Here is a 53845-nt window from a genome sequence, read left to right on the forward strand (position 1 = left end):
ATCACCGCGGCGCTGCACTCGCCGTTCAACCTCAACCTGCTCTCGCGGGTCCTGCTCGCGCAGCTGGTGCGGTACCTGCTGGGGATGCAGTACGGGCTGTCGGCAACGTTGATCAAGGCCGTCGAGGACTTCCTCGAAGGCCCCGAGGTGTTGCGTGACGGCGGGGTCGAGGCGATGAAGGAGATCCGCCGGATCCGCGACCAGTACCCGGAGACCAAGCGCCACAAGGCCACCGACGTCCCGGGCATCGCGTCCAACGACATCGGCATCATCAACAGCGCGCCGCGGCCCAGCATGCAGCGCCTGGTGCTGATCAAGCGCGTGCTCGACCGCGTCCTCGGCCGCAGCCGCTTCGGTCTCGGCGCGGTGCCGATCGACGAGGCGAACTGGTGGCACATCGCGCTGTTCGACACCGCGGTCGTGACCGACGCGAACCAGGAAGGCGTCCGCGTCCGGTCGTACGACAAGGTCAAGATGTTCGACCTGGCCAAGCGCGGCGCGAAGGTGGTCCAGCGGCTGCGCAAGGAAGGCGCGGCGGTGCAGGAGCAGTACAAGCGCGCCATGCCGGAGCTGACCTCGCGCGAGAACTGGCAGCGCCTGTACAAGCTCTGACCGGTGTTTTCCGAAGGCCGTCTCACGTTCGTCGTGAGGCGGCCTTCGCCGGTTCAGCCGTGCATGCCGAAGACGGTGCTCTTCCGGGTGAGGTCGTCGACGTACGCGGCGGCCACGTGGGCGAAGTTGATCGCGACCTCCGAGTGGTCCTTGGTGGTCACCGTTTCGACCGCGCCGGTCTTCACGAGCTGGGCGAGTTTGCCCGCCAGCTCACCGGATCCTTCGGTCGTCAGTGCGAACAGCAGCGGTTCCCCGCCGGTGGCGAGGTGCAGCACGAGTGCGGGTTTCGGATCGGCCATGCGTCCATCGGACCAGCGGGGATCTTTCCCGGGCAAGCGGGTTCGCCGAGAGCGGATGGACTACCGTTTTCCCGGTCCGGAAGAACCCGCGGGGGGGATGGAAGCGATGCCGCACTCGTTCTCGTTGTCACTGGCAGCGGTGGACATCCTGCTGGAGCAGCTCGGGCTCGGCCGCGCGCCGACCCCGTTCGAGGTCCCGCACGTCGGCACCACCGTCGAGCAGCGCGCGATGATCCGCGACGCCGTCGTCCGCGACCTGACCGGTCGCAACCTGTGGAGCCGCGGCCGCCTCGACGCGGACGCCGATCTGGCGCTGGCCACGTTCGTCCGCGGCAGCGTGGTGATCAACGCGGCCGCCGAGCTGGGCGATCGCCACCTCTTCGCGCGCGTCGCGTCCGACGGCCAGTTCGCGGTGCTGGCGAAGCAGGACGAGAACCTGATCGTCTTCGAGGAGGTCCGCCCGACGGGCATCGTCCCGGCGATCGTCGACCTCCTCCCGCTGACCCCGGCGGCGCCGGGCCAGTCGGTCACGATCGCCCGCCCGGCGGAGCAGCCCCGCCACCAGCGCCGCGACGACGCGTACGACCCGTTCGCCGGCGTCAGCGGCCCGCGCTCGGCCGGCAGCGGCGGCGGTCCGCAGCTCCGGATGATCGAGCGGGTGTTCCAGGAGCCGAAGAAACGCGTGGGGCAGTTCACAGCCCAGACCCGAGGCGGGACGTTCCCTCCGCTGGCCTGGTTCGACACCCCGTCCGGCCGTTGGCTGATGTCTTCCCGGGCGGCCGCGGACGGCCAGCGCTGGATCACGTACGCCCCGGCCGACAACGCCCGCCTGGCCCAGCAGCTGTACGCGCAGCTCGAAGGCCAGTTCTGAGGGAACCGCTCAGCGCCCGCCCGCGTCACAGGTGAAGATCGGTGAACGGCAGTTGCGCAGGGTGCCCGGCTAGTAGACTTCCGGGTGCACACGCTTGGCTGAGTGATACGGGGTGGAACAGCGATGTTGATTGCCGATGGCGGTGGTGGCGGCTCGTTCGCGGACGTCATGAACCTCGGCGCCATCCAGGGCGTCACGGCGGAGACCCAGAAGCTGGTCGACGCGGCCAAGGGCGGCGGCTTCAAGATCACCCCGGAGGGCGTGAAGCCGATCCGGGACGCGCTGACCGAGTTGGTCAACGGCCTCGCCGACGTGCAGTACAAGAGCTACCTGCTGGATCAGAACCCCCAGCTCGGCGATCATCCCTACGGGCACACCGTCGCCAAGCACGACTCGACGGCGGCAGGTAAGGCGACCCAGGTTCTCGAGCAGCTCAAGCAGGTCGCGAAGCAGGCAGACGAGGCGCTCGCCAGGGCCGCGGGCCTCTACAAGGAAGCGGAGAACCAGGCCTTCTCCGCTCTCCAGACCAAGCAGGCTTGAGGTATGACGAAACTTCTCGTTCGGGTTCTCCTTCCGCTCGTGGCTGGTGGCGCGCTGCTCACCGGGTGCACCACGACGCAGGGGGGAACGGCGTCGCCCGCCCAGTCGTCCTCGGCGAGTGAGTCGGAAGCTTCGGAAAGCCCGTCTTCAGGGGGCGGCGGGACCCAGTCGATCACCGACGCGTGCTCGCTGCTGAAACCGAGCGACCTGAGTGGCTACGGCGAGTTCAAGGAGCCGGTCCAGAGCACGGTCGGGGGCGTCCGAACCTGCAGGTTCCAGCAGAAGATCGCCTCGGCCAGCGATGACCAGAAGGTGATCGGCGCGAACATCCGCGACACCGCGTCGGTCGCGCAGGTGAACGACACGGGCGGCGGAGTGGTCGATAAGGACATCAACGGCCGGCAAGCGAAGGAGGCGTCCGGCGGCGCATCCGTCGCGGGATGCACGCTCGCTCTGCCGGTGGGTGATTCGTCGCGGGTGGACGTGGAGGTGCTCGGCGCCGGCTCGGCGGACGAGGCTTGTCAGATCGCCGAGGCGGTTGCGAAGGCCGCTGTCGAACCGCGGTTGCCGAAGGGATAGGGGAACCCAGATGACGACGCGACAGGGACCGCCGCCGAAGACCGCGGACAAGACACCCGAGCAGGTTCAGGACATGGCGCCCGCCGAGCGGGACGCCTACCTCCAGCAGAAGGCCGAGGAAGGCGTCGACCCGAGCAGCTGGCTGTTCGGGCCGGTGCAGCAGTGGGTGGCCCAGGCCAAGGCGAAGAACCAGGCCCAGCAGATGGGCGACAAGAACATCAAGGACGCCACCGAAGGCCGCGACGTCGAGTACGTGCAGGGCCTGAACCCGTCGGGCGCGGACTACAGGGGCAGCGACCACAAGCAGCTCAAGCAGTACCTGGACACCAACTTGGACGTCAATCAGGTTTCGGAGCTTTCGACGGCCTACCACGACGTCCACCAGGTCTTCGACAAGTTCGCCACCTCGATGAACACCGCGGTCAACGCCTCCAAGGGCACTTGGGAAGGCACCGCGGCAACCAACGCGCAGCAGTACTTCACCAGCTTGGGCACGTGGTCCGACGCGAACTCGCAGAACGCGAAGCTCGCCTCCGAGACCATCTACGACCAGGGCCAGGCCGCCTCGACGGCCAAGAACTCCATGCCGGCCCCCATTCCGTTCTCGTGGGGCGACGAGTTCAAGTCCTGGGCGACCTCGAACCCCTTCAGCCTGCCGGACAACGTCGACAAGTCGCTCCAGAAGCAGAAGGACAGCCAGGCGGCGCACGACGAGGCCGCGGGCGTCATGGCGACCTACGACAAGAACCTCTACCAGGCCGCGTCGAAGCAGCCGGCCTTCGCGCCGCCGCCCAGCTTCAGCACCGGTGGGGGTACCGGTGACCCCAACGGGACCGGGGACAAGAACGGCATCAACACCCCGTCCAGTGTGGACATGCCGGGCTCGAGCTCGGTGAACACGCCGGGTGGCAGCACCAACAACTTCACCACCGGCGCCATCCCCGGTACCGGCACCCCCGGCACCACCGGTACGCCGCAGTTCTCCGGCCCCGGCTCGACCACCGGCGCGGGCCTGCTCCCGGCCGGCACCACCACGCCGTCCGGCTTCACGCCGGGGTCGGTCCAGGGTGGGTCGGCACCGAACCCGAACCAGTCGCTCGGCGGCATGCCGCCGATGAGCCCCATGCCCATGGGCGGCGGCATGAACTTCGGCGGCGACGAGGCCTACAACTCCAAGGTCGGCGGCGGCGCCGGCCGCGGCGGCAGCGGCTTCGGCCCCGGCGGCTCGGGCGGGGCCGGCGGCTCGACGGGCGCGGGTTCCGCCTCGGGCGCGGCCCGGCCGGGTGGCATCGGCGCGGCCGAAGCGGCCGCCGGGCGCGGGATGGGCGGCCTCGGCTCCGGCAGCGCGTCCGGCCGCGGTGGCGGCATGGGCGGTGGCGGCATGGGCCGCGGCCAGAAGGGCGAGGGTGACGAGGACACCGAGCACTCGCGCCCGACGTACCTGGTCGAGGGCGACCCCGACGAGGTCTTCGGCACCGACCTGCGCACCGCCCCGCCGGTCATCGGCGAATAGCGGACAACGGCGAAACGGCTCCGGGCGACCGGGGCCGTTTCGCGTTCAAGCCGGACGTGGAACCCGTAACCTTCGCTGCGCGTCGGAGACCGCGGAGGCGAAGATGACCCCTGAGGAATGGCTGGCGAACTTCGAAACGAAGATCGCCGACGTGCGCGAGAAGGCGGAAGAGTTCCGGGCCGGGCTGGAGGCCTCCGGGACGACCGTCGCGTCGCCCGACGGCACCATCCGCGTCGGCGTCGCGCCGAACGGCTCACTCACCGAACTGCAGCTCACCGACTCGGCGCTGACCGGCAAGTCCGGGGCCAAGCTCGCCGAGGAGATCCTCAAGCTCGCGCGCAAGGCGCAGCGCGGTGCCGCCGTCAACGTCGCCGCCGCCTTCGCGCCGCTGGGCGGGGACACCGAGGCGATGCACATGGTCACCGGCTACCTGCCGCCGGAGGAGCCCAAGGAGCCGGTCGCGCCCGAGCCGTCGCGGGAACGCCGGCTCTGGCAGCACGACGAGCCGGAAACCCCGCCGCCGCCACCCGTGCGCCGCCCGCCGAGGCCGCCGAGGCCGCCGCGCGACGACGATGACGACTTCGGGGACAACACGTTCCTGCGCCGGGACTGAGGGGACCGCAACCATGACCACCGCTACCTCGGGTGCCGGCATCGTCGACACCTACGCCGGGCTCGTCGACTCGATCAAGTCGGACTCCGAGTCCGAAGGCGAACACGTCCTGGGCGTCGCGGTCAGCGCGGCCGGCGCGGTCGTCGACACCGTCGGCGCCGCGATCGACCCGCTCGGCGCCGTCCTCAACGCCGGTGTCGGCTGGCTGCTGGAGCACATCAGCTTCCTGCGCGAGCCGCTCGACGCGCTGCTCGGCAACCCCGACGAGATCAACGCCAACGTCGACCAGCTCAAGTCCGCCGCGGCCGAGATGCACACGCTCGCCCAAGAACACCGCGACGACCTTCGCAGCGTCGCCGAATGGACCGGCCAGGCCGCCGACGCCTACCGCGACAGCCTCACGAAGATGGCCGAGGAGCTGGAATCCCTCGGCAAGACGCTCGACGGGACCGCCGCGGTCGCGGGCATCTCCGGCATGCTCGTCTGCACGCTGCGCGGCATCGTCTTCGGGCTCATCTCGTCGGTGATCGCCGAGCTGATCCGCGACGCGCTGATCGCGGCCGCCTCGGCGGTGGTCACCTTTGGCGGCTCGATCGCGGCGTTCTGCGGGGTGGCCGCGGCGCGCGCCGCGGCGACGGCGTCGAAGATCGCGGGCAAGATCAGCAAGCTCCTCGAAGGTTTCGCGCGCCAAGGCGGCCGGCTGGCCAAGCTGATGGAGGCGATGGAGAAGCTGACCAAGGGCCTCGACCGGTTCTCGACGGTCGGCGGTCTCGCGATGGGCGCGTACCAGGCCGCGAAGCCGTACGAGACGGAGGCGTGACGTGGCGACCCACCACACGAGTACGCCGCACCACACCAGCACGCCCCACCACACGGACACGTCGCCGACGCACCACGAGACGCCCCACACGCACCCCACCGAGCCGCGCCCGGCACACGAGTCGCACGCTCCAGCGAGCGGTCACAGCGGCGGGTACGGGGTCCACACGGACTCGCTCGGCACGATGGAGGGCCACCTCGGCCGCACGAAGGACAAGGTCCACGCGGTCGGCCAGACCGTGGCCGGGGCGAACTTCGGCGCGAAGTCGATGGGCGTGATCGGGTCGGGCATGACCGGCACGCTCAACGGAACGGTGAGCGCGGCGAAGGAGCATGTCGCCCGAGCGGGCAAGGCGGTCGAGGACGCGGGAGCGCGCACGAAGGCGGTCCGCGAGCACTACGAGACCACGGAAGCGAACAACGCGGCCACGATCGCCGCGGCGGGCAAGCCGGTCGACGCGCCGCCGACAAAGGCAGCCGGCGGTGGTTCGAACCCGCCCCCACCAGGCTCGAACCCCCCACCCCGCCCGCCGGACGACGGCGGCGGAATGCACAACAACCAGGGCCACCACGCCTCGGATGACGAGCTGCGCGGCCAGTACACGCGCGAGTCGATGCAAACGCGCCCGACCTCGACGGACAACCAGATCCGCGACGCGGCGAGCAGGCTGGGCTACGACCCGGACCAGCACCTGGCGATGACCCTCCAGCCGACGGCCGACCTGACCCCGGCCCAGCGCGCGGAGATCGTGGCGGTCCGCAACGAGCTGAAGGCCAACCCGGGCGAGATCATGACGAAGGTGGTCAAGCCGGAGATCGGCGAGGCCACCCTCGGCAACGAAACCACTTACGTGGATCGCCACACCGGCAAGACGGAGACGAACTACCCGAACTCAGTGGCCGGGTCGATCGCCCGCGGCAGCGATACGGCGCAGCACGGCACTCCGGCCGAGTTCCGCGACAAGCTCGCCCTGGACGACCAGGGCGCAGGCTGGACTCCGATCAAGGCGGGCGCCAACGAGGCCTACCAGCTGCGCTTCCCGGCTTCGGACGATCGCGGGGCGATGGAAATCAGCTACGGCGGTACGGATCCGGGGTCCGCGCACGACATGCAGGTGGCGTCCGGGCAGGCGAACCCCCGCGAGTGGAAGCCGCCGTTCCTGGGGACGGGGTACACGGGCGGCGGGGTGCCCGAGTGGCTGCACGCGCCCCGCGGTTACGCCGGGCGTGGTGAGATGTGGCTCGTGCGGGCCGACGGCACCGAAGTGCTGGCGGGCGTTTACCTGGAGAAGAGAGGGTGGTTCGACGTGCGCGGCCGAGGGGGATCCGATGGCTGACAGTTACGCTGTTTACCAGGGCAAGGAGTACGAGGCGTCCGGCCGCCCGCCGGGCCGGATGGCGCTCTACGACGGTGATGTCCTGGTCGCCGAGGTACCGATCGGAGAACTCGACGAGTGGTACACGGTTCGCACGTGGGGCACCTTCCTCGAGCACGAGTTCGAGGTGGCGGATGAGCGCGACGGCCGCTACTCCCTCTTCATGACGGCCGGCGATGGCAAGTGGGCGGAACGGGTCTGGGCCGAGCCGGAGCGCCACCCCGAGGTGCAGTTCCAGCGGATGGACCGGATGACGTTCGTGGCGGTGGCTCCGAAGCACATGGTGAGTAACCTCCGCGAAGAGCGCGTCGACAACCTCGGGCCGTGGCGGAAAGAGCAGGAAGAGCGTGAATCCCGTGAGTCCTGACGCTCCCGCCGGTCTCCTCGGCAGCACGGTCGTCCAGCTGCCGGTCAAACCCGGCCTGGTCGGCTTCTACCTGGGCAACGTCATCGTCCCCGGCCGCTTCGAACCGCACCGGATTCAGGGCTTCGCCGGCCGCGCCGAGGACGTCGCCGAGCTGGACACCGCGGCCGCCGTCCGGAACTACGGCCTCGCGAAGATCCCCGGCTGGGGCCCGCTCGACGAGCTGTACCTGCTCCGCTTCACCGCCGGGCACACCTTCCCGTTCCGCACCTCCTACGGCTCGACCGACCGGGAAATCGCCCACGAGCTGGGGACGGCCCGCGTCTACCCGCCGCCGTACCTCGGGACCGGGTACTTCCCCGGCGTCGACCACCCGCTGCCCGAATACGTCCTGCGGCTGATCGAACTCCCCGCCGGTGCCGAACTCCTCGTGCGTCGCGCCGACAACACCGAAGAGCGGCTGGCGCAGTACCACAGCCGGAAGGTCGGCTGGATCCTCGACCAGAAGGACGCGTTCGGCGAGGCCACGTTCTTCCCGCCGCCCGTGCCGCTGCCGCCGCTCGTGCGGCGGGGCTACACCGCGCGGTACCGCGGTGGTGACTTCGACGCCGAGTTCGCCGGCCCGGCCCGGCTCGTGCTGCACCCCTTGCCGGGTGCCGTCGCGCCGGCCGACTTCGGGGAGACCTACGGCTTCCGGATGAAGGCCGTCGACCAGGTCGAGCTGGACGAGCTCAGCTTCGTGCGGACCCTGTGCCGGTGGCGCGCGGGCACCTTCGAGCTCCTCGGCCGGACGCGCGACACCGCCGACGTGCACCTGGTCGACGAGGACTACCTGCTCGCGCGCGACCTCGGACTGTCCGAAGTGGACTACCGCGTCTGGCGGAAGACCGTGCCCGCCGCCGAGCTCACCGACGTCCGGACCGAAGCCGTCCCCGTGCCGCTCGAAGGGCAGTTTCAGTAGCGGTAGAACTTCTCCGCCCGGCCCTGCCGGACCAGCTTCAGCCACTGCAGGAACGCCTTCGGGTCACGCTTCACGCCCACGAAGTACAGTCCGAACCGGACGATCTCCAGCGCGCCGATCTTGCGCATTCCCGGCTGGGACAACAGGTATCCGCGGTTGCGGTACGTGTAGTACCGCTTGACCTCGTTCTCCGGGTCCTGCGCGTGGAACTTGCCGCCCAGCATCGGCTTGAACTCGTCCGAGCCGTCCGGGTGCAGGTACTTCGTCTTCAGCGACGTGCCGAACGGCAGGCCCGAGCGCACCAGCCGGCGGTGCAGCTCGACCTCGTCGCCGCGGAAGAACAGGCGCAGGTCCGGCACCCCGACGACGTCCAAAGTGGACGCGCGGAAGAGCGCGCCGTTCATCAGGGACGCGATGCCGGGCAGGAAGTCCACGCCCAGCTCGGACTGCGACCGCTTCCACGTCAGGCCGCGGCGCAGCGGGAACGCCAGCTTGTCCGGTGCGTCGATGTTCGACACCACCGGCGAGATCTCCGCCAGGTTCCGCTTGTCCGCCTCCGCCAGGAGGATCTCCAGCACGTTCTCATCGGCCGGGCGCCCGTCGTCGTCGGCCAGCCAGACCCAGTCCGCGCCCAGCGACAGCGCGTGCAGCATGCCCAGCGCGAACCCGCCCGCGCCACCGAGGTTGCGGTGCGAAGGCAGGTACGTGTGCGGCAGCGGGTAGTTCTCGACGACCTCACGGGCCGAGTCGTCCGGCCCGTTGTCCACGACGACCAGGTGGTCGACCGGCCGGGTCTGGGCCGCGATGATCTTCAGCGAGTCCGCGAGCAGCTCCCGCCGGTGCCGCGTGACGACCACGCCGACGACCGCGCCGTCGGGCAGCTGCCGGGTCTCGCTGGTCATCATTCCCCGCCGTTCGTCGTCGCCACCGGCTCGATGCCGAGTCGCTGCAGCGTTTCCTTGCTCATGTCCGCGAACGGGTCGCGGCCCTTGTACCCGGTGAGGACGTCCCGCAGCGAGCCCTGTTGCTTGAGGTGACCTTCGTCCATCCAGATGGCCGAGTCGCACAGCTCGAACAGGAACTCGTCCGAGTGGCTGGCGAACACCAGGATCCCGGAGCGCTTGACCAGGTCCTTGAGGCGGTCGCGCGCCTTGTTGAGGAACGCCGCGTCGACCGCGCCGATGCCCTCGTCGAGGATCAGGATCTCCGGGTCGATCGAGGTGACGACGCCCAGCGCGAGCCGCACGCGCATGCCCGTCGAGTACGTCCGCAGCGGCATCTGCAGGTAGTCGCCGAGCTCGGTGAACTCCGCGATGTCGTCGACCCGCTTCTCCATCTCCTTGGCCGTCATGCCGAGGAAGAGGCCGCGGATGATGATGTTCTCGACCCCGGAGATCTCCGGGTCCATGCCGACGCCGAGGTCGAACACCGGCGCGATCTTGCCCTGGATCCGCGACGACCCGCGGGTCGGCTCGTAGATGCCGGCGAGCAGCCGCAGCAGCGTGGACTTGCCCGCGCCGTTGTGCCCGACCAGGCCGACCCGGTCGCCTTCGCGCAGCGAAAGCGTCACGTCGTGCAGGGCTTCGATGATGGGCACCTTGGTGTCGGTGCCGATCTTGCCGCCGACCTTGCCGAGGACCTTTTTCTTCATCGACCGGGTCTTCGCGTCGAAGATCGGGAAGTCGACGAAGGCGTTGTGGACGTCAATGCTGACCATTTTGTGTCACACCCAGTAGGAGACGCGGGCACGGTAGTTGCGCATCGCGACGAGCGCGAGCGCCCAGCCGACGATGGTGATGGAGCCGACCACGATCCAGTTGCCCGGGGTGAACGACTGGCCGAGCAGCGGCGCCCGGACCACCTGCATGAAGTGGTACAGCGGGTTCAGCTGGATGATCGGCAGCACCCACGAAATGCTCGCGCGGGCCCCGCCGCCGAGCAGCTGGTCCACCGGCCAGACGATCGGCGTGCCGTAGAACAGCAGCTGGATCAGCGAGTTGATGACCTGCGGGATGTCGCGGAACCGGGTCGAGATGATGCCCAGCAGCAGCGTCACCCAGCCCGCGTTCAGCGCCAGCAGGACGAAGCCGGGGATGGCGAGCAGGATGTTCCAGCTCAGGCCCGGGTGGCAGTACAGGTCCGCGTGGCACAGGCCGTCCGCGGAGCCCAGCGAGTACCGGTTGTCCAGCGCGCTGAAGAAGATCACGAGGATGACGATGTAGACGATCATGTTGTGCGCCAGCAGCAGCGTCTGGCGCCACACCGTGCGCAGCATGTACACGCTCAGCGGCGCCGGGAGCTGCTTGATCAGCCCCTCGTTGGAGATGAACGTCTCCATGCCCTCGGCGAGACACCCGCTGATGAACCCCCACAGGATGAAACCCGTGGACAGGTAGGGCAGGAACACCTCGATCGGCGAGTGGAACAGCTGCGAGTACAGCAGCCCGAGCCCGAGTGCGATGACGGCCTGGCTGATCGTGATCCAGAAGGGCCCGATCACCGACCGGCGGTAGCGCTGCTTGATGTCCTGCCAGCCGAGGTGACCCCACAGCTCGCGAGCGTTGAAACCGGCCTGGATGTCGGCGAAGGCGCGCGCGAACGTCTTGCTGTCCGACATCGGCGGCGCCGAGGTCGTCACGGGTGAGTCCGCGGCCTGAACCGTGCTGGTGGCATGCACGTGGACGAGGGTACCGATGGGATGAGCGGCGTCCGGGCCACCCCGCCCGTGTGGTAAAGGTTAGGGACCGCTACGCGGTGGGGTGTGTCCTGCGTGCTGGTACTTTCTCGGCTTATGACTGCTGCTCTCGGCGCGGCGAGCTTGATGGTCAACCTGCTCGCGGCGTACGCCGACCGGCCGGACCCCCGTTCCGTGGCCGTCGTCGGAAACCAGCCGCTCCCACCCGACCCCCAGCGGGCGAAGGCGATCGACGCGTGCGACCTCGTGATCCGCGTCAACGGCTTCGTCGTCGACAAGCCCGGCGAGGAGGTCGTCGGCTCCCGGACGCACGTCGTGGTGTTCAACCGGGCGATCCGGGCCACCCCGTTCGTCTTCCAGGACTACCGCAGGCGGCTCTACCTGCTGGTCGAGCCCGGCCGGATGCACTGGGAGCCGGAGGACGTGCCGGGCTGGTGGCCGGCCGACCTCGGCGCCGTCCCGGTGTCGAACCGCGAGGTCGTGCTGCCGTTGTCGGACGCGCTGGGCCTGCCGACGCGCGACGAGCCGACGTGGTCGACCACCGGCACGCTGGCCGCCTGGATCGCGCGGACGTCGTTCCCGACCGCCCAGCTCGTGCTCACCGGGTTCTCGTTCATCGACAACCCGGACCAGACCTCCTGGGAGCACGCCGCGGGCGACTCCTGCATCGTCGGGCCGGAGCACCAGATCGCCGCCGAAGGGCGGCTGCTGGACTCCTGGACCAAGACCGGTGACACCACCCTCCTGCGCTAGACGCGCGTCCCCACCCCACGTAAGGACCACCCATGGCAATGCAGAAGCTCGGCAGAGGCCTCGTCGGCCGGATCGCCCGGCTCATCGACTTCCGGGTCGACGACCGCACCCGCGGACTGGCCGATCGCGTCAACAACCTCGAGCACGCCACCGCCGACCACCGGCGCCGGCTGGACAACGCCGAGCACAGCCTGGAGCAGGCCCGTGGCGACCTGCGCTGGACCCGCGCCGAGCTCGACCGCCTGATCCCCCACGTGGCCGCGCAGGAAGGCCGCCTGGAGACGCTGCGCGAGTCGATGTCGCTGGTGCCGAACACCGACAGCGCCCAGACCGCCGAGGCCCGCACGCTGATCGAGGAGATCCAGCGCCAGCACGCCCAGATCCGCGTCCGGCTCGCCGGCATCTCCCGCTACGAGGACCGGCTCCGGCGCCTCGAGGACCGGGTCGAAGAGCCCGTCAGCCAGTAGCCTTGCACGCCCGGGAAGCCACCGAAACGGACGCCGAGCTGCTGCTGGGCTGGCGCAACGACCCGCGGACGCGGCAGTCGTCGCGCTCGACGGCCGTGGTGGCCCTGGACGAGCACCTCGCGTGGCTGCGCGGGGTGCTCGCGGACCCGGACCGGCTGCTGCTCGTCGTCGAGCACGAGGACGCGCCGGTCGGCACCGTCCGGTTCGACCGGCGCGACGGCGACGGCTGGGAGGTCAGCATCACGCTCGCCCCCGAGAGCCGCGGCCGTGGTCTCTCCGGCGCGGTGCTCGCCGAGGGGGAGCGGGCGGCGCGGGAGCGCCTCGGCGTCCGGGTCGTGCTGGCCGCCGTCCACCTGGACAACACCGCTTCGGCGAAGCTGTTCGAGCGCGCCGGGTACGCCGAAGCCGCGCCTGCCGTCAGTGGCTTCCGGCAGCTGCGCAAGACTCTGAGCTGACCCGCAGTCCACCCCGGGGAGGCACCATGCACGACATCCGGTTCGGCGCGCACCTGATCGGCCCCGGCCACGCGCCGTTCGTCATCGCCGAGATGTCCGGCAACCACAACGGCGACCTCGACCGGGCGCTGCAGATCATCGACGCCATCGCCGAAACCGGCGCGCAGGCGGTCAAGCTGCAGACCTACCGCCCGGACACGATCACCATCGACGTCGACACCCCGGCGTTCCGGATCGGCGACTCGCATTCCCTGTGGGGCGGCGAAAACCTGTACAAGCTGTACGAAAAGGCCCACACGCCTTGGGAGTGGCACGAACCGCTCTTCGAGCGCGCCCGTGCTCGCGGCCTGGAGATCTTCTCCAGCCCGTTCGACCCGACCGCGGTCGAGCTGCTGGAGTCGTTGGACGCGCCGGCGTACAAGATCGCGTCGTCCGAGATCGTCGACCTGCCGCTGGTCGAGCTGTGCGCTCGCACGGGCAAGCCGCTGGTCATCTCGACCGGCATGGCTAACGTCGCCGAGATCGACGCCGCGGTGCGCACCGCGCGGGAAGCGGGCAACGACCAGCTCATCGTGCTCGGCTGCACGGCGAGCTACCCGGCGTCGCCGTCCGAGAGCAACCTGCGCGGCTTGCCGCTCCTGGCCGGCCTGACGCAGACGCTGGTGGGCCTGTCCGACCACACGCCGGGCATCGGGGCGCCGGTCGCGGCCGTCGCGCTCGGCGCGGTGGCCATCGAGAAGCACGTCACGCTGGCCCGGGCCGACGGCGGCGTCGACTCGGAGTTCTCGCTGGAGCCGTCGGAGCTGGCCGCGCTGGTCACCGAGACGCACCGGGCGTGGGAGGCGCTGGGGCAGGCCGTGCTGGGCCCGCGGGAGAGCGAGAAGGAGGGCCTGCGGCTGCGCCGGTCCCTCTACGTGGTCGAGGACGTGCGTGCCGGCGACGAGGTGACCGCGGCGAACGTCCGGTCGATCCGGCCCGCCGGCGGCCTGGCCCCGGCCGAGATCACCAAGGTCGTGGGGCGCACCTTCCGCGTCGACGCCGCGAAGGGCACGCCCCTGACCTGGGACCTGATCTAGCCGAAGAACGCGCTCACGGCGTCGACGACGCGGTCGACGTCGGCGTCCGTCAGCGACGGGAACAACGGCAGCGAGAGCTCCTGCTCGTAGTACGCCTCGGCGTTCGGGCAGAGCCCGCGCCGGTACCCGAGGTCCTCGAACACCGGGTGCCAGTACACCGGGATGTAGTTCACCTGGACGCCGATGCCGGCCCCGCGCAGGTGCTCGAACAGCGCCTTGCGGCGGCCTTCGAGGACCCGCAGCGGGTAGAGGTGCCACACCGGGTCGGCGCCCGGGCGGCTCGGCGGCGTCGCCACGCCGTCGACGTCGGCCAGCGCCGCGTTGTAGCGGGCGTGGATCTCGGCGCGGCGCTTCTTGAACTCCGTGAGCCGGGTCAGCTGGCTGCTGCCGAGCGCGCAGAGGACGTCCGGCAGGCGGTAGTTCAGGCCGAACTCGTGCACCTCCTGGTGCCAGCCGCCCTCGTCCGGGTAGCGCTGCTCGGCGCGGTCGCGGACCAGGCCGTGGTTGCGGAACTTCCGCGCCCGGTCGAGCAGGCCCGCGTCCGGCGTGACGACGGCGCCGCCCTCGGCCGTCGTCAGGTTCTTCGTCGGGAAGAACGAGAACGTCGTCAGGTCGGCGATCGAGCCCACCGGACGGCCCTGCCAGGAGCCGCCGACGGAGTGCGCCGCGTCCTCCAGCAGCAGCGCGCCCGCGTCGTGGGCGATCGTGGCGAGCGCGTCCAGCTCGGCCGGGTGGCCGGCGTAGTCGACGGCCGCGACGACCTTCGTCCGGTCGGTCACCGCGGCTTTCGCCGCTTCGACGTCCAGGTTGCCGGTGTCCGGTTCGACATCGGCGAAGACCACCTTCGCGCCGTGCAGTGCGGCCGTCGCGGCGGTGGCGACGAACGTCATCGGCGACGCGACGACCTCGTCACCGGCCTTCAGCCCGGCCGCCGCGTAGGCGACGTGGAGGGCCGCCGTACCCGACGTGACGGCCACCGCGGGGGCCCTGCCGGTGTGCGCCGCGAGGTCGTTCTCGAACTGCTGGACGGCGGGCCCGGTGGTCAGCCAGTCGCCGCGCAAGACGTCGACGACCGCCTGGATGTCCTCTTCGCTGATGGACTGGCGTCCGTAGGGGAGGAAATCAGGCATGCTGCTCGACCAGTTCGCGCAGCTCCTCGCCGTTGAGCCAGAGGTCGTTGGTGTCCGAGCGGTAGGCGAAGCCCTCCGGCATCGGCGTCCCGCCCTGCGGCTCCTGGTAACCCCAGCCCGCGAGGTGCGGCTGCACGACGTAGCGGTCCTTGAGCTGGACCGTCCGGCGCGCGTCGTCCGGGGCGATCATCTCTTCGTGCAGCTTCTCGCCCGGGCGGATGCCGACCTCGTGCATTTCGCTGCCCGGCGCGATCGCCTGGGCCAGGTCGACCAGCCGCATGCTCGGGATCCGCGGCACGTACAGCTCGCCGCCGTGCATCTGGTCGAACGAGTCGACGACGAACTGCACGGCCTGGGGGAGCGTGATCCAGAACCGGGTCATGTCCTTGTGCGTGATCGGCAGCGACTCGCCCTGCTCGGCCAGCTTGCGGAAGAACGGGATGACGCTGCCGCGCGAGCCCATCACGTTGCCGTAGCGGACCACGGAGAAGCGCGTCACGTGCGCGGCCGCGTAGTGGTTGCCGCTGATGAACATCCGGTCGGCGCACAGCTTGGTGGCGCCGTAGAGGTTGATCGGGCTGGATGCCTTGTCCGTCGACAGCGCGACGACCTTCTTGACGCCCGTGTCGATCGCGGCCTCGATCACGTTCTGCGAGCCCATGACGTTGGTCTGGACGAACTCGAACGGGTTGTACTCGCCGGTGTCGACCTGCTTGAGCGCGGCGGCGTGCACGACGTAGTCGACGCCGTGCATGGCGCGCTCGAGCCGGCGCCGGTCGCGGATGTCGCCGATGAACCAGCGCAGGCGCGGGTCGTCGTTGAACAACTGCCGGGCTTCGTACTGCTTCAGCTCGTCGCGGGAGAGCACGACCAGCCGGCTCGGGTTCAGTTCGGCGAGCGCGTGCGCGATGAACGCCTTGCCGAACGAACCGGTCCCGCCGGTGAGCAGGATGCTGGAGCCATCCAGCTCGGACATCGTTGACCTCCGCGGTTCGGTGACTGTGGCCGTCGGCCATCATGTCACCCATGTGCGCAGCGCCCGTGGTCAACGCCGTCATCCAGGCCCGGTCGACGTCGACCAGGCTCCCCGGCAAGGTGCTGCGCCCGCTCGGCGGCCGCAGCGTGCTGGGCTGGGTCGTCCGGGCCGCGGCGGCCGCACCCGGCGTCGACCAGGTCGTGGTCGCGACGTCTTCGGACGCTTCGGACGACGACGTCGCCTCCGAGGCCGCGCGCTGCGGGGCTCTTGTGGTTCGCGGCCCGCTCGACGACGTCCTGGAGCGGTTCGCGGTCGCGGTGCGCGAGCACCCCGCCGACGCCGTGATCAGGCTCACCGCCGACTGCCCGCTGCTGGACCCGTCGCTGATCGGCCAGCTGGCGACGCTGTGGCGGGCCCAGCCGTCGCTGGACTACGTGAGCACGACGCTGGTCCGGACGCTGCCGCGCGGCTTCGACGCCGAGCTGGTGCGGGCCGCTGTGCTTCTCGAGCAGGTTTCCAGCGCGACGGGCGCGCACCGCGAGCACGTCACCTCGGGCATCTACTCGCAGCCCACGCGCTATTCGTGCAGTGGTGTCGTCGTGAGTCCGGCGGCCGACGACCTGCGCGTGACGTTGGACACCGCGGAGGACTGGGCTGTGCTCGAAGCGCTCGTGGCCGAGCTGGGGGACGGCGTCGGCGACTGGCGCGCGGTGGTCGCGCTGCTGCGGTCGCGGCCGGAGTTGGTGGCGCTGAACGCGCACGTCGAGCAGAAGAAGGTCGGTTCGTGAGGCTGCTCCTGCGCGCGGACGCGTCGGCGTCGATCGGCGCCGGGCACGTCGCGCGGATGGTCGCCTACGCCGAGCGCGCGGTGGCGCGAGGGTTCTCGGTCGCGTTCTCGGGCCGGGTCGACAACGCCGAATGGCTCGCTTCGCGGTTCGACGAGCTGGGCGTCGCGCGCGTGTCCTTCGACGCTTCCGGGTTCGACGCGGTGGTCGTCGACCACTACGGCCTCGGTGACCTGCGCGAAGAGGTCAACGCGGCGGGCGCGCAGCTCGTCTCGATCGAGGACGACGTGTTCGGGCGCCGGCCCGCGGACATCGTCGTGGACTCGGGCTTCGCGGTTTCCGCCCGGCCTGACGACGGCTCGGACGTCTTGCTGAGGGGAATCGCGTACGCGCCGCTTCGGGACGTCGTGCGGGCTACGCGCCGAGTGCCGTCCGGGCCGCCGCCGCGCGTCACGGTGGCCCTGGGCGGCGGCGACCAGTGGGCGCCGACCGTCGGGTTGCTGCTTCGCGCGCTTCGCGACACGGAACTGCCGTTCGCGGCCGACGTCCTGGTGCGCGGCGAACCTTCGCTCCCCGCACTGCTTCCGGGCCAGTCGATCCGGGTTTCGCCCCCGAGCCCGGCGCTGCTGGAGCTGTTCGCGACGACCGACGTCGCGGTGAGCGCGGCCGGCGTGACGTTCGTGGAGCTGTGCTGCCTCGGCGTCCCGACGGCGGCGGTGCGGCTGGTGGACAACCAGGAGCCGGGCTACCGGGCCGCTTTGGAGCTCGGCCTGACGGCCGGTCTCGGTCCCGCGGAGTCGTTGGCGGAGCGGCTGCCTTCGGTGACGGCGGTGCTGCGTTCGCTGTTGTCCGACCCGGCGCTCCGGGAGCGGTTGTCGGCCGCGGCGTCGTCCACAGTGGACGGCCGTGGGGTGGATCGGGTTTTGGATCGCCTCGAATCGAGGACCGGATCTGTCCGCGATGCTTCCTATCGTTGAGGCATGACCATCACCCCGTTCCGTGTGGACATCCCGCAGGCCGACCTCGACGACCTCCGCGCACGCCTGGCGAACACGCGCTGGCCCGACCAGCCCGCCGACGCCGGCTGGCGGCTCGGTGCGCCGGTGGATTACGTGCGTGAGCTGGCCGAATACTGGCGGACGGGCTTCGACTGGCGGGCGCAGGAGGAGCGGATCAACGGCTTCCCGCAGTTCACGACGACGATCGACGGCACGAAGCTCCACTTCCTGCACGTGGTCTCGCCGGAGCCGTCGGCGACGCCGGTGCTGCTGACGCACGGCTGGCCGGGCTCGATCGTCGAGTTCCTGGACATCATCGGCCCGCTGACGGACCCGCGCGCGTACGGCGGCGACCCCGCGGCGGCGTTGACGGTGGTGGTCCCGTCGATCCCGGGCTACGGCTTCTCGGGCCCGACGCCGACCCCGGATTGGGGCCCGGACCGGATCGCGCGCGCGTTCGCCACCCTGATGACCCGCTTGGGCTACGAGCGATTCGGCGCCCATGGCGGCGACTGGGGCGCGACCATCTCGCGGGAGCTGGCGGTCCAGTTCCCATCGCGGTTGCTGGGGATCCACGTGACGATGCTGGCGTCGGCGGTGGTGCGGACCCCGTCGGACCTCGCGGAACTGCCGGACCAGGAGGCCGGCCGCCGCTCGCTGGAGAAGGGCCAGGCGTTCTCGGCGTCCGGAACGGGCTACGCGATCCTCCAGGCGACCAAGCCGCAAACGCTTGCGTACGGCCTCCACGATTCACCGGCCGGGCAGCTGGCCTGGATCGCGGAGAAGTTCCGGTCGTTCTCGAACACGTCGACGGACCTGATCGACCGCGACGACCTGCTGGCGGACGTGTCGATCTACTGGTTCACGGAGACGGCCAACTCCTCGGCGCGGTTGTACGCGGCGTTGAGCGGAGGCTGGGGAGCACCGCCGGCGTCGAACACGGTCCCGACCGGAGTGGCGGTCTTCCCGGACGACATCGGCCTGCCGATCCGGGCGCTGGCGGAGAGGACGGACAAGATCGTCCACTGGACGGAGTTCCCCCGGGGCGGGCACTTCCCGGCGTTGGAGGAACCGGACGCCTTGATCGGCGACATCCGCAAGTTCTTCACCGAGCTGCGCCCCTGAGGGCCAGGGGGCCGGACAGCGGCCCCCGCCCTTCCCTGGGGGGCGTCCCCCTGGCCAGTCTATCGGTGCCCTCGGACAAAACTGCCGGAACGCGAGTTGTCCACAGGGGTTGTCCACATCCCCTCGGGTCTGTGGACAACCCCGGGACAACCGTCAGAGGTACTGGCCCGTCCCCGAGATCCCCGGCCCGTGCCCCTCGTGCCCGTGCCCGGCCGCCGAAGGACCGGCCGGCAACCCCCGCCGCATCTGCTCCAGCTGCACTCGAGCCGCCATCTGCTGGGCGAACAGCGCCGTCTGGATCCCGCTGAACAACCCCTCGAGCCACCCCACCAGCTGAGCCTGCGCGATCCGCAGCTCCGCGTCCGAAGGCGTCGAGTCGTCCGTGAACGGCCGGACCAAGCGCTCCAGCTCGTCCTGCAGCTCCGGGGCCAGCGAAGCCGCCAGCTCCTTCACCGATGTCTGGTGGATCTCGCGGACCCGGGTGCGGGACGCATCGTCCAGCGGGGCCGCGCGGACCTCCTCCAGGAGCTGCTTGATCATCGTGCCGATCCGCATCACCTTGGCCGGCTCTTCGATGAGCTCGCCCACCGCCTCGGCGTGCTCCGCGCCTTCGACAGGTGAACCATCGGAGCCGACTACCACCACGTGGGGTGAAGATTCCTGATCGGGGTCACCGGCTGTGAAGTTCGGCTCGGTCATGTGCTCCATCCTGGCTCGCCTTCGACACGCTCCGCGACACCTGCGGGGTGTCCGTCTCCGAGCGTAGCGGCTATCGGGGTTCCCGGTGGCTCTCCACCCAACCCCGGACGCACGGCGAAACCGCACGTCCGTACGGTGTCCCCATGGCGTTCGACGTCGCTCGTATCCGTGGGCTCTTTCCCGCGCTGGGTGACGGCTGGATTCACTTCGACGGCGCCGCCGGAATGCTGGTCCCGGAACAGGTCGCTTCGGCCGTTTCCACGGCGATGCGCGCCCCGGTGTCCGGGCCGGGTGGAGCGTTTCCGGCCTCACAGCGCGCGGAAAGCATCGTGACCGCGGCCCGCCGGGCCGTGGCCGACCTGGTCGGTGCCGACCCGGCCGGTGTCGTGCTCGGGCCGAGTTCGCCGGTGATGCTGCGTCGCCTCTGCGACGCGCTCGCCGAGCGCTGGACCATCGGCGACGAAGTCGTCGTGTCGAGGCTCGACGAACAAGCCAACCTCGCGCCGTGGCAACGCGCCGCGAAGCGCGTCGGTGCCGTCGTGCGGTGGGGCGAGATCGACATCGAGACCTGCGAACTGCCCGCGTGGCAGTACGAGCAGCTCGTCTCGGCGCGCACGAAGGCCGTCGCGGTCACGCTCGCGTCCGGGTCCGTCGGCACCCGCCCGGACGTCCCGACGATCATCGAGTTCGCCAAGCGGGTCGGCGCGCTGGTCGTCGTCGACGCCACCTACGCCGCGCCGTTCCTGCCGCTGGACATCAACGCGCTCGGCGCCGACGTCATGGTCGTGTCCGCCCAGGCCTGGGGCGGGCCTTCGGTGGGAGCGCTCGTCTTCCGCGACCCCGAGCTGATCGAGCGGATCGCGTCCGTCTCCCTCGACCCGGGAGCGCGCGGCGCGGCCCGGCTCGAACTCGGTCCGCACGCCTACCCGCTGCTGGCCGGGCTGATCGCGTCGATCGACTACCTCGCGGGCCTCGACGACGCCGCGTCCGGGTCGCGCCGCGAGCGGCTGGTCACCTCGCTCGGCTCGGCGAAGTCGTACCACGCCGGGTTGCTCGCCCAGCTGTCGACGGAGCTGCTGTCGCTGCGGCACATCATGGTCATCGGCAACGCGATGCGCCGCATCCCCGCGCTCGCCTTCGCCGTCGCCGGCAAGAAATCGCCTGAAGTCGCCGAGTACCTGGCGTCGCAGGGGCTGTGCGCCTTCGCCGACGACGGGGCAGCGGGCGTCTTCGCGTCACTCGGCGTCGGGGAAGTGGGCGGCGCCGTGCGGATCGGGCTCGCCCACTACTCCAACGTCTTCGAGATCAACCAGCTCGTGCGCGTCCTCGAAGAACTCCGCTAGTGTCCTGAGTCTGAATTTCGTGGCCAGTGTCTAGGATGCTGTGATGCCGAGCCCGAAGCTGCCGCCCTTGGTGTTGAGCGATCAGGAGCGCGAGACGTTGCTGCGGTGGTCGCGTCGCCGGACCACGGCGCAGGCTTTGGCGTTGCGATCGCGGATTGTGTTGCGCTGCGCGGATGGCGGCTCGAACTCGGAGGTGGCCGACGAGTTCGGGGTGAAGCGTCACACCGTGGCGAAGTGGCGGTCGCGGTTCCTCGCCGACGGGCTTGAGGGCCTCTCGGACGAACCGCGGCCGGGCGCGCCGCGCACGGTCACCGACGAGCGCGTGGAAGCGGTGATCGTCAAGACCCTGGAGCAGTCCCCACCTGATCAGGACACACACTGGTCGACCCGGTCGATGGCCGCAGCCACCGGCATGTCGCAGTCGACGGTGTCACGGATCTGGCGGGCGTTCGGTCTCAAACCGCATCAGGTCCAGACGTGGAAGCTGTCACGAGATCCGCAGTTCGTGGAGAAAGTCCGGGACGTGGTCGGGCTGTATCTCGCCCCGCCGGACAACGCGATCGTGCTGTGCGTCGACGAGAAGTCGCAAATGCAGGCCATCGACCGGACCGCGCCCACTCTGCCGATCATGCCCACCACGCCGGCGCGGATGACCCACGACTACGTGCGCCACGGCACGACGAGCCTGTTCGCCGCGCTGAACCTGGCCACCGGGTCGGTGATCGCCCAACACCACCGACGGCACCGGCATCAGGAGTTCCTCAAATTCCTCAAGACCATCGACGCCGACACCCCGGGTGATCTCGAGCTGCACCTGGTCTGCGACAACTACGCCACCCACAAGACCCCGGCGATCAAGAACTGGCTGCTGCAGCATCCACGCTTCCACGTGCACTTCACCCCGACCAGCGCCTCCTGGCTCAACCTGGTCGAACGCTGGTTCGCCGAGCTGACCAACCGCAAGCTCCGCCGATCAGCCCACCGCAGCGTCACCGAACTCGAAGCCGACGTCGAGGCCTGGATCAGCGCCTGGAACGACGACCCCAAACCGTTCGTCTGGACCAAAACCGCCGACCAGATCCTCGACACCCTCGCCGCATACTGCCAACGAATTAACGACTCAGGACACTAGGACTTCGCGGCCAGCAGGATCTTGCCGAACACCGAGCCCTCTTCGAGCGCCCGGTGCGCGGACGCGGCTTCGGCCATCGGCACGACCTGGCCGACGATCGGCTTGACGAGACCGTCGGCGACCAGTGGCCACAGGCGTTCCCGGACGTCGGCGACGATCGCCGCCTTCTGGTCCAGGGGCCGGAAGCGCAGGCCCGCCGCGAACACCGAAGCCCGCTTGCCGAGCAGCGTGCCGATGTTCAGCTCGCCCTTGATGCCGCCCTGCATGCCGATGATCACCAGCCGGCCGTCGGGTGCCAGCGCGTCGACGTTGCGGCCGAGGTAGGACGCGCCCATGTTGTCGAGGATGACGTTCGCGCCGCCGGTCTCCGCCTTGACGACCTCGACGAAGTCCTTTTCCTTGTAGTTGATCGCGATGTCGGCGCCGAGCTGGCGGCAGCGGTCGAGCCGGTCTTCCGAGCCCGCGGTGACGACGACGGTCGCGCCGAGCGCGTTGCCGACCTGGATGGCGTGCGTGCCGATCCCGCCGGCGCCGCCGTGGATCAGCAGCACCTCGCCCTCGGCGAGCTTCGCGTGCATCACGACGTTCGCCCACACCGTGCACGCCACCTCGGGCAGCGCGGCCGCGGTGATCAGGTCGATCTCGCCCGGCACCGGCAGCAGCTGCCCGGCCGGGACGACGGCCTTCTCCGCGTAGCCGCCGCCCGCGAGCAGCGCGCAGACCTCGTCGCCGACGTTCCAGCCCTCGACGCCTTCGCCGAGTTCGGCGATCGTGCCGGAGCACTCCAGGCCGATCGTTTCGCTGGCGCCGGGCGGCGGCGGGTAGTGGCCCTGGCGCTGCAGGAGGTCCGCCCGGTTCACCGCGCTCGCCGCGACGTCCAGCAGCACTTCGCCGGGGCCGGGACGCGGGTCCGGGACCTCCGTCCACTCGAGAACGTCCGGGTCACCTGGCTCACGGATGGTGATCGCGTACATGTGTCGACTGTATACCGGCTGCCGAAGTTCCCGCCGAATGACGCATTGACGTACTTCTCATTCGGAACAAAGGTGAGCAACCATGTCACTCTTCCGAAAGAGATTCCTCCCGCCGATGGCCCTGGCCGCCGGCGCGACGCTGGTGCTCGGCCTGACCCCGGCCGCCGCCGCGAACACGGTCCCCGACGGTCCCGCCCTGGCGAAGCAGCTCGTCAAGAAGGTCGACGTCAACGGCGTCAACCGGCACCTGATCGCCCTCCAGCGCATCGCCGACACCAACGGCGGTACGCGGGCGGCGAGCACCGAAGGCCACAAGAAGTCCGCCGAGTACATCGCGACCAAGCTCGAGGCGGCCGGCTTCCAGGTGACGCGCCAGGAGTTCCCGTTCACGTACTCAGAAACGCTGGCCGAGAAGCTGACCGCGGGCGGCCAGAACGTCCCGGTCATCGCGATGGAGTACACCGTCTCGACGCCCGTCGGCGGCATCACCGCGCCGCTCGCCGTGGTCGCGGTCGACGACACCAGCGGCTGCGAGGCCACCGACTACACCGCCGACGTCGCCGGCAAGATCGCGCTGATCAAGCGCGGCGGCTGCTCGTTCGCGCAGAAGCAGCAGACCGCCGCGGCGGCCGGTGCGATCGGCGCGATCGTCTACAACAACACCGACGGCGACCTGAACGGGACCCTGGGGGACCCGGCCAACGCGAAGATCCCGACCGGGGGTGTGACCGCGGCCGCGGGTGCGCAGCTGGCCACCCTCGCCGGGCAGCCGGTGACCCTGGAGCTGCGCGCCTTGCAGGAGGCGCGGACCAGCTACAACGTCATCGCCGAGACCAAGACCGGCCGCAAGGACAACGTCGTGATGCTGGGGTCGCACCTCGACAGCGTCCCGGCCGGCCCGGGCATCAACGACAACGGCACCGGCTCGGCGACCCTGCTCGAGACGGCGCTGCAGCTGGGGAGCAGCCCGAAGGTCAACAACGGCGTCCGCTTCGGCTTCTGGAGCGCGGAGGAGTTCGGCCTGATCGGCTCGACCTACTACGTCGACTCGCTGACCTTCGAGCAGCAGCTCGACATCGCGCTGTACCTGAACTTCGACATGATCGGCTCGCCGAACGCCGGGTACTTCGCCTACGACGGCGACAACTCCGACGGCGTCGGCGCGGGCCCCGGCCCGTACGGCTCGGCGCAGATCGAGAAGACCTTCGTCGACTACCTGCAGGCCGCGCGAGGCGTGTCCCTCGAGGGCACCGACTTCACCGGCCGCTCGGACTACGGCGAGTTCATCGCCGTCGGCATCCCGGCCGGCGGCCTGGACACCGGCGCCGAGGTCGTCAAGACCCCGGCGCAGGCGGCGAAGTGGGGCGGCACGGCCGGCATCGCGTTCGACCCGTGCTACCACCAGGCCTGCGACAACCTGGGCAACATCGACCGGGTCGCGCTGGACCGCAACGCGGACGGCGTCGCCTGGGCCCTCGGCGTCTACGCGACGAGCACCGAGAGCGTCAACGGCGTGCAGCCGGGCAAGAGCAAGGCGGCCAAGCAGAAGGCCGCCGAACGCGGTGCGCAGCGGAACTTCTCCGCGCGCGCCGTCGCCGGTCACGACCCGCACGCGCTGACCGCGTAACCACACAGAGAAGGGGCCGTCCCGCACCGGAACGGCCCCTTCTCTGTGTCTTACCCGAGGTTGCTGGCGCCGAAGGTGTCGCAGCGGGCCGGGTCGCCGGTCTGGAAGCCGGTGGTGAACCACTTCTTGCGCTGCGCGGACGTGCCGTGGGTGAACTTCGAACGGTCGACCTGGCCGCCGCCGAGGTTCTCCTGGATGTAGTCGTCGCCGATGCGGGACGCGGTGTCCAGCGCGGAGTTGATGTCGTCCTGGGTGACGTCGGTGATCAGCGGCTTGCCGCTCTCGGTCGGCGTCGTCGAGGCGTGGTTGGCCCAGACGCCGGCGTAGCAGTCGGCCTGCAGCTCCAGGCGCACCGAACCGGACGTCGGGCCGGTGCCGGTGCCCTTCTTCGACGTGCCGAGCAGGTTCTGCACGTGGTGCCCGTACTCGTGGGCGATGACGTAGGCCTCGGTGAAGAGGCCGCCCTGCGCGCCGAAGCGGGTCTTCAGCTCGTCGAAGAAGGAGAGGTCGATGTAGACGTCGGAGTCGGCCGGGCAGTAGAACGGCCCGGTGTCCGACGTGGCGCTGCCGCAGCCGGTCCGCACGCCGCCGTTGAAGAACTTCGTCGGCGCCTTCTGGTACGTCGAGCCGGAGCGCGCGAACTGCTGCGCCCAGTAGTCCTGGACGGAGTTCACGATCGCGACGATCGCGCAGTCGTGGTTCTTGTTGGCGTCCGCGCCGGTCTTGCACTGGCTCGACAGCTTGGTGTTGTCGACCTGCTGACCGGAGCCGACGCTGCCGAGCCCGCCGCTCAGGCCGCTGCCGCCGGGGCTCACCCCGCCGAGCTGGGAGAGCACGAAGTAGATGATCAGGCCGACGACGCCGAGTCCGCCGCCGCCGAGCGCAACGCGGCCGCCGATCCCGCCGCCGCCTCCACCGCTTCCGCGCAGGTCCTGGACCTCGGAGGCATCCAGGCCGGCGTCGTCGTCGAATCTCACCCGCAGATCGTACTGCGCCGATCGTTATCAAGCCGACCGCAGCCGCGGCCATGGCCTCGGAGCGACGGTTGCGTGCCGCTCGGGGGTCGGCCTGCTTTGGCCGGCTTGATAACGAGCCTGGGCGCGGCCGTCGCGCTGGCGGCCACACCCAGGCTCAGTACCGAGGTTGTGTCTTTGGTCGGCGGTTGGCCGCGAGTGGGGCAGGCGTTCAGGCGCTGTCGTCACGACTGCCGAGGTCGTGACCCGATACAGGCCCGATCGACGCCGTATGCGTGAACGCATGGAAACCCGCGCGGTGCTGTTCACAAGTCGCGCCCGGCCCGTTCTTGAGCCGTCCCGGTCGCGGGGACACAGCAGGCGGTCAACCGCGAGAATCACCCGCCACGCAACCACCTGACCTCTCCCGGCGGGGGGCCGGGCCGGCGCGTCATCGTCGTCGCGCCATACCCTGACCGACCATCCGCAGACAAGCAGAATGCGCCTTTTCCGGCCGAGTCTCAACCTTTTCGTAACCCCACCTCCGGGTGATGTTGCGACGGCATTTTTACCGGCCTGCAGTTCGGACTCGGACCGCGCGGTCCCTTGATCAGCGTTCTAGGCTGCCTTATGACCGAGGAGCGGCCTGTGCGTTGGTTGAACGATGCCGAGATGGCGGCGTGGCGCTCCTACATCGTGGCGACCTTGAAGCTGCGGCAGCGGCTGCACCGCGAACTGGCCGACCGGCACGACGTGTCGCTGACCGACTACGAAGTGCTCGTGTGCCTGGAGATGCAGACCGGTCACCGGATGCGGATGTCGGAGCTGGCCGTGCTGATGGGCTCGACGAAGAGCCGGCTGTCCCACCAGGTCGGCCGGCTCGAGGTCGCGGGCCTGGTCCGGCGCGTACGCGACCCGGAGGACAAACGCGGCGTCATCACGGAGCTGACGGAAGACGGCAAGGCGCTACTGGAAAAGGCGGCGCCGACGCACGTGGAAGGGGTGCGCGAGCACCTGATCGACCTGCTGAGTCCCGTGGAACAGGCGACGATCGCCGCGGCGTTCGACCGGGTGCTGGGTCACCTGTCCGAGGCGGAAGGCTGAGCCCGGGCGCGGCTGGTTCGCGCCCGGGGCCCGGAGCGGTAGCGGTGGGATTCGAACCCACGGAGAGGTTGCCCCCTCGCATGTTTTCAAGACATGTTCCTTCGGCCGCTCGGACACGCTACCTCGCCCCACGAGGGTAGCCGACGGAGTCCGGGACACCGGGGGCCCGGCCCGGCGAGCGCGGCCGTCCCCGCGTCAGGCCTACGTCCAGCTGAGCGTCAGCGCCGCCCCTTGCGCACGCCCCGCTTCCGCGGCCGGCTTGCGGGTCGCCGGGTCCAGCGGGTTCTCGCCGATCGCCGCCACCGACGCCTCGTCCGGGGCGACCAGCGTGACCTCCGCGCCCGCCGCGCGCAGGTCGTCCAGCACCGCCAGCAGCGGTTTCTCCATCGGCAGCGGGGCATCCGGGCCCAGCGGCGAAACCACGGTGACGCGGGTGCAGCCCGTCGCGTAGTCGGCGTTCTCGGCCGAGCGGACGCCGCCGTCGACGTACCGGCGGCCGCCGATCGTCACCGCCGGCCAGACGCCGGGGACCGCGCAGCTCGCCGCCACCGCGTCCACCAGGGACACCCCGGACGCGCGGTCGAAGCGGCGCGGCTCGCCGGTCTCCGCGTCGACCGCCACGATCACCAAGCGCTGCTCCGGCCACTCGTGCACCGGCAGGCGCGCCTCGATCACCGCGCGGCGTTCCCCTTCGGACACCGTTTCGGCCGCCAGCGCCAACCGGCCCACCGCGCGCCGTACCTCGGCCGGCGACGTCGAGCCGGTGACCGCGCCGCCGAATTCGGCCGCGAACTTCTCGAAGTCGATCTCGGCCGGGATCTCCGGGGTGTGGCGCGCCGGGTCGGCCTGGCGCGCGTACAGCTCGTCGAGCGGAGTACCGCTCGTCACCTGCGCGGCGACCACCGACCCCGCCGACGTCCCGACCAGCAGGTCCGCGCCCGTCAGGTCCTGGCCGTGCCCGGCCAGCCCGGCCAGCAGCCCCGTCGTCCACGCGATCCCGGCGATCCCGCCGCCACCCAGCACCAAACCCTGTCCGCCCATGCGGCCAGCCTATCGGCGGGGTCCGACAGTTTCAGGGGCGCTTGAGCGCCTGAGCCGCCATCCGCGCCCGGACCTCGGGGCGGCGCAACGGCGGGATCGTCGCCGGCGGCTGACGGCGTTCGGGCAGCTGTTCCAGCAGCCGCGCGGTGATCTCGGTGATCTCGGCGACCGCCGCTTCGAACGGCTCGCGCGTGGCGTCCGACAGCGACTGCACGCCGGTCACCTTGCGCACGTACTGGCGAGCCGCGGCCTCGATCTCCTCGCCCGTCGCGGACGGCTGAAGCCCTCTGAGGGTGGTGATGTTTCGGCACATGCCGCCCAGGGTACGACTCTTCGCCCCTTCCGATCACACGGTCGGGTAGGCCCGGCCCCGGCGCGTTGACGCCGGTTCCCGCCGTTGGGCAGTGTCGGGGAAGTGCCTCTCAGACCGCGTCCCTTCCGATCCGCCCGCCCCGAACCCGTGATCGCCCAAGAAGAAATCCCCGAAACCCCGATCCCGGAACAGGCCTGGCCGCGCGTGCGGGCCGACGAGCTGGTCACCCTCGTGGCACACGTCTTCGCCGCCCACGGCTTTCCCGAAGCACGGGCCCGCATCGCGGCGGAAGCCCTGTGCCACGGCGACCTGACCGGTTCGCCGGAGACCGGCGTCGCCGACCTGACCCGGATCCACCTGCCGATGCTGAAGACCGGGCACGTCGTGCCGCACGCCGAGCCGCTGATGATCGCCGACCGCGGCGCCGCCGCGCTGATCGACTACCGCCGCGCGTCCGGCCTCTGGGCGGTCGGCGACGCGATGGACCGGGCGGTGACGCGGGCCGGCCGCTTCGGCGTCGGGCTCGTCTCGCTGCGTGGCGTCGGCCCCTTCGGCCGGGCCGGGCACCACGCCGCGCGGGCCCTGCCGCACGCGATGATCGGGCTGGTCCTCGCCGCCGGCGGCGAACCCGGCCAGCCGATGAACCCCCTGGGCATGGCCGCGCCCGCTGGCGCGTACCCCGAGTTCGTCTTCGACATGGACCGCTCCGGCTCGGAAGGTGCCGGGCTGACGCTGCTGGTCGAGGTCCTCGCCGGGGTGCTCTCCGGCGTCGCCGACCACGAGCACGACACGGGCCTGCTGGTGCTCGCGATCGCACCGACGACGCTGCGCAGCGCCGACGGCTTCTACCGCGCGGCCAGCGCGCTGTTCGGCAGCATGCTCGGCTGGGACGGCGGCGCGCCGATCCGCTACCCCGGCTGGCGCGAGGCCCAGCACCTGGAGCAGTGCCGGGCCTTGGGGGTGCCCCTGTCCGGCCCGGTGCGCCGGGAGCTGGACGCGCTGGCCGCGTCGATCGGCCTGCCGCCGCTGACCAGCGTGGGCTAGCGCACGAGGATGACCTTGCCGCGGTTGCCGCCGACCGCCACGACGTCGCCGTCGGTCAGCTGGCGGCCGCGGCGGGTCTCCACCTCGTCGTTGACCGTGACCTCCTCCGCGTCGATCAGGTCCTTCGCGTGGGAGCCGTCTTCGGCGAGGCCGGCCAGCTTGAGGAACTGGCCGAGCCGGATCGGCTCGCCGGTGATGGGTACGTCGACGGGATCACTCATACGCGCATCATGCCCGGGCCGTCGTCTGCCGGTAGAGGGCCTGGACGTCCGTGTCGAAGTAGCTCGAATACGACGTGTCCGGGTCGTCGCCGCCGTACTCGAAGCCGCCGATGACGCCGATGACCGTGCCGAGGCGGGTCTTCGGGTCGGGCGCGGTCACCCACGGGCCGCCGCTGGTGCCCGTCGGGAAGCCGGCGCAGTCCACCTTCAGCTGGTATGTGTCCTGGCGGGTCGTCGTGTTCCGGCAGACCGCCGGGGCCTCGGAGTCGTCCGGGTAACCGGTGAGCGTGATGGCCTGCTCGAACTCGGTGCCGGTCGCGAGGGTGTTCGCCCCGACCAGGCTTTCCAGGGTCTTCGTGGTGCCCGCCTGGTGCGCGGTGGCGAAGCCGACGTCGAGGTCCTGGTCCGACGACGTCGCCCAGCCGGGCGCGACGAGCTCGTCGGACACCGTCCAGTAGCCGAACGGCGCGACGCCGTCGTGGTAGGCGGGCGCGAACGTGACGCCGGTGAGGTAGCCGCCGCCCTCGCCGTCGTGGATGCAGTGGGCCGCGGTCAGCAGCACGTCGCCCTGGTCGCTGTGGACGACGCTGGCGGTGCAGTAGTGCGACCCGTCGAGGAACAGCGCGCCGACCGCCGGGCTCGACACCGCGGGCAGGTCGGGCGTCGACACCGGCGCCGCTTCGACGACCCCGGTGTCCGGGCCGGCCGCGTTCGCGGACCGCGGCTGCCGGGCCGCGAAGACCACGAAGGCCGCCCCGAGCAGCAGGACGGCGGCGAGGGTGAGCAACAGGACGGCGGGCCGCCGCACGCGCATCGCCTCCTCTTCAACTCGCCCCGGTCGGTCGACCCCATCACCTTAAGGTGCCGCACCGACACGATCAGCACACCCACAGCAAGCTCACAGCCGCTAATATCCGTGACTTGGGGTAACACTGTGCAGCACCGGGAGGGCCGATGAAGCAGTTCGCGGACAAGGTCGTGGTGGTCACCGGAGCGGGCTCGGGGATCGGGCGGGCGCTGTCGCTCGAGTTCGCCCGGCGCGGGGCGCGCGTCGTCCTCTCCGACGTCAACGCCGCGAACGCCGAGGAGACGGCGAAGCTGGCCGGCGACAACGCCCGCCCGTACGTCCTCGACGTCGCCGACCGTGCCGCCGTGCTGGCCCACGCCGAGGAGGTCGCGGCGGAGTTCGGCCGCGTCAACGTCGTCGTGAACAACGCCGGCGTCGCGCTCGGCGCGACCGTCGAAGAGATGAAGTTCGAGGACTACGACTGGCTGATGGGCATCAACCTCGGCGGCGTCGTGAACGGCACGAAGGCTTTCCTGCCGCACCTGATCGCGTCCGGTGACGGGCACGTCGTGAACATTTCCAGCGTGTTCGGCTTCGTCGGCGTCCCGACGCAGAGCGCGTACAACGCGGCGAAGTTCGCGGTGCGCGGATTCACCGAAGCACTGCGCGAAGAAATGCTGATCGCGCGGCACCCGGTCGCGGTGAGCTGCGTGCACCCGGGCGGGATCAAGACCAACATCGTGCGCAACGCGCGCAGCATCTCCGACGACCAGGAGCAGGCCGCGCAGGGCTTCGAGAGGATCGCGAAGACGACGCCGGAGAAGGCGGCACAGACGATCCTGCGCGGGATCGAGCGGAAGTCGGCGCGGATCCTCATCGGACCGGACGCCTACGTCATCGACGCCATCCCGCGCGTCCTCGGCTCGGCCTACCAGCGGCCGCTCGCGATCCTGGCGCGCCGGGGGCTCAAGCAGATGGAAAGCTGAATCGCTTTCAGGGTGCGTATTCCGGACCCGGCCTTTCACCCAATGGAGTTGCGTTTCTGACAGGGCCGTCCGAAATGGTCCAGAATGCGTGGGGTCCGCGCGCCCCGTACCGGAGGTCTCCGATGCTTCGCACCGCACAGCGCAGTGCGACCCGTCCGTCCAGCGACCGCACCGCGGGGGAGCTGCTGGATCGCACCGGCATCGTCGCGGCGAGCCTGCCGCGGCGGCGCCGCACCGACGACGACGTGACGGCCGCCGAGCCGATCTACACGCGGCCACCGGTGTGCGACCAGGACCTCCGCCCGAAGTCCGTGGTGATCCGGCGCCGCGCCCGCACGTGGCTCGGCAGCGGTGCCGCGGTGCTGCTCGTCGCGGTCGGCTGGCTGGCCGGCGGGATGGCCACCGGGAGCCTGTTCGCCCCGAACCGGGACGTCGCCCAGCTGGACGCGCGCCCGGCCGTCGCCGAAGCACCCGCGCCCCAGCCGCAGGTCCCGCAGCCCCCGCAGGCGCCGGTGGCCACGCCGGCCCCGACGACCGTGTTCGTGCCGGTGCCCGCCAAGCCGGCCCCGAAGAACGTTCAGGCGCAGGCGAAACCGCAGGCGAAGAAGACCGTGCCCGAGGAAGACGACGTGCGCGCCGACCTGCCGTCGCCGACGCCGTCGAAGGCCAACCCCGTCCAGTCCTGGGTGGACGTCGCCGAAAGCATGATGCAGCAGTACCGCGTGGACACGACGACCGTCCGCCGCTGAGTCAGGCGTCGGACCAGCGGTATTCGTGCTCCGGGCGTCCGGTGGCGCCGTAGCGCAGCCGCATCCGGACCGTCCCCGACTCGGCCAGCGCCGTGAGGTACCGCTGGGCCGTCGCCCGCGCCATGCCCAGCTCGCCGGCGACCTCCGCCGCCGACAGCGGGCGGCCCGCCCGGCGCAGCTGCTCCGAGACCAGCCGGGACGTCGCCGTCGACTGGCCCTTCGGCGCGGACGTCCGGTCCTGGTCGTGCAGCACCCGGTACGCGCGGTCGACGTCGTCCTGGCCCAGCGCGCGGTCTTCGGCGAGCAGGCCGCGGAAGCGGGCGTACGACGTGAGCCGTTCCGCGAGCTGGCGCGTGGTGAACGGCTTGATCAGGTAGTTCAGCGCGCCGGCCCGGATCGCGGCCGCCACCGATGCGCTGTCGGTCGCCGCGGACAGCACGATCGTGTCGGTCTGCAGCTCCGGCAGCACCGCGAGGCCGGACTCGTCGGGCAGGTAGACGTCGAGCAGGATCAGGTCCGGCGCGAGCTCCCGGACGCGGGCGCGGGCCTCCGCCGCGGTGTGCGCGGTGCCGACCACCGCGAAGCCGTCGACCTCCTCGACGAACCCGGCGTGCACCCCGGCGACGCGGAAGTCGTCGTCGACGATGAGCGTGCGGATCATCCGTCCTCCGTCAGCATTCCGGGCAGTTTCGCGACGAACAGGGCACCCGTCTCGCCGTCGCCGGGACCGGTGGCCAGCCAGACGTCGCCACCGCGGGCGCGGGCCGCCTGCCGGGCGAGCGCCAGCCCGAGTCCGTGACCGGGCGCGATCTTCGTCGAGACGCCTTCGTCGAACAACGTCCGCCGCAGCTCTGCGGGCACCCCAGGCCCACTGTCCACAACGGACAGGTGCAGCGTGCCGCCCTCGGCGAGCAGGCTGACCTCGACGGTCGCCGGCCGGCGCGGGCCCATCCGGGCGGCGTGCAGCGCGTTGTCGACGAGGTTGCCGATCACGGTGTTCGCGGCGATCGGGTCGGTCACCGTCGTCGGCACCCAGGTGTCGTCGGCGAGCTTGAGCGTGAGGCCCTTTTCCTGCGCCTGCTCGGTTTTCGCGACGAGCAGGGCCTGCAGGTACGGGTCGGCGACGGCGTCGCCCAGCTCGCTCGGCCGCGCCGACGTCGAATCCGTCAGCGTCTGCAGGTACTCGACGGCTTCGGTGTGGTGGCCGAGCTGGAGCAGCCCGTAGAGCGTGTGCAGCCGGTTCGCGAACTCGTGCCGCTGGGCGCGCAGGCCGTCGGACAGCGCGCGGATGCCGTCCAGCTCGCGGGTGACGGTGTCGAGGTCGGTGCGGTCGCGGAAGGTCAGCACGGTGCCGATCGGCCGGTCGTCGAGGTGCACAGCCCGGCTGTTGATGACCAGCACGCGGTTTCCGGCGACCGCCAGGAGGTTGTCCACCGGCCGTCCTTCGGCGACGGCCTTGTGCACCCGCGGGCTGAGCTCCAGCTCGGCCATCGCCGCGCCGATCGGGAGCTCGGTGCCGAGCAGGCGTTCGGCTTCGTCGTTGCGCACCGAGACGCGGTTCGCCTCGTCGACGGCCAGGACGCCCTCGCCGATTCCGTGCAGCACGGCTTCGCGTTCGTAGAGCAGCTCGGTGAGCTCGTGCGGTTCGAGGCCGTGCGTGACGCGCCGCAGCCGCCGGTTCAGCAGCGCCGACGCGCCCGCACCGAGCAGCAGCGCGCCGCCCGCGAACACCAGGGTGATCGCCAAGAGGCGGTTGAAGTCGCCGGTCGGGTCGCCGACTTCGAAGCCGACGCTGACCTCGCCGACCACGCGTTGGCCCTGCCGGATCGGGGTCTTGCTGCGCACGGACAGGCCGAGCGTGCCGCTCTGCACCGCGCTGATCTCGTCCTCCCCGGCGAGAGCCCGGTCCGCCGGGGTACTGACCGGCTTGCCGATCTCGGACTGCGTCGGGTGGGCGAGCCGGATGCCCTTGTCGTCGGTGATCACGACGAACAGCGCGTCGTTGGCCCTGGTCACCGCGAGGACGCGGTCTTCGAGCGGGCCGGCGGGGAGCTTCGCGGCCGCGTTCGCGACGACGACCGGGTCCGCGGCGACGGACTTCGCGATGGCCAGCGCGCGGCGCCCGTACTGGTCGGTGAGCGTGCGGGACAGGAGCACGCTGACCAGCGCCACCCCGACCCCGACCACCAGGGCGACCACGCCGATCTGCAGCAGCAGCACCTGCCTGCTGAACCGCATCCGCGGGAAGAGCGCCCACTTTGGCATGGCTGGGAACATACCCCCAGCTCACGGCCGTGCGCTAAACGAGCAAAACATTCAGAACGCGCGGCTCGCACGCAGAACGTCGACAAGCTTCACGCGGGCGCCACGCGTACTTAACGTCCCTTCCCAACGTGACAGGCACCACGTGACGAAGGAGTCACCTCCCCATGGTTCCCCCACTGATCGAACTCACCGGAGCCACCAAACGGTTCCCGAGCGGGTCCGGTTCCGTGCACACGGCCGTCCGCGACCTGACCATGACCGTCCAGCCCGGCGAGTTCGTCGCCGTCGTCGGCCCCACCGGCTGCGGCAAGTCGACGACGCTCTCGCTGGTCTCGGGGCTGCAGCCGCCGTCCGCCGGCCGGGTGCAGGTGAACGGCGAGGACGTGAAGTCGATCCCGGACGGCGTCGGCTACATGTTCCAGACCGACGCCGTGATGCCGTGGCGCTCGGTGCTGGAGAACGTCGCTTCCGGCCCGCGCTTCCGCGGGGTGCCGAAGGCCGAGGCCCGCGCGCAGGCCGTCGACTGGATCGCCCGCGTCGGGCTCGCCGGGTTCGAGAAGTACTACCCGCACCAGCTCTCCGGCGGCATGCGCAAGCGCGTCGCGCTGGCCCAGACGCTCGTCACCAAGCCGAAGATCATGCTGATGGACGAGCCGTTCTCCGCGCTCGACGTCCAGACGCGGGCGCTGATGCAGGACGAGCTGCTGCGGCTGTGGTCCGGGTCCGGTGCCGCGGTGATCTTCGTGACGCACGACCTCGACGAGGCCATCGCGCTGGCGGACAAGGTCGTCGTGCTGACTTCCAGCCCGGCCACCGTGAAGGACGTCTTCGAGATCCCGCTGGAGCGGCCGCGGAAGGTCGAGGAGCTGCGGCTCACCGAGGAGTTCCGCAAGCTCTACGCCGACATCTGGGAATCACTGCGCAGCGAGGTCGACAAGGCCCGTGAGAAGGGAGCGAGCAATGTCGCTTGAGACGCCGGCGGCCACCTCCGCCCCCCTCCCGGTCCTGGAGACCGAGCAGGACATCCTGGCCCGCGCCAAGCAGGCTTCTTCCCGGCGCAAGCGCAACATCTGGCTGCTGCGCCTGGCGATCGTCGCCGTCTGGCTGGGCAGCTGGGAGCTGACCGCGACGTACTGGATCGACCCGTTCTTCTACTCGAAGCCGTCGAAGATCTGGGAGCGGCTGGTCGAGTGGTTCGGCGCCGGCACCGACTTCGGCTCGATCTGGTACCAGATCCTGGTGACCGTCGAGGAGGCCGCGATCGGCTTCGTCATCGGTGCCATCGCCGGGGTCGTGTTCGGCGTCATCCTCGGCCGCAGCTCGTACCTGGCCCAGGTGCTCGCGCCGTTCATCAAGGCCGCCAACGCGTTGCCGCGCATCGTGCTCGCCGCGCTGTTCGTGATCTGGTTCGGGCTCGGGCTGTCGTCGAAGGTCGCGACCGTCGTCGTGCTCGTGTTCTTCGCGGTGTTCTTCAACGCCTTCACCGGCGCCCGTGAGGTCGACCGGAACCTGATCGACAACGCCCGCATCCTCGGCGCGACGCGCGGCCAGGTGCTCAAGTCGATCGTGCTGCCGAGCGCGACGTCGTGGATCCTGTCGTCGCTGCACGTCGCCTTCGGGTTCGCGCTGATCGGCGCGGTGGTCGGCGAGTACACCGGCGCCAAGGCCGGCATGGGCTTCCTGATCGCCAACGCGCAGGGCACGTTCGACACCGCGGGCGTGTACGCCGGCATGCTGATCATCACCGTGGTCGCACTGCTCGCGGAGTGGGGCATCAGTTCGCTGGAGGGCAGGCTGCTGCGGTGGCGCCCGCCGTCCGCCGCCGACGCCGCGCACGGAGTGGTCTGACATGCGCTTGAAGAGGACAGTCGGCGTGGTGGCCGCGCTCGCGGTCGCGATGGCCGGGGTCACGGCGTGCCGCGACTCGCGGGAGATCGCCATCGGCACCTCCGGCCAGCCGCACATCAAGATCATGATCGGCGGCATCTCGAAGGTCATCTACCTGCCCGGGCAGCTGGCCGCGCAGATCGGCGCGTACAAGCGGCAGGGGCTCGACGTCGAGCTGTTCGACCAGCCGTCGGGGGCCAACGCCGAGACGTCGCTGCTCGCCGGCGAAGTGCAGGGGGTCGTCGGGTTCTACGACCACACGATCGACCTGCAGGCCAAGGAGCAGTGCATCCAGAGCGTCGTGCAGTTCGCGAACGTGCCGGGCGAGGCCGAGATGGTCGCCACCGGCAAGGCGGGCGAGATCAAGTCGGGTGCGGACTTCAAGGGCCGCAACCTCGGCGTCACCTCGCTGGGCTCGTCGACGGACTTCCTGACGAAGGCGCTGGCCGCGCGCGGTGGCGTCAGCTCGAAGGAGTACACGCCGGTCAAGGTCGGCGCCGGGCAGACGTTCATCTCGGCGATGAACCAGGGTTCGATCGACGCCGGCATGACCACCGACCCGACGATCGCGCAGCTGACCAACACCGGTCAGGCGAAGGTGCTCTACGACATGCGCACGGTCGAAGGCACGAAAGCCGCTTTGGGTGGTTTGTACCCGGCCAGTTCGCTGTACATGGGCTGCGAAATCGTGAAGCGGTATCCGGACATCGTGCAGAAACTGGCCAACGCGTACGTCGAAAGCCTGAAGTGGATTTCGACGCACACGCCGGAACAGGTCGCCGACATCATGCCGCCGTCGTTCGCCGGCGGGGACAAGGCGCTGTACGTGAAGTCGCTCAAGGACAGCCTGCCGATGTTCACGAAGGACGGCCGGATGGACCCGGCGGGCGCGCAGAACGTGCTGAAGGTGCTGGGCGAGTCGTCCAGCAACGTGAAGCCGAAGAAGGACAAGATCGACCTGTCGCAGACGTACACGACGAAGTTCGTGGACACGGCTCGCGCGCAGGCCCAGCAGTAGCCCCGCTCACCTCACCGGGCGGTGGGTGAGCGACATCGACCCGTGAAGGCCTCTTCCCCCGCGGAGGCCTTCACGGGTCTTTTCGTCTTTTCCGGAGCAAATCCGGCAAATCGTGAGTATTTCCCGGAATGTGAAGACCCTTCGAAAGTAGCTACCTTCTTTTTGGGGTTGCTCCAACACTTGGGGACACGGTTTTCCCGGTCCCCATCGGTGAACGGAGTCCCCGCATGTCCAGAATCCTTGCGTCGCGCGCTGTCCGCGTCCTCACGGCGGTTGCCGCGGCGGCCGCCGGCTTGGCTGTCTCGGGTACCGCCCATGCGGCGGTCGAGTACGGTTCACACTTTCACGGGCACCAGTTCTCCGGCGGCAACTGGGGCGGATACGTCAGCTTCGGCAGCTTCACCACGGCGACGGCCAGCTGGACCGAGCCGAGCGTGACCTGCCGGTCGAGCAACGACCTCTTCGCGCCGTGGGTCGGCATCGACGGCGACGGATCGTCCACAGTGGAACAGACAGGCGTCGAGACGGACTGCTCCAGCGGGCGTGCGGTGTACTCGGCCTGGTACGAGATGTACCCGGCCGCGCCGGTGTACTACAACGTGTCGGTGAGCGCGGGCGACCACATCACCGCGACGGTGACGCGCACCGCCACCAACACCTACCGGCTCGACCTGTCCGACACCACCAAGGGCTGGACCAAGACGACCACGAAGTCGCTGACGTCGAAGCACGCGTCGGCCGAGGCGATCATCGAGTCGCCGACCGACTCCTACCCGACGATCTCCGGCGGCATCACGTTCACCGGCGTCAAGTTCAACGGGACGAACCTGGCCTCGACCGGCCCGTCCGCGCTGAACGCCGACGACCGCGGGACGAACACGTGGATCCCGGGCGCGATCGGTTCGGACGGCCAGAGCTTCACGATCTCGCGGCACTGAGTCATTTGAGGTTGTTGATGGCCCAGGAGACCACCATGACCGCCAGGATGAGGGAGATGACGGCCTGCAGCATCATCGTCATCTTCGCCCAGATCCGCAGCGGCATGACGTCGGTGGGGCTGAAGGCGGCCGCGTTGGTGAACGAGAAGTAGAGGTAGTCCAGGTAGGACGGCTCCCAGTCCCGGTGCGCCAGGTCCGGGTCGGCCATCTGCGGGAACTGCAGGTCGGGGAACTCGGCCCGGCCTGCGGCCCGCCGGCCCGGGCCGCCGCGGTCGAACTCCCAGTACCAGAGCGAGAAGGCGACGATGTTCGTCCAGTAGACGATCCCGCCGGTGACCAGCACGGCCCCGGCGCGGTCGCCGATCGAGCTGGTGACGATGCCGTAGACGAGCTGCGCCGCGGACGCGCCGTTCACCGCGGTGACGGTCGCGACCAGCGGCAGCGAGATGGCCCGTTCGACGGCGCTGAAGTGCGACATCCGGCCCGGGTTGACCAGCAGCAGTGCGACGACGAGAAGTGCGGAGACGGAGGGCAGCAGCCACCGCGGGTGCAGCGCCATGTCGTCGGGCAGGACGACCTGCAGCACGAGCGTGGCGACGACGACGCCCATCGCGGGCCAGCGCGTTTCGCCGGAGGTCCGCCGGCGCCACGCGGGAAGGGCAGCTTCAGTCACCGGCCCACGTTAGGACTCTCCCGCCGCCTCCGCCAACGCTCGCCCCAGCGCCACGCCGGGTGCGTGCCGCGCAACCGGACGCCACATCGGGGCGCTGGTCACCCACCGCCGCTTTCACGTTAAAGCCGCACTCAGCCGGCCGGGGCCGTGGTGACTTCGCCCGGCAGCTTGCGCGCGACATCCGTCCGGGACCGCGCGCCCAGCTTGCGCAGGACCTTCGCCACGTGCTGTTCCACCGTTCGCGGCGAGAGGAACAGCCCGTCCGCGATCTCCCGGTTCGTCCGGCCTTCCGCCAGCATCCGCGCCACTTCGCGCTCCCGCGGGGACAACTCGCTCCCGTACCCGCGCCGCCCGCGTTGCGACGGCGCCCAAGCGCCGTGCTCGCGCAGCTGGTGACGGCACCGGCCGGCATCCCGCGTCGCGCCCAGCTGTTCGTACGCCTCGGCCGCCGCCGTCAGCTCCTCGACCGCGTCCCGGTTGCCCGCCGCCAGGCGGCACATCGCCGCCCGCTCGCGCATGCCCGTCGCCGGGTACGGCATCGGCAAGGCCGCGTACCCCGCCGCCGCTTCGTCGAACAGCGCCGCCGCGGCCAGCTGCTTGCCGCGTGCCTCCAGCAACACCGCCCGGCCGGCGATCAACGCCGCCGTCGCGACCGGGGCGTCGCGGTCTTCGATGCCGCGGGCGAACGCCTCGACCACGTTGTCGGCTTCCGGCCAGCGCCCGGCCCGTGCGTACGCCTGCGCCGCCGCCGGGACCAGCGCCGCCGCCCAGATCCAGACGCCCTTGCGCCCGGCCGCGGCCACCGCCGTGTCGGCCGCCGCGCACGCGCCGTCGACGTCGTCGGTCGCGAGCAGCACCGTGATCAGGACCCCGGCCGCCGAGAGCACCACCGGGATCGGCCCGCGGTCCGGCGCGTGCACGCTCGCCGCGGTCAGGTGCCGTTGCGCGGCGGCGAACTCGCCGCGCACGGCCGCCAGCCCACCGAGCACCAGCGACGACTCCATGACGATCGGGCCGAGCTCCGGATAGCTGTCGCGCAGCTGCTCCGCGGCTTCGGCGAGCCCGCTCCAGCGCCCGCGCACCCAGTCCAGCCGGACGCGAGTGCCCTGGATCAGGCCGATCGCGTACAGCGCGCCCGCGTCGGTCGCGCGCCGGACGCCCTCGGTCACCAGCCGTTCCGCCCGGTCGAGGTGACCGGCCCACGACTGGCCGTCGGCGAGGTTGCACCACAGCCGGGCCAGCTGGACGCGCTCGGCGACCGTGCCGACGGTGTCCGGCAGCGCTTCGAACTCCGCCCACGCCGAGCCGTCGCCGACGTGGGACGCCGCCGCGATGCGATCGGCCGTCAGCGCGAGCCGCAGCTCGGGGTCGTCGAGCCGCTCGTACACCTCAGTCGCGCGGGCGCGCCAGGATTCGTGCCACGACAACGGCGTCAGCCCGTCGATCGGCTGCGCGAGCAGCGTGATCCCGCGCGCGGCGAGGTCGGGCCGGTCGGTCAGCTCGCCGATCGCGCGCTCGACTTCGAGGCGGCCGCGGCCGAGCCCGCCGAGGGTCCGGACCTGCAGCATGCCGAGGCTCAGCCGGATCGAGCCGCGGACCGACGGCGGCAGCGTCACCTCTTCGAGGACGCGCTCGAGCGTGCCGATCACGTCGGGCCGGAACCCCCGCAGCGCGACCTGGCTCAGCTTGCCGGCGACGCGCCCGGCGTCGGACTGCGCCGGGCCGGGCTCGGCCAGCACCGACTGCAGGAGGTCGATCGCGCGGGACGTCTCGCCGCGCGTGACGGCCTCGTCCGCGGCGGCTTCGGCGTAGTGGCGCCACTGGTCGACGCGGCCGGCCGCGCGGGAGTGCCGGGCCAGCAGCGTGAGCGGCGGGGACGGCTGCGCGGCGAGCACGCGGATCGCCTGCGCGTGCAGCAACGCGCGCTCGGGGCCGGTCACCGTGTCGTAGACCGCCTTGCGCGCCAACGGGTGCCGGAAGCCGTACTTGCCGTCGCCGACCTCGCCGAGCACTCCGCCGGACAGCGCCGCGAGCAGCGCGGTGCGGAGGACGTCGTCCGACAGCCCGGCCAGCTCGCCGAGCACGCCGGCTTCGGCGCCGACGCCGAGCACCGCGGCCGCGCCGGCCAGCCGCACCGCCGGCTCCGGCAGCGCGGAAAGCCGTTCGGTGACGGCTTCCCTCAGCAACACCGGGACTTCGAGGTTCTCCAGCATCCGGTCGGAGAGGACCTCACCGACCGGCAGCCGCTCGGCCGCTTCGCGCAGGGCCCGCAGCGTTTCTTCGACCACGAACGGGATCCCGGCGGTGCATTCGTGCAGCTTCGCCGCGAACTCGTCGGTGACGCGGGGCAGTTCGAGGATCTCGACCGCGAGCTTGCGCACCGCGGTGACGTCGAGCGCGCCTAGCGCGACACGCGCGGAATGGACGGCCGGGTCGGTCCGGAACGGAGCACCGAGCGGGCCGGGACGGACGTCGGTCGCCGACCGGAAGGTGGCGACCACCGCCAGCTCCGGCGGCATCGTGCCGGCGAGGAACCGCATGAGGTCGCGGGTGTCCTCGTCGGCCCACTGCAGGTCGTCGATCAGCACGAGTGCCGGTCCGCACGCCCGCAGGAGCTCCCGCACCGCGCGGAAGACGCGGTGGCGTTCGGCGACCGGGTCGGCGAGGGGCTCGGGCCGCGGGGGAAGCGCTTCCGCGAGTTCCGGCAGCAGCGGCCGCAGCACGCCGGCGACCGGGCTGAGCGGGCCGAGCGGCGTGTCACCCACCGCGCGAAGCGCTTCCAGGACGGGACCGTAGGGAAAGGGTTCCCGCAACGGCTGGCAAGCGCCGGTGAGGACGCGGCTGCCTTCGAACTCCTTGCGCCGCCCGATCTCGGCCAGCAGCCGGGTGCGGCCCATGCCGGGTTCGCCCTCGATCAGGACCGCGGCCGGGCGGCGCTTCAGCACGTCGACGATGGCGTCCAGCTCGGTGTCGCGGCCGGTCAGCCGGGCGGGTCCCGACCGGACGGACACCGAGGTGGGGCGGGGAGCCGTCAACCACATACGGACCTCCTCGACGTACACCGGGGGCTGTGCGCGGAGCCTAAGCAGCGTTGATCGGTCCGTAAACCATTAACCGAATAGGTGGTCGGTACCGCCCTCACACGTCCGCCTACCGGCTGTCACCGGTTTGCCACGGGATTCGCCGCTCCCGGGACACAGCGCGTGCGAAACGCTGGTGCGCAGCCCGTTCCGGCCGTACATAACGCGTTCCGGGAGGGGTGACGACTACCGAAAGTAGTCTACGGAAACCCTACTTAAGGACCTGTCCGACCGGGTGACAACGCGCGGCCGGGACCGCTTGGAGCAGGGGATACGTCCGGGGTGAATGCGTATACCCATTCGCCGGGTGCCCGGATTGCACCGTAACGCCCACTGCGGGGACCCTCACCCGGGGGAGTACCACTGCGTGGCCGGTGCAGAGCCGCGCGTAACCACCTAGGGAGAAGCATGAAGATCGCCAGACTCTTCGGTGCCGCTGCCGCCGCGGTGATGACGACGGGCGCGCTCGTCGCGATCGCCGTCCCCGCGTCGGGACAGGACCTGCTGAACCCGGACATCGTGCCCGCCATGCAGCGCGACCTCGGCCTGACGCACGACCAGGTGCTGACGCGGCTGAAGAACGAGGACGTCGCGACCAAGGTCACCGAGGCCGTCAGCGCGACGCTCGGTGACGCGTTCGGCGGCGCCACCTACAACGCCGCCACGGGCAAGGCGCACATCCAGACCACGAACGCCGCCGACGTCGCCAAGATCCAGGCGTCCGGGGCCGAGGCGGAGGTCGTGAAGTTCGGCGCCCGCCAGCTCGACTCCACTGTGGACACCCTGAACGCCCGCGACAGCGCGGCCCCGTACGCGATCACCGGCTGGGGCGTCGACGCCGCCACCAACCGCGTCACGGTCACGGTGCTGCAGGGCCAGCGCGGCGCGGCCGACACGTTCCTCACCCAGTCCGGTGTGGACAAGTCGTCGGTCACGATCCTCGAGACGGCTTCGAAGCCGACGCTGCACGCCAACATCCGCGGCGGTGACGCCTACTACATCGGTGGCTCGTCACGCTGCTCGGTCGGCTTCGCGACGACCACCGGGTTCGTCACCGCCGGACACTGCGGCGCGCTCACCGGCGGCGGCTCGCTGACGGGCTCGAACGGCGCGGCGCTCGGCAGCTGGATCACCTACCGCTTCCCCGGCGTCGACTACGCCGCGGTCCGGACCAACAGCAGCTGGACCCCGGTCGCGCAGATGAACAACGGCACCGCGGTGCGCGGGTCGTCGAACGCGGCGACCGGCTCGTCGGTCTGCAAGGCCGGCTCGACCACCGGCTGGACCTGCGGCACCATCGGCGCGAAGAACCAGAGCGTCCGCTACGCCGAGGGCACGGTCAACGGCATGACCGCGACCAACGTCCGCTCGGCGGCCGGTGACTCCGGCGGCGGCTTCATCGCCGGCAACTACGCGCAGGGCGTCCTGTCCGGCGGCAACACGAGCGTGACGTACTTCTACCCGATCGCCGGCGCGCTTTCGGGCACCGGCACCACGCTGAAGACCAGCTGATCCCTCCCGGAAACAGCGAAAGGGCGGGTTTCGAGTGCCTCCAGCGCACTCGAAACCCGCCCTTCGTCCTCGCCGCGGGAATGGGAGGTTCAGGGTCAGACGTTGCTGATCTCCTCGATCAGCCCGTCGACGTCGAAGTGCGCGCTCTCTTCGCCGAGCGGCACCAGCTCGTAGGACGCCTCGAGGAACGTCCGAATGTCTTCGATCTCCAGCTCGAACGACGCATAGCCGTCCGGTGACTCGATTTCGAGGGTGAGGAAGTCTTCGTCGTCGGACAGGTCCGGGCGGACCCGGACGTCACCCAGGCCGGCCGGCTCGTCGAGGCCGGACACGAGGAGGTCACGCGCGAAGGTCCATTCGATCCACCGGCCGCGCTCGGTCCGGAACGCCACGGTGACCGCGAACGGCTCGTCGGCGTGGTAGGAGAGGCGGGACAGGACGGGCGTGGTGCTCTCGTTCAGCACCACGAACTGGCTCTGGTGAACGGCGTCGGTCTGCATGGCCCCTCCTGGAGTCCGGTGGCGGTTCGCGCGGCGCGAACTGTTCGAGGAGGAGATGACCAGGCCCTGCGGTCATGACGGAGAAACTCTCACGTTCACTTGATCGGTTGCATCCGTCCATTGTGGTGTAACGCCTGGCACATACCCCTTGCGTTCAGGCGGCGACTGCTGGTGACGGTTCGCGCAGGGCTCCGGGGAGCTTCCTCCGCAGCACGAGCAGCGCCGGGATCGCCGCCGCGCAGGTCAGGGCCAGTACCGACCAGGTCAGCGCGTTGCTCACGCTGAGCAGGACGGCCAGCAGGCCGGGGGCGAGGGCCACCGGCAGGCCCCAGGAGAGCTGGAAGATCGAGCTGGCCCGGCCTTCGGCGCCGGCCGGCGCGGCCGCGGCCGCCGTCGCGGTGCCGGTGGGGCCGAACATCGCCTCCGCGACGGAGAAGCCGAGGCTCGTCACCAGGATCAGCCCGGCGGCGACGCGCAGGGGGACCATTTCCAACGGGATCAGCAGGGCGAAGGAAACCGCGAACAGCGTCGCGGCGCCGATGAGCGCCGCGGTCCGGCTGCGCCCGGCGAGCAGCGCGACGATCGGGCGCTGCGTGGTCACGACGACCACCGTGCCGAGCGTGATCGCGGTCCCGGCGATCCACTGTGGACCGTGCAGGAGATCCCGCACGACGATGGGGAGCACGGCGAACTTGCTCGCGCTGGCGAGCGTGAAAGCCGTGTGGGTGACGCAGAAGCCCATGAATGGCCGGTCGGTCAGCACCGCCCGCCAGCTCCCCGAAGCGGAGCTTTCCCGTGAAAGCTCCGCCTCCGGGCCGCCGCTTGGCGGGAGCAGCCGGATCAGGACCGCCGCGAGGGCGAAGCTCGCCGCGTTCACGTACGCGAGCAAGTGGAACGCCCACGGGCTCGTGATCGTCGGCAGCACCGCGGTCGCCGCCGCGCCGATGCCCGCGCCGGCGAAGCGTCCGACCGTCGGCGTCGCCAGCATGCGGTCGGTCTCGCTGCCGGACGTGAGCCGGGCGACCATCGGCGCGTTGCACGTCCAGAACAGCCGGTCGCCGAAGCCGGCGACCACCGACACGGCGATCACCTGCCAGCTGGTGTGGACCAGTGGGTACGCGCTGAAGGCCACGAGCCGGACGACGTTCCCGGCGACGAGCAGCGCCCGCGGCCCGAACCGGTCCATGGCCGCCCCGGTCGCCGGGCCGCTGACGAGCGCCAGCAGCGCGCCGGTGCTCAGCGACGTCCCGGCGTCGAGCAGGCCCATGCCCTGGCCGTGCACCAGGAACAGCAGCGCGAACGGCACCCAGAGCCCGCTGCCGAGCGCGTCGATCAAGGTCGCGATCAGGAAGATCCGGCGATTCCGAAGCATGCGTCCCCCAGGTGGAAAGCGCTCCAGGATATCGCTTCGCTACGGGCCCAGCGGCAGGCCGAGCCCGACCTTCACACGGTCCATCGCCACGCTCGTCGTGAAGTGCCGGACGTTCGGGTTGTCGAAGAACATCCGCCGGGTGAACGCCTCGAAGCCCGCCATGTCCGGGCACGTCACGACCAGCACGAAGTCCGCGTTGCCGGTGACGTAGTAGCACTGCTGGACGCAGTCGTCGGCGAGGATCTGGCGCCGGAACGCGTCCAGGACCGCGAGGTTCTCCCGCTCCATCTCGACCATGACGACGAACGTCATGCTCAGCCCGAGCGCCTCCGGCGACAGCACCGCGACCTCGCGCTCGATGACCCCCGCTTCGCGCAGCCGCTTGATCCGCCGTTGCACCGCCGCGGCGGAGAGGCCGACCTTCGCACCGATCGTCTCGGCGATGGTGCGGGCGTCCTCCTGGAGGCAGGCGAGGATGGCGATGTCCAGCTGGTCGAGGTCGGGAGTCTGCACTCCAGCAGGCTAGCCGGGACCTCCGACAATCCGCCGGGCGTTCGCTGCGCGCTCACTCTTGCGTGACGTCGCTCACTACTCCGTTCGAGGGGAAAGTGAAACAACTTTTTCAGTGACCTGGAACACAACTCACGGGTCTACCAGGGGGTAGCGCATAGAAGTGGAAGACCAGCCGGTCGCTCCGCCAACCCCCGGCGTGGGGAGGCTCTCCCGTGCCCGCACCTGCCGCCGTGCTGACCGGAATCGGTTCGTGGTTGCCGACGACGGTCCTGGGCAACGACGAGATCGCCGCCCGGCTCGACACCACCGACGAGTGGATCCGGACCCGCACCGGCATCCGGGAGCGCCGCGTCGCCGGACCCGACGAGTCCACTGTGGACCTCGCGGTCGGGGCGGGCCGCGAAGCCCTCGCGGGGCGCTCCGCCGACGTCGTCGTCCTCGCCACGTCGACCCCCGACCAGCCCTGCCCGGCCAGCGCGCCGCAGGTCGCGGCCCGGCTCGGGCTCGGCACGGCCGCGGCCTTCGACGTCAACGCCGTCTGCAGCGGGTTCGTCTACGCGCTGGCCACGGCGGCGGGGTTCATCGCGGGCGGCATCGCCGAGCGCGTGCTCGTGATCGGCGCCGACACCTTCACCACGCTCATCGACCCCGAAGACCGCACGACCGTCCCGATCTTCGGCGACGGCGCGGGCGCGGTCCTCCTGCGGGCCGGCGACGCGGACGAGCCCGGCGCGTTCGGGCCGTTCGACCTGCACAGCGAGGGTGAGCTCGCCGACCTGCTGTGGGTCGAAGCCGGCGGCGCGCGACGGCGGCTGTCCGACCAGCCGAGCGACCGCTTCCTCGCGATGCAGGGCACCGCGGTGTTCCGGCACGCCTGCGCGCGGATGGCGGAGTCGTCGCGGACCGTGCTGGAGCGCGCGGGCTGGATGGTCGGCGACGTCGACCGGTTCGTCGGGCACCAGGCGAACATCCGGATCCTCCAGGCGACGGCGAAGCAGCTCGGCATGCCGGCCGACGCCGTCGTCGCCAACATCGACCGCGTCGGCAACACCAGCGCCGCGTCCATCCCGCTCGCCCTGGCCGACGCGCGGGCCGACGGCACCCTCGTCGCCGGGCACCGCGTGCTGCTCAGCGCGTTCGGCGCGGGCTTGACCTGGGGCTCGACGGTGCTGCGCTGGCCGGACCTGGGTCAGCTGTCCTGACGTTCCGGGCCGGCTGTCCAAGTCGGCGTCGGCTCCTGGCGGCCCCGCAGCTCCAGCTCGCCGTGCTTCACCCAGTTCGCGCCTTCGCTCGGCAGCGCCGCCGAGACGACGGCGTCGCTGGCCAGGATCCGTGACGGCACCGCCTTGGCCAGCTCGGTCAGCCGGGCGGCCTCGTTGACGGCGTCGCCGATCACGGTGTACTCGAGCCGGCTGCTGGTGCCGAGCTGCCCGGCGAACACCGGGCCGCTCGAGACGCCGATGCCCAGGTCGAGCTCGCCGTTCGCGCACACCGCGTCCCGGATCGCGCGGGCCGCGGCCAGCGCGGCGGTCGGCCCGTCCGCGAGCCGCGTCGGCGCGCCGAAGATGCACAACGCGGCGTCGCCCTGGAACTTGTTGACCAGCCCGCCGCGCGCGCCGACCGCGGAGACGACCGCGGCGAACAGCCGGTTCAGCTTCTCGACGAGCTCCTCCGGAGGCGTGCGGTAGGCGAGCGCGGTCGAGTCGACGACGTCCACGAACAACGCCGTGACCTCGCGGACGTCGCCGGACAGGGACGCGCCGTACTCCAGCGCGTGCCGGGCGACGTCGGCCCCGACGTGCCTGCCGAAGAGGTCCCGCATCCGCGCCTGCTCGCGCAGGCCGGCGGCGAGCTGGTTGACCGACGTCTGGAGCAGGCCGATCTCGCTGGAGTCGTCGACGTCGACGGTGACGTCGTTGTCGCCGCGCGCGATCCGGTCGAGGGCGACGCGCAGCCGGTGCAGCGGCGCCGCGACGGCCCTGGCCAGCAGGGCGGTGCCGATCGCGCCGACGCCGAGGCCGATCACCGACAACATGATCAGGCTGGCGGTGTGGTTGCCGGAGCCGAGTTCCGGTGGCGTCGCGACGAGCAGGACGCCGACGAACGGGACGCCGCTGGCCAGCGCCCAGGTGACGACGAGCCGGGTGAGCACGGTGACGGGCAGCGACCCGCTCGGCGGCAGGACCTCCAGCGCGATCGTCATCACCGGCCGCGCCACCCACTCGGCGGCGAGGTAGGTGAGGCCGACGGTGGTGAGGCCGCCGAGCCCGATGACGGTCGCCATGCCGACAGCGTCTTCGCCGGAGCCGAGCACGCCGGCCAGCACGCTGAGGACGACGGTGCCGATCAGCCAGAGGGTGCCGCTGACGACGGCCATGTCGACGGGCAGCCGCAGCGCGCGCTTGGCTTCGCTTTCCGACGGCGGCCGGCCGAGCACGAACCAGATCGCGGTGCGGCGCTGCAGCCAAGCGGTCCACAGCGTCCCGGCGAGCAGCGAGACGGCGACGATCCCGGCGGCGGTCAGCCCGAGGATCCACCCGCGGTCGCCGACGTCGCCGGGCAGGCCCTGCAGCAGGAGAAGCAGCGCGACGACCGCGGACCCGGCGACGCTGGAGCCGAGCCCGAGGCCGGCGAAGCCCAGGCTGGTGCGCAACACCACCCGGAAGTTGCCGATCTTGCGCACGGCCTCGATCGTACGGGCGGAGCCGCGTCAGAAGCGGTACCGCACGATGTGGGCCATCCGCGCCAGTGGCGGGAAGTACTTCAGCATCCGCAGCTGGAACCGGGTGGACGCCCGCAGCCGGGCCATCACCTCCGGGTCGGCCCAGTGCGACGCGTCCAAAGAGGACATCAGGTCGAGGCCGAGGCGCTCCAGTTCGCGCGGGTCGTCGATGCCCCAGTGCAGGGTCGCCTTCGCGCGCCGGACCGGGGTGTTCAGCTTCTGGGCCTTGATGCCGAACTTGCTGAAGACGTCGCAGATCAGCTCGCCCGACGGGAACTTCGCGACCAGCCGGCGGATCAGCTCGGTGCCGTCCTCCGGGGTCAGGTACATGGTCAGGCCCTCGGCGACGATCAGCGCCGGGCGGTCCGACGGCACCTGGTCGAGCCACCCGAAATCCGTCACCGACGTGCCGATGTTCGTGTGGTTCGGCGCGGCCGCGTAGAGCTTCTCGCGCAGCTCGACGACCTCGGGGTAGTCGACGTCGTACCAGTGGACCGTCTCCGGCGGGGCGAGCCGCTGGAAGCGCGTGTCCATGCCGGCGCCGAGGTGCAGCACGATCGCGTCCGGGTGCTGCCGCAGGTACTCGGCGGCCCACTCGTCGATCGGCTTGGCCCGGAGGACGACGCTCGCGGCGCTGTCGCGGGTGATCCCGAGCTTGGCGAAGTCGTAGTCGATCTGCCGGACGGCTTCGTCGGCGGCGTGGTCGCCGAGCACCGGGTCGGCTTCGCGGCTGTCGAGCGCGCGGCCGTAGAGCGTGGCCAGCATGGTGGCTTTTTCTTCGGTGAAGTGCACCTTCTCCATCACGACCCCCAAAACTTTCATAATGTTGTGAAAAGTCTAGCGCTCTTCGGGGTGCGCGGCGAAGTCGTGCGCGTAGGTCTTGGCGTCGACCAGGTGCTTGAGGGTCAGCTCACGGGCCGCGGCGGGGTCGGACCGGCGGATGGCGTCGAGGATCGCGCGGTGGTCGTCGACGGCCTTGCGGATCTGGCCGGGCAGCCGCAGCGCCGCCCGCCGCTCCTCGCCGACCAGGGCGAGCACGGACCGCAGCAGCCCGGCGACGTCGTCGTTGCCGGCGTTCTGCGCGATCACCCGGTGGAACTCGGCGTCGGCGGCGATGACGTGCAGCATGTCGCCGTCTTCGGCGGCCCGCGCCATCTCGGCGACGTTGTCCTCGAGCCGGCTCACGGTCTTCGCGGTCGCCTGCCGGGCGAGCCGTTCGGCGAGGGTCGGCTCGACGGTCGCACGCAGGTCGAAGAGCTTTTCGACGAGCTGGTCGTGCTCGGTGAACCAGGTCCGCAGCGGCTGTTCCTGCTGCTCACGGACGTAGGTGCCGGAGCCGGCCCGGATCCGGACGTAGCCGATGGAGTCGAGGACGCGCAGCGCCTGCCGCAGCGAACCGCGGCTGATGCCGAGGTCCTCGCACAGGACGCGTTCGGCGGGCAGCCGGGAGCCCGGCGGCAGCTTCCCGGAGTCGATCAGCGACCGCAGCCGGTCGACGGTCGCGCTCCAGACCTGCTCGGTGTCCACGCGCCCATCTTCTCAGCTCCGGAAACTGTCGGTGGTGACTGTCATGATCACCGGCATGGACATCCTGGGGGCGTGGGTGCGGGGCTGGGCGGTGTCGCGAGAGGTGCCGCCGCCGGTGGAGGAGCCGGACGGCTTCCGCGTAGACGTGGGCTTGCCGCGGCACCGCGTCCGCTACCTGCTGCGGTCGCCGTCGACGGTGGCCACCCGGGCGCGGACGGTGGCCGCGCCGGGCACGTGGCTGAAGACGTGCGGCTCGCGGGCCTCGGTGCTCGCGGGCCTGACAACGGAATGGGAGGCGGGGGAGACGGAGTACTTGATGACCTTCGACGGCGCCTTCGTGCCCGCCGAGGTTCCGGCGGGGTACTCGGTGACGGTGACCGGCGAGGGCCCGGTGTGGGAGGCATCGGTGACGGCCGAGGGCGCGCCGGCCGCGCGCGGCTGGGTCGCGGTGGCATCGGGGGTGGCGGTGTTCGACCGGATCGTCACGGAGCCCGAACACCGGCGTCGCGGCCTCGGCCGGGTCGTGATGCACCGCCTGGGCGTCGCGGCCGGAGCACAGTCGAGCGTCCTGCTGGCCTCGGAAGCGGGGCGAGGGTTGTACGGCGCTTTGGGCTGGAGGGTGGCGTCGGAAGTCATTCCAGCTCACGTACCGGAAGAAGCAGCATGACCGCGCGGTTCAAGGACCTGGCTTCTCCCGATCGTCGGCGCGCCGGGCACCGGGCCGCTGAGCTGGACCAACCCGGTCCCGGAGAAGGAGGCGGCCCGCGGTGAGTGTCCGACCGGACACATCTGCGTCGCGGGACCGGCTCACGATGCTTAGGCTCCGCACGTGAATGCTTCATGACGTGGTGGCACGCGGCGATCATCGTCGTCGCCGGGATCTGGGCGGGCACCATCAACGCCGTCGTCGGGTCGGGGACTCTCGTCACCTTCCCCGTCCTCGTCGCGCTGGGATATCCGCCGGTGACGGCGACGACGTCCAACGCCATCGGTCTCGCGCCCGGGACCCTTAGCGGTGCCTGGGGCTACCGGCACGAGCTGGCCGGCTACTGGCCGCAGGTCGCGAAGTTCGCCGTCGCGTCTTTCCTCGGTGCCATCGGTGGCACCATCCTGCTGCTGTCGCTGCCGAAGGATGCCTTCGAAGCCGTCGTGCCCGTGCTCGTCGGCCTGGCCGTGATCCTCGTGATCGTGCAGCCGAAGGTGTCGAAGTGGGTCGCGAAGCGGCGTGAAGAAAACGGCGCCGAGCACAAAGCCGGCCCACTGCTGATGTTCCTCATCTTCCTCATCGGCATCTACGGCGGCTACTTCACCGCCGCGCAGGGCGTGATGCTGATGGCGGTCATGGGGATGCTGCTGTCCGAACCGCTGCAGAAGCTCAACGGCGTCAAGAACGTCCTCGCCGCCGTGGTGAACGTCGTCGCCGGGGTGATCTACGCGTTCGTCGCGCCGATCAGCTGGCCCGTGGTGCTCTGGCTGGCCGTCGGGTCGACCGCCGGCGGCTTCCTCGGCGCGAAGATCGGCCGGAAGCTGCCGCCGGCGGTGCTGCGCGGCGTGATCGTCGTGATCGGCGTCGCCGCCGTGATCCAGCTGGTGGTCAAGCAGTTCAGCGGCTGAAGTCGCGCGCCGCGGCCAGGAAGAGGTCGTTCTCCTCGCGGGTCCCGATCGTCACGCGTACGCCGTCGCCGGCGAACGGGCGCACCACCAGCTTGCGGTCCAGCGCGTGCTCGGCGAACGGCACCGCCTGGTCACCCAGCGGCAGCCAGACGAAGTTCGCCTGCGTCTCGGGCACCCGGTAGCCGGCTTCGAGCAGCGCGTCCCGCACCCGCCCGCGCTCGGCGACGATCTCGTCGCAGCGCGCGAGCAGCTCGTCCGCCGCGTCGAGCGACGCCAGCGCGGCCACCTGGGCCAGCATGTTCACCGAGAAGGCGACGTACACCTGGCGAAGCGCGTCGGCGATCGGCTCGGGCGCGACGGCGTATCCGACGCGCAGCCCCGCGAGGCCGTACGCCTTCGAGAACGTCCGCAGCACCATGACGTTCGAGCGCGTCCGCGTGTACTCGACGCCGTCGGGCACCTCGGGATCGGTGACGAACTCCTTGTACGCCTCGTCCAGCACCACCAGCACGTGCTCCGGGACGGCGTCGAGGAACCGCTCCAGCTCCGCGCGCCGCACCGCCGTGCCGGTCGGGTTGTTCGGGTTGCAGACGAAGACCACGCGCGTCTTTTCGGTGATCGCCGCGAGCATCGCGTCGAGGTCGAGCTCCTGGCCCTCGGTGATCGGGACCTTCACCGACACGGCGTTCGCCACCTGCGTGACGATCGGGTACGCCTCGAACGAGCGCCAGGCGAAAATCACCTCTTCGCCGGGGGCGCAGACCGCCTGGATCGTCTGCTGGCACAGGGAGACCGAGCCGCAGCCGATGGCGACGCGCTCCACCGGCACGTCCAGGTCGCGCGCCAGCCGCTCGCGCAGGGCCTGCGAGCCGGTGTCCGGGTAGCGGTTGATGCCCGCGGCGGCTTCGGCGATCGCCCGCGCGACGCTCGGCAGCGCACCGCCGGGCACCTCGTTGCTCGCCAGCTTGATCGCGCCTTCGATCGTCCGGCCGGGAATGTATTTCGGCAACGATTCGAGATCGGCACGAGGGGACACGGACGACATCTTCGGCGCTCCTCCGATTGAACGGGACGACCCGGTCACCGTATCTTTTCCGCCCGCCGCCCCGCGACTCCCTTCAGGCGGTATGTGACCGGCAGGGCTGACAGAATGGGTTCCTTCCGTTCACCTCGAAGTGATTGAGTGACGTATGACGTCGACCAGCACCGTGGACTACCAGCGCACCGACGGCCGCGCGCTGCGCCTCACCTTCTCGGCACCCGAAGGCGCGCTACGCGGCGGTTTGGTGGTGCTGCACGAGGCGGACGGGGTCACCGACGGCGTCAAGATGCTCCTCGCCAGCCTCGCCCTCGAGGGCTGGCTGACCGTCACCCCGCACCTCGAAAACGCGGAGCTCACGCAGCAGGACCTGCTCGACGCGACGGACATCACACTCGCCTGGCTCGTCGAACGCGGCGTCGAGGCCGATCTGCTCGGCGTCATGGGGTTCGACCTCGGCGGCACCGCGGCGCTCGTCGTCGCTTCGCACCGCAGGCTGGGTGCCGCCGTCAGCGTCGGAGGGCAGCAGGCCGCGGAACTGCCCGCGCTGGTCGAGATCGCCGGGAGGCTCACCAGCCCGTGGCTCGGCATGTACGGCGACGCCGGCGACGAAGCGGGCGGCGCCGAGGTCGAGCGGCTGCGCGACGCGGCGGCGTCGGCGAAGGTCGCCACGAACGTCGTCCACTACCCGGGCGCGAACCACCGCTTCGACGCCGACCCGGGCGCGGCCGCCGAGGCCTGGCAGCGCACCCTGAATTGGTTCGACGCGCACCTGCGGTAGGCGGGATTACAGTCGTGAGGTGACGCACACCGCCGACGCCCCCGAAGTGCTCTGGCGCCCTGAGCCGAGCCACGTTGCCGACAGCAAGATCGAGGCCTTCCGCCAGTGGCTGCGCGCCGAGCGCGGCGTCGAGGTGGACGACTACCGCACGCTCTGGGAGTTTTCGGTCGGGCGCGTCCCGGAGTTCTGGGCGGCGGTCGCGGACTTCCTCGGCGTCCGCTGGCACGACCAGCCGCGCGAGGTGCTCTCCGGCGAGATGCCGGACGCCGTCTGGTTCGAGGGCGCCACGCTGAACTACGCCGAACACGCGCTCACCCCCGGCGTCGCGGGCGCCGCGAAGGGTGACGACGAGACCGCGGTGATCTTCCACCGCGAAGACGGCTTCGCGGAGCACCTGACGTACGGCAAGCTCCGCGCGCAGGTC

57 protein-coding genes, 1 tRNA gene and 1 pseudogene (1 of these 59 cut by a window edge) are annotated in these 53845 nt (G+C 70.8%); 34 read left to right on the forward strand and 25 right to left on the reverse strand.

What is annotated here, in order from left to right:
- A pseudogene (locus tag ABZ342_RS36575) lies at window positions 1–612 on the forward strand (glycosyltransferase family 2 protein); the annotation flags it as partial.
- Between the two features lie 53 nt (window positions 613–665).
- On the opposite strand, the gene ABZ342_RS36580 reads toward ABZ342_RS36575, so the two are convergent.
- The gene (locus ABZ342_RS36580) at window positions 666–911 is read right to left on the reverse strand and encodes a hypothetical protein (RefSeq protein ID WP_155548498.1); all 246 of its coding nucleotides are present in this window, start codon (window positions 909–911) and stop codon (window positions 666–668) included.
- A 106-nt stretch (window positions 912–1017) separates the two neighbouring features.
- On the opposite strand from ABZ342_RS36580, the gene ABZ342_RS36585 reads away from it, so the two are divergent.
- The 9 genes from ABZ342_RS36585 to ABZ342_RS36625 all read left to right on the forward strand — a co-directional run bounded on the left by ABZ342_RS36585 (window position 1018) and on the right by ABZ342_RS36625 (window position 8547).
- Window positions 1018–1782, forward strand: a complete 765-nt coding sequence (locus tag ABZ342_RS36585) for an ESX secretion-associated protein EspG (RefSeq protein WP_360483101.1) — start codon at window positions 1018–1020, stop codon at window positions 1780–1782.
- Window positions 1783–1905: 123 nt separating this feature from the next.
- Entirely contained in the window at window positions 1906–2322 is a 417-nt protein-coding gene (locus ABZ342_RS36590) for a hypothetical protein (RefSeq protein ID WP_155548500.1), read from the forward strand.
- 3 nt (window positions 2323–2325) lie between these two features.
- The gene (locus ABZ342_RS36595; RefSeq protein WP_360483104.1) at window positions 2326–2901 is read left to right on the forward strand and encodes a DUF3558 family protein; all 576 of its coding nucleotides are present in this window, start codon (window positions 2326–2328) and stop codon (window positions 2899–2901) included.
- A gap of 10 nt (window positions 2902–2911) precedes the next feature.
- Window positions 2912–4414: a hypothetical protein gene (locus ABZ342_RS36600; protein WP_360483107.1), complete on the forward strand. Its 1503-nt coding sequence runs from the start codon at window positions 2912–2914 to the stop codon at window positions 4412–4414.
- A 103-nt stretch (window positions 4415–4517) separates the two neighbouring features.
- Complete coding sequence (locus ABZ342_RS36605; RefSeq protein WP_360483110.1) at window positions 4518–5027, forward strand: YbaB/EbfC family nucleoid-associated protein; 510 nt, start codon at window positions 4518–4520, stop codon at window positions 5025–5027.
- Between the two features lie 13 nt (window positions 5028–5040).
- Window positions 5041–5847 carry a WXG100 family type VII secretion target gene (locus ABZ342_RS36610; RefSeq protein ID WP_360483113.1) on the forward strand — a complete coding sequence of 269 codons (807 nt, stop codon included), beginning with the start codon at window positions 5041–5043 and terminating at the stop codon, window positions 5845–5847.
- Window position 5848: 1 nt separating this feature from the next.
- The gene (locus ABZ342_RS36615) at window positions 5849–7183 is read left to right on the forward strand and encodes a hypothetical protein (RefSeq protein ID WP_360483116.1); all 1335 of its coding nucleotides are present in this window, start codon (window positions 5849–5851) and stop codon (window positions 7181–7183) included.
- Window positions 7176–7589 carry a hypothetical protein gene (locus ABZ342_RS36620; protein ID WP_360483119.1) on the forward strand — a complete coding sequence of 138 codons (414 nt, stop codon included), beginning with the start codon at window positions 7176–7178 and terminating at the stop codon, window positions 7587–7589. The genes ABZ342_RS36615 and ABZ342_RS36620 overlap by 8 nt, the downstream gene beginning before the upstream one ends.
- Window positions 7579–8547, forward strand: coding sequence for a hypothetical protein (locus ABZ342_RS36625; protein WP_360483122.1), 969 nt, complete (start codon window positions 7579–7581; stop codon window positions 8545–8547). The genes ABZ342_RS36620 and ABZ342_RS36625 overlap by 11 nt, the downstream gene beginning before the upstream one ends.
- Here the strand turns inward: ABZ342_RS36625 and ABZ342_RS36630 are convergent.
- From ABZ342_RS36630 to ABZ342_RS36640, 3 genes are read right to left on the reverse strand one after another with little or no spacing between them, the layout of a single operon-like run.
- A complete protein-coding gene (locus ABZ342_RS36630) occupies window positions 8541–9449 on the reverse strand; it encodes a glycosyltransferase family 2 protein (protein ID WP_196425830.1) in 909 nt (302 codons plus the stop codon). The genes ABZ342_RS36625 and ABZ342_RS36630 overlap by 7 nt on opposite strands.
- Window positions 9449–10264: an ABC transporter ATP-binding protein gene (locus ABZ342_RS36635; RefSeq protein WP_155548508.1), complete on the reverse strand. Its 816-nt coding sequence runs from the start codon at window positions 10262–10264 to the stop codon at window positions 9449–9451. Before ABZ342_RS36635 ends, ABZ342_RS36630 begins: the two co-directional genes overlap by 1 nt.
- Before the next feature lie 6 nt (window positions 10265–10270).
- On the reverse strand, window positions 10271–11224 hold the full coding sequence (locus ABZ342_RS36640; protein WP_196425831.1) for an ABC transporter permease: 954 nt from the start codon (window positions 11222–11224) through the stop codon (window positions 10271–10273).
- Window positions 11225–11368: 144 nt separating this feature from the next.
- Here ABZ342_RS36640 and ABZ342_RS36645 point away from each other — a divergent pair, with 144 nt between their 5' ends.
- The 4 genes from ABZ342_RS36645 to pseI are packed head-to-tail and all read left to right on the forward strand — an operon-like array spanning window position 11369 to window position 13993.
- Complete coding sequence (locus ABZ342_RS36645) at window positions 11369–11995, forward strand: glycosyltransferase family 29 protein (RefSeq protein ID WP_155549421.1); 627 nt, start codon at window positions 11369–11371, stop codon at window positions 11993–11995.
- Between the two features lie 32 nt (window positions 11996–12027).
- Window positions 12028–12462, forward strand: coding sequence for a hypothetical protein (locus ABZ342_RS36650; RefSeq protein WP_155548509.1), 435 nt, complete (start codon window positions 12028–12030; stop codon window positions 12460–12462).
- 2 nt (window positions 12463–12464) lie between these two features.
- A complete protein-coding gene (locus ABZ342_RS36655; RefSeq protein WP_360483127.1) occupies window positions 12465–12917 on the forward strand; it encodes a GNAT family N-acetyltransferase in 453 nt (150 codons plus the stop codon).
- A 26-nt stretch (window positions 12918–12943) separates the two neighbouring features.
- A complete protein-coding gene (gene pseI, locus ABZ342_RS36660; RefSeq protein ID WP_155548511.1) occupies window positions 12944–13993 on the forward strand; it encodes a pseudaminic acid synthase in 1050 nt (349 codons plus the stop codon).
- On the opposite strand, the gene pseC is transcribed toward pseI, so the two are convergent.
- Window positions 13990–15123 (reverse strand): UDP-4-amino-4,6-dideoxy-N-acetyl-beta-L-altrosamine transaminase, encoded by a 1134-nt coding sequence (pseC, locus tag ABZ342_RS36665; protein WP_360483130.1) that lies wholly within the window; start codon window positions 15121–15123, stop codon window positions 13990–13992. The two genes, pseI and pseC, sit on opposite strands and share 4 nt — an antisense overlap.
- Window positions 15116–16099, reverse strand: a complete 984-nt coding sequence (gene pseB, locus ABZ342_RS36670; protein WP_155548513.1) for a UDP-N-acetylglucosamine 4,6-dehydratase (inverting) — start codon at window positions 16097–16099, stop codon at window positions 15116–15118. Before pseB ends, pseC begins: the two co-directional genes overlap by 8 nt.
- A 41-nt stretch (window positions 16100–16140) precedes the next feature.
- On the opposite strand from pseB, the gene ABZ342_RS36675 reads away from it, so the two are divergent.
- Genes ABZ342_RS36675 through ABZ342_RS36685 form a run of 3 tightly spaced genes read left to right on the forward strand, consistent with a single transcriptional unit; the run spans window position 16141 to window position 19007 of the window.
- On the forward strand, window positions 16141–16887 hold the full coding sequence (locus ABZ342_RS36675) for a glycosyltransferase family protein (RefSeq protein ID WP_360483134.1): 747 nt from the start codon (window positions 16141–16143) through the stop codon (window positions 16885–16887).
- The gene (locus ABZ342_RS36680; protein ID WP_360483137.1) at window positions 16884–17861 is read left to right on the forward strand and encodes a spore coat protein; all 978 of its coding nucleotides are present in this window, start codon (window positions 16884–16886) and stop codon (window positions 17859–17861) included. The genes ABZ342_RS36675 and ABZ342_RS36680 overlap by 4 nt, the downstream gene beginning before the upstream one ends.
- Window positions 17862–17864: 3 nt before the next feature.
- On the forward strand, window positions 17865–19007 hold the full coding sequence (locus ABZ342_RS36685; RefSeq protein ID WP_360483140.1) for an epoxide hydrolase family protein: 1143 nt from the start codon (window positions 17865–17867) through the stop codon (window positions 19005–19007).
- A gap of 153 nt (window positions 19008–19160) precedes the next feature.
- On the opposite strand, the gene ABZ342_RS36690 is transcribed toward ABZ342_RS36685, so the two are convergent.
- Window positions 19161–19715 (reverse strand): bacterial proteasome activator family protein, encoded by a 555-nt coding sequence (locus tag ABZ342_RS36690; RefSeq protein WP_360483143.1) that lies wholly within the window; start codon window positions 19713–19715, stop codon window positions 19161–19163.
- A gap of 134 nt (window positions 19716–19849) precedes the next feature.
- Between ABZ342_RS36690 and ABZ342_RS36695 the strand changes: the two genes are divergently transcribed.
- Together ABZ342_RS36695 and ABZ342_RS36700 are read left to right on the forward strand one after the other, a co-directional pair.
- Complete coding sequence (locus tag ABZ342_RS36695) at window positions 19850–21049, forward strand: cysteine desulfurase-like protein (RefSeq protein ID WP_155548518.1); 1200 nt, start codon at window positions 19850–19852, stop codon at window positions 21047–21049.
- A 43-nt stretch (window positions 21050–21092) separates the two neighbouring features.
- Entirely contained in the window at window positions 21093–22181 is a 1089-nt protein-coding gene (locus ABZ342_RS36700) for an IS630 family transposase (protein WP_360483146.1), read from the forward strand.
- Here ABZ342_RS36700 and ABZ342_RS36705 read toward each other — a convergent pair.
- On the reverse strand, window positions 22178–23155 hold the full coding sequence (locus ABZ342_RS36705) for an NAD(P)H-quinone oxidoreductase (RefSeq protein WP_360483149.1): 978 nt from the start codon (window positions 23153–23155) through the stop codon (window positions 22178–22180). The genes ABZ342_RS36700 and ABZ342_RS36705 overlap by 4 nt on opposite strands.
- A gap of 82 nt (window positions 23156–23237) precedes the next feature.
- On the opposite strand from ABZ342_RS36705, the gene ABZ342_RS36710 reads away from it, so the two are divergent.
- A complete protein-coding gene (locus ABZ342_RS36710) occupies window positions 23238–24782 on the forward strand; it encodes a M28 family metallopeptidase (RefSeq protein ID WP_360483152.1) in 1545 nt (514 codons plus the stop codon).
- Window positions 24783–24832: 50 nt separating this feature from the next.
- Here the strand turns inward: ABZ342_RS36710 and ABZ342_RS36715 are convergent, their stop codons facing one another.
- Window positions 24833–25759 carry a neutral zinc metallopeptidase gene (locus ABZ342_RS36715; RefSeq protein WP_360483155.1) on the reverse strand — a complete coding sequence of 309 codons (927 nt, stop codon included), beginning with the start codon at window positions 25757–25759 and terminating at the stop codon, window positions 24833–24835.
- Window positions 25760–26365: 606 nt separating this feature from the next.
- On the opposite strand from ABZ342_RS36715, the gene ABZ342_RS36720 reads away from it, so the two are divergent.
- Window positions 26366–26839: a MarR family transcriptional regulator gene (locus ABZ342_RS36720; protein WP_360483158.1), complete on the forward strand. Its 474-nt coding sequence runs from the start codon at window positions 26366–26368 to the stop codon at window positions 26837–26839.
- A gap of 36 nt (window positions 26840–26875) precedes the next feature.
- Here the strand turns inward: ABZ342_RS36720 and ABZ342_RS36725 are convergent.
- The 3 genes from ABZ342_RS36725 to ABZ342_RS36735 form a co-directional block, all read right to left on the reverse strand.
- A tRNA-Ser gene (locus ABZ342_RS36725) sits at window positions 26876–26962 on the reverse strand.
- A 78-nt stretch (window positions 26963–27040) separates the two neighbouring features.
- A complete protein-coding gene (locus ABZ342_RS36730) occupies window positions 27041–27880 on the reverse strand; it encodes a patatin-like phospholipase family protein (RefSeq protein WP_360483161.1) in 840 nt (279 codons plus the stop codon).
- A 31-nt stretch (window positions 27881–27911) separates the two neighbouring features.
- Window positions 27912–28193 (reverse strand): DUF2277 domain-containing protein, encoded by a 282-nt coding sequence (locus tag ABZ342_RS36735; RefSeq protein ID WP_155548522.1) that lies wholly within the window; start codon window positions 28191–28193, stop codon window positions 27912–27914.
- A gap of 102 nt (window positions 28194–28295) precedes the next feature.
- Here ABZ342_RS36735 and ABZ342_RS36740 point away from each other — a divergent pair, with 102 nt between their 5' ends.
- Window positions 28296–29237, forward strand: a complete 942-nt coding sequence (locus tag ABZ342_RS36740; protein WP_360483165.1) for an Ldh family oxidoreductase — start codon at window positions 28296–28298, stop codon at window positions 29235–29237.
- Here ABZ342_RS36740 and ABZ342_RS36745 read toward each other — a convergent pair.
- Entirely contained in the window at window positions 29234–29458 is a 225-nt protein-coding gene (locus ABZ342_RS36745) for an RNA-binding S4 domain-containing protein (RefSeq protein ID WP_155548524.1), read from the reverse strand. The two genes, ABZ342_RS36740 and ABZ342_RS36745, sit on opposite strands and share 4 nt — an antisense overlap.
- Before the next feature lie 7 nt (window positions 29459–29465).
- Window positions 29466–30272 (reverse strand): trypsin-like peptidase domain-containing protein, encoded by an 807-nt coding sequence (locus tag ABZ342_RS36750; RefSeq protein ID WP_360483168.1) that lies wholly within the window; start codon window positions 30270–30272, stop codon window positions 29466–29468.
- A 140-nt stretch (window positions 30273–30412) separates the two neighbouring features.
- Here ABZ342_RS36750 and ABZ342_RS36755 point away from each other — a divergent pair, with 140 nt between their 5' ends.
- Both ABZ342_RS36755 and ABZ342_RS36760 read left to right on the forward strand, forming a co-directional pair.
- On the forward strand, window positions 30413–31231 hold the full coding sequence (locus ABZ342_RS36755; protein WP_155548525.1) for an SDR family NAD(P)-dependent oxidoreductase: 819 nt from the start codon (window positions 30413–30415) through the stop codon (window positions 31229–31231).
- A 122-nt stretch (window positions 31232–31353) separates the two neighbouring features.
- Window positions 31354–31980 carry a hypothetical protein gene (locus tag ABZ342_RS36760; protein ID WP_360483172.1) on the forward strand — a complete coding sequence of 209 codons (627 nt, stop codon included), beginning with the start codon at window positions 31354–31356 and terminating at the stop codon, window positions 31978–31980.
- A 1-nt stretch (window position 31981) separates the two neighbouring features.
- On the opposite strand, the gene ABZ342_RS36765 is transcribed toward ABZ342_RS36760, so the two are convergent.
- Window positions 31982–32641 (reverse strand): response regulator, encoded by a 660-nt coding sequence (locus tag ABZ342_RS36765; RefSeq protein ID WP_360483175.1) that lies wholly within the window; start codon window positions 32639–32641, stop codon window positions 31982–31984.
- Window positions 32638–34218, reverse strand: coding sequence for a sensor histidine kinase (locus ABZ342_RS36770; protein WP_360483222.1), 1581 nt, complete (start codon window positions 34216–34218; stop codon window positions 32638–32640). The genes ABZ342_RS36765 and ABZ342_RS36770 overlap by 4 nt, the downstream gene beginning before the upstream one ends.
- 191 nt (window positions 34219–34409) lie before the next feature.
- Here ABZ342_RS36770 and ABZ342_RS36775 point away from each other — a divergent pair, with 191 nt between their 5' ends.
- The 4 genes from ABZ342_RS36775 to ABZ342_RS36790 all read left to right on the forward strand — a co-directional run bounded on the left by ABZ342_RS36775 (window position 34410) and on the right by ABZ342_RS36790 (window position 38088).
- Window positions 34410–35216, forward strand: a complete 807-nt coding sequence (locus tag ABZ342_RS36775) for an ABC transporter ATP-binding protein (protein ID WP_155548528.1) — start codon at window positions 34410–34412, stop codon at window positions 35214–35216.
- Window positions 35206–36093 carry an ABC transporter permease gene (locus ABZ342_RS36780; protein WP_360483180.1) on the forward strand — a complete coding sequence of 296 codons (888 nt, stop codon included), beginning with the start codon at window positions 35206–35208 and terminating at the stop codon, window positions 36091–36093. The genes ABZ342_RS36775 and ABZ342_RS36780 overlap by 11 nt, the downstream gene beginning before the upstream one ends.
- Before the next feature lies 1 nt (window position 36094).
- Window positions 36095–37150, forward strand: coding sequence for an ABC transporter substrate-binding protein (locus ABZ342_RS36785; RefSeq protein ID WP_360483183.1), 1056 nt, complete (start codon window positions 36095–36097; stop codon window positions 37148–37150).
- Window positions 37151–37377: 227 nt separating this feature from the next.
- Complete coding sequence (locus ABZ342_RS36790) at window positions 37378–38088, forward strand: G1 family glutamic endopeptidase (RefSeq protein WP_360483186.1); 711 nt, start codon at window positions 37378–37380, stop codon at window positions 38086–38088.
- Between the two features lies 1 nt (window position 38089).
- On the opposite strand, the gene ABZ342_RS36795 is transcribed toward ABZ342_RS36790, so the two are convergent.
- The gene (locus ABZ342_RS36795) at window positions 38090–38698 is read right to left on the reverse strand and encodes a hypothetical protein (protein ID WP_360483225.1); all 609 of its coding nucleotides are present in this window, start codon (window positions 38696–38698) and stop codon (window positions 38090–38092) included.
- 194 nt (window positions 38699–38892) lie between these two features.
- Window positions 38893–41802 (reverse strand): AAA family ATPase, encoded by a 2910-nt coding sequence (locus tag ABZ342_RS36800; RefSeq protein ID WP_360483189.1) that lies wholly within the window; start codon window positions 41800–41802, stop codon window positions 38893–38895.
- A gap of 447 nt (window positions 41803–42249) precedes the next feature.
- Here ABZ342_RS36800 and ABZ342_RS36805 point away from each other — a divergent pair, with 447 nt between their 5' ends.
- Entirely contained in the window at window positions 42250–43353 is a 1104-nt protein-coding gene (locus tag ABZ342_RS36805) for a S1 family peptidase (RefSeq protein ID WP_360483192.1), read from the forward strand.
- A gap of 95 nt (window positions 43354–43448) precedes the next feature.
- Here the strand turns inward: ABZ342_RS36805 and ABZ342_RS36810 are convergent, their stop codons facing one another.
- The 3 genes from ABZ342_RS36810 to ABZ342_RS36820 all read right to left on the reverse strand — a co-directional run bounded on the left by ABZ342_RS36810 (window position 43449) and on the right by ABZ342_RS36820 (window position 45738).
- Window positions 43449–43853, reverse strand: a complete 405-nt coding sequence (locus ABZ342_RS36810) for an SsgA family sporulation/cell division regulator (protein WP_155548533.1) — start codon at window positions 43851–43853, stop codon at window positions 43449–43451.
- Between the two features lie 154 nt (window positions 43854–44007).
- On the reverse strand, window positions 44008–45225 hold the full coding sequence (locus ABZ342_RS36815; RefSeq protein ID WP_360483195.1) for an MFS transporter: 1218 nt from the start codon (window positions 45223–45225) through the stop codon (window positions 44008–44010).
- Window positions 45226–45264: 39 nt separating this feature from the next.
- Window positions 45265–45738, reverse strand: a complete 474-nt coding sequence (locus ABZ342_RS36820; protein WP_155548535.1) for an Lrp/AsnC family transcriptional regulator — start codon at window positions 45736–45738, stop codon at window positions 45265–45267.
- Window positions 45739–45950: 212 nt separating this feature from the next.
- Between ABZ342_RS36820 and ABZ342_RS36825 the strand changes: the two genes are divergently transcribed.
- Window positions 45951–46940 (forward strand): beta-ketoacyl-ACP synthase III, encoded by a 990-nt coding sequence (locus tag ABZ342_RS36825; RefSeq protein WP_360483198.1) that lies wholly within the window; start codon window positions 45951–45953, stop codon window positions 46938–46940.
- On the opposite strand, the gene ABZ342_RS36830 is transcribed toward ABZ342_RS36825, so the two are convergent.
- From ABZ342_RS36830 to ABZ342_RS36840, 3 genes are read right to left on the reverse strand one after another with little or no spacing between them, the layout of a single operon-like run.
- The gene (locus ABZ342_RS36830; RefSeq protein ID WP_155548537.1) at window positions 46928–48421 is read right to left on the reverse strand and encodes an adenylate/guanylate cyclase domain-containing protein; all 1494 of its coding nucleotides are present in this window, start codon (window positions 48419–48421) and stop codon (window positions 46928–46930) included. The genes ABZ342_RS36825 and ABZ342_RS36830 overlap by 13 nt on opposite strands.
- A 27-nt stretch (window positions 48422–48448) precedes the next feature.
- Entirely contained in the window at window positions 48449–49282 is an 834-nt protein-coding gene (locus tag ABZ342_RS36835; RefSeq protein WP_360483202.1) for a class I SAM-dependent methyltransferase, read from the reverse strand.
- A gap of 15 nt (window positions 49283–49297) precedes the next feature.
- A complete protein-coding gene (locus tag ABZ342_RS36840) occupies window positions 49298–49987 on the reverse strand; it encodes a FadR/GntR family transcriptional regulator (protein ID WP_155548539.1) in 690 nt (229 codons plus the stop codon).
- A 43-nt stretch (window positions 49988–50030) separates the two neighbouring features.
- Between ABZ342_RS36840 and ABZ342_RS36845 the strand changes: the two genes are divergently transcribed.
- Both ABZ342_RS36845 and ABZ342_RS36850 read left to right on the forward strand, forming a co-directional pair.
- The gene (locus ABZ342_RS36845; RefSeq protein ID WP_360483227.1) at window positions 50031–50654 is read left to right on the forward strand and encodes a GNAT family N-acetyltransferase; all 624 of its coding nucleotides are present in this window, start codon (window positions 50031–50033) and stop codon (window positions 50652–50654) included.
- A gap of 173 nt (window positions 50655–50827) precedes the next feature.
- A complete protein-coding gene (locus tag ABZ342_RS36850; protein ID WP_360483205.1) occupies window positions 50828–51601 on the forward strand; it encodes a sulfite exporter TauE/SafE family protein in 774 nt (257 codons plus the stop codon).
- On the opposite strand, the gene hisC is transcribed toward ABZ342_RS36850, so the two are convergent.
- Window positions 51591–52646, reverse strand: a complete 1056-nt coding sequence (gene hisC, locus ABZ342_RS36855; protein WP_155548542.1) for a histidinol-phosphate transaminase — start codon at window positions 52644–52646, stop codon at window positions 51591–51593. The genes ABZ342_RS36850 and hisC overlap by 11 nt on opposite strands.
- 145 nt (window positions 52647–52791) lie before the next feature.
- Here hisC and ABZ342_RS36860 point away from each other — a divergent pair, with 145 nt between their 5' ends.
- The gene (locus ABZ342_RS36860; protein ID WP_360483209.1) at window positions 52792–53421 is read left to right on the forward strand and encodes a dienelactone hydrolase family protein; all 630 of its coding nucleotides are present in this window, start codon (window positions 52792–52794) and stop codon (window positions 53419–53421) included.
- Between the two features lie 19 nt (window positions 53422–53440).
- Window positions 53441–53845: the beginning of an acetoacetate--CoA ligase gene (locus ABZ342_RS36865; RefSeq protein WP_360483212.1), read on the forward strand. 1575 nt of this gene lie beyond the right edge of the window; the window shows 405 of its 1980 coding nt (coding positions 1–405); it begins with the start codon at window positions 53441–53443; its stop codon lies off the right edge, out of view.

Origin of the sequence: Amycolatopsis sp. NPDC005961, from assembly GCF_040629235.1 — a bacterium.
GTDB lineage: Bacteria > Actinomycetota > Actinomycetes > Mycobacteriales > Pseudonocardiaceae > Amycolatopsis > Amycolatopsis camponoti.

What these genes read in the sequence shown, in the direction of transcription:
- ABZ342_RS36720 (WP_360483158.1), top strand. Translation starts at nt 26,366, where the DNA reads ATGACCGAGGAGCGGCCTGTGCGTTGGTTGAACGATGCCGAGATGGCG.
- ABZ342_RS36700 (WP_360483146.1), top strand. Translation starts at nt 21,093, where the DNA reads ATGCCGAGCCCGAAGCTGCCGCCCTTGGTGTTGAGCGATCAGGAGCGC.
- ABZ342_RS36835 (WP_360483202.1), bottom strand. Translation starts at nt 49,282, where the DNA reads ATGAAAGTTTTGGGGGTCGTGATGGAGAAGGTGCACTTCACCGAAGAA.
- ABZ342_RS36580 (WP_155548498.1), bottom strand. Translation starts at nt 911, where the DNA reads ATGGCCGATCCGAAACCCGCACTCGTGCTGCACCTCGCCACCGGCGGG.
- ABZ342_RS36600 (WP_360483107.1), top strand. Translation starts at nt 2,912, where the DNA reads ATGACGACGCGACAGGGACCGCCGCCGAAGACCGCGGACAAGACACCC.
- ABZ342_RS36635 (WP_155548508.1), bottom strand. Translation starts at nt 10,264, where the DNA reads ATGGTCAGCATTGACGTCCACAACGCCTTCGTCGACTTCCCGATCTTC.
- ABZ342_RS36675 (WP_360483134.1), top strand. Translation starts at nt 16,141, where the DNA reads ATGTCACCCATGTGCGCAGCGCCCGTGGTCAACGCCGTCATCCAGGCC.
- hisC (WP_155548542.1), bottom strand. Translation starts at nt 52,646, where the DNA reads ATGTCGTCCGTGTCCCCTCGTGCCGATCTCGAATCGTTGCCGAAATAC.
- pseB (WP_155548513.1), bottom strand. Translation starts at nt 16,099, where the DNA reads ATGTCCGAGCTGGATGGCTCCAGCATCCTGCTCACCGGCGGGACCGGT.
- ABZ342_RS36815 (WP_360483195.1), bottom strand. Translation starts at nt 45,225, where the DNA reads ATGCTTCGGAATCGCCGGATCTTCCTGATCGCGACCTTGATCGACGCG.
- ABZ342_RS36790 (WP_360483186.1), top strand. Translation starts at nt 37,378, where the DNA reads ATGTCCAGAATCCTTGCGTCGCGCGCTGTCCGCGTCCTCACGGCGGTT.
- ABZ342_RS36585 (WP_360483101.1), top strand. Translation starts at nt 1,018, where the DNA reads ATGCCGCACTCGTTCTCGTTGTCACTGGCAGCGGTGGACATCCTGCTG.
- ABZ342_RS36785 (WP_360483183.1), top strand. Translation starts at nt 36,095, where the DNA reads ATGCGCTTGAAGAGGACAGTCGGCGTGGTGGCCGCGCTCGCGGTCGCG.
- ABZ342_RS36850 (WP_360483205.1), top strand. Translation starts at nt 50,828, where the DNA reads ATGACGTGGTGGCACGCGGCGATCATCGTCGTCGCCGGGATCTGGGCG.
- ABZ342_RS36845 (WP_360483227.1), top strand. Translation starts at nt 50,031, where the DNA reads ATGATCACCGGCATGGACATCCTGGGGGCGTGGGTGCGGGGCTGGGCG.
- ABZ342_RS36795 (WP_360483225.1), bottom strand. Translation starts at nt 38,698, where the DNA reads ATGGGCGTCGTCGTCGCCACGCTCGTGCTGCAGGTCGTCCTGCCCGAC.
- ABZ342_RS36755 (WP_155548525.1), top strand. Translation starts at nt 30,413, where the DNA reads ATGAAGCAGTTCGCGGACAAGGTCGTGGTGGTCACCGGAGCGGGCTCG.
- ABZ342_RS36775 (WP_155548528.1), top strand. Translation starts at nt 34,410, where the DNA reads ATGGTTCCCCCACTGATCGAACTCACCGGAGCCACCAAACGGTTCCCG.
- pseC (WP_360483130.1), bottom strand. Translation starts at nt 15,123, where the DNA reads ATGCCTGATTTCCTCCCCTACGGACGCCAGTCCATCAGCGAAGAGGAC.
- ABZ342_RS36620 (WP_360483119.1), top strand. Translation starts at nt 7,176, where the DNA reads ATGGCTGACAGTTACGCTGTTTACCAGGGCAAGGAGTACGAGGCGTCC.
- pseI (WP_155548511.1), top strand. Translation starts at nt 12,944, where the DNA reads ATGCACGACATCCGGTTCGGCGCGCACCTGATCGGCCCCGGCCACGCG.
- ABZ342_RS36610 (WP_360483113.1), top strand. Translation starts at nt 5,041, where the DNA reads ATGACCACCGCTACCTCGGGTGCCGGCATCGTCGACACCTACGCCGGG.
- ABZ342_RS36745 (WP_155548524.1), bottom strand. Translation starts at nt 29,458, where the DNA reads ATGAGTGATCCCGTCGACGTACCCATCACCGGCGAGCCGATCCGGCTC.
- ABZ342_RS36685 (WP_360483140.1), top strand. Translation starts at nt 17,865, where the DNA reads ATGACCATCACCCCGTTCCGTGTGGACATCCCGCAGGCCGACCTCGAC.
- ABZ342_RS36750 (WP_360483168.1), bottom strand. Translation starts at nt 30,272, where the DNA reads ATGCGCGTGCGGCGGCCCGCCGTCCTGTTGCTCACCCTCGCCGCCGTC.
- ABZ342_RS36605 (WP_360483110.1), top strand. Translation starts at nt 4,518, where the DNA reads ATGACCCCTGAGGAATGGCTGGCGAACTTCGAAACGAAGATCGCCGAC.
- ABZ342_RS36595 (WP_360483104.1), top strand. Translation starts at nt 2,326, where the DNA reads ATGACGAAACTTCTCGTTCGGGTTCTCCTTCCGCTCGTGGCTGGTGGC.
- ABZ342_RS36805 (WP_360483192.1), top strand. Translation starts at nt 42,250, where the DNA reads ATGAAGATCGCCAGACTCTTCGGTGCCGCTGCCGCCGCGGTGATGACG.
- ABZ342_RS36705 (WP_360483149.1), bottom strand. Translation starts at nt 23,155, where the DNA reads ATGTACGCGATCACCATCCGTGAGCCAGGTGACCCGGACGTTCTCGAG.
- ABZ342_RS36810 (WP_155548533.1), bottom strand. Translation starts at nt 43,853, where the DNA reads ATGCAGACCGACGCCGTTCACCAGAGCCAGTTCGTGGTGCTGAACGAG.
- ABZ342_RS36800 (WP_360483189.1), bottom strand. Translation starts at nt 41,802, where the DNA reads ATGTGGTTGACGGCTCCCCGCCCCACCTCGGTGTCCGTCCGGTCGGGA.
- ABZ342_RS36695 (WP_155548518.1), top strand. Translation starts at nt 19,850, where the DNA reads ATGGCGTTCGACGTCGCTCGTATCCGTGGGCTCTTTCCCGCGCTGGGT.
- ABZ342_RS36690 (WP_360483143.1), bottom strand. Translation starts at nt 19,715, where the DNA reads ATGGAGCACATGACCGAGCCGAACTTCACAGCCGGTGACCCCGATCAG.
- ABZ342_RS36590 (WP_155548500.1), top strand. Translation starts at nt 1,906, where the DNA reads ATGTTGATTGCCGATGGCGGTGGTGGCGGCTCGTTCGCGGACGTCATG.
- ABZ342_RS36730 (WP_360483161.1), bottom strand. Translation starts at nt 27,880, where the DNA reads ATGGGCGGACAGGGTTTGGTGCTGGGTGGCGGCGGGATCGCCGGGATC.
- ABZ342_RS36650 (WP_155548509.1), top strand. Translation starts at nt 12,028, where the DNA reads ATGGCAATGCAGAAGCTCGGCAGAGGCCTCGTCGGCCGGATCGCCCGG.
- ABZ342_RS36760 (WP_360483172.1), top strand. Translation starts at nt 31,354, where the DNA reads ATGCTTCGCACCGCACAGCGCAGTGCGACCCGTCCGTCCAGCGACCGC.
- ABZ342_RS36770 (WP_360483222.1), bottom strand. Translation starts at nt 34,218, where the DNA reads ATGCGGTTCAGCAGGCAGGTGCTGCTGCTGCAGATCGGCGTGGTCGCC.
- ABZ342_RS36860 (WP_360483209.1), top strand. Translation starts at nt 52,792, where the DNA reads ATGACGTCGACCAGCACCGTGGACTACCAGCGCACCGACGGCCGCGCG.
- ABZ342_RS36630 (WP_196425830.1), bottom strand. Translation starts at nt 9,449, where the DNA reads ATGACCAGCGAGACCCGGCAGCTGCCCGACGGCGCGGTCGTCGGCGTG.
- ABZ342_RS36645 (WP_155549421.1), top strand. Translation starts at nt 11,369, where the DNA reads ATGGTCAACCTGCTCGCGGCGTACGCCGACCGGCCGGACCCCCGTTCC.
- ABZ342_RS36710 (WP_360483152.1), top strand. Translation starts at nt 23,238, where the DNA reads ATGTCACTCTTCCGAAAGAGATTCCTCCCGCCGATGGCCCTGGCCGCC.
- ABZ342_RS36735 (WP_155548522.1), bottom strand. Translation starts at nt 28,193, where the DNA reads ATGTGCCGAAACATCACCACCCTCAGAGGGCTTCAGCCGTCCGCGACG.
- ABZ342_RS36780 (WP_360483180.1), top strand. Translation starts at nt 35,206, where the DNA reads ATGTCGCTTGAGACGCCGGCGGCCACCTCCGCCCCCCTCCCGGTCCTG.
- ABZ342_RS36765 (WP_360483175.1), bottom strand. Translation starts at nt 32,641, where the DNA reads ATGATCCGCACGCTCATCGTCGACGACGACTTCCGCGTCGCCGGGGTG.